Below are 41,999 nucleotides of genomic sequence, written 5' to 3'. Positions count from 1 at the left end.
CCACCCGACCGCCCATCGGCAGTATCCTGTGGGTGGTCGGGTGGGGGAGCGGGCCGGTGCCGCGAAATTCTCGTTCCGCGAATTTCCAAACTGTCTCTCAGCCCATCATCCCGGAACGGAACCAGCGGCGCATGGCCGGAAGCCGCCTGAGGTCGCAGCCGCAGACCTTGCAGCGGCAGTTCTGCACCCCCGAGGAATCGACCGTGAACTTGCGCGAGGCGACGTGACGCTCGGCATGGCAATCGCTCAAGGTCCCGCTCATGGCTGCAACCCCGCTTCGGGCGCGACTTCGTGCAGCGCGCGAAGAGTCGTGGCGATCAGGCGCGGCGCATCGTGGCCGAGATAATGGTCGCCGCTCAGGCCGATGACCCGCGCCCGGCCTGCGAGGGAGGGGCACAGGCTGCCCTTCTCTTCCAGCCCGTAGACGCAGACCACCGGCGCCCAGTCGACCCCGCGCATCGCCAGCAACGGGTGCGCGTCCGGCTTGCCGAGGTAGGCAAGGCCCACCGGATCGGCACGGAAGTAGACGTCGTGCGCAGGCACCGTGAGGTCGATGGCAAGGACCCGGGCACGCAGATCCGGCGGCAGGTCCGGCGCCGTGGTGGCAAGGATGTCGGCGCCGTAGGACTGGCCCATCAGCACGACCCGGCTCGCTCCCGTACGCGTCAGGGCGAGGCGCACCGCGCCGGCGACGACTGCGTCCGCCTCGGCCCGGGTGCGGTGCGTGGCGAAGACAACCGGGGACGCAACCCCGACCACCGGGACGCCCTTGGCGGCAACGGCGGCGGCGACTTTCTCGCCCATGCCGAAGTGGAAGCCCATGTCTCCGGACAGGAAGACCGCCGCCACGCGCGGATGGGGCTCAGCGGCCGGGAACATCACGATGGGCTCGGTGCCGAGCAGGCCAAGCACCGGCGCGGCCAGCGCAATGAGACCCAACGCAGCCAGTGCAAACAGCTCAATGGCAAGGCGAGTGCGAACGCGGCTCATGCGATCAGCATCCTTGCCTCGGAGGTGATGGCGGGCACTGGCGCGATCGGGCGGACAAGTTCCCCCCCTCCCCCGCCGCCGATCAGGCGCGATACGTCGTGCAGCCCCTGGATCAGCCCGATGCCGTGCGGCCCGGCGACGTAGCGCGGTTCCCAGCGGGGGGCGAACTTCTCCTTGTAGCCGCGCAGGCCGCGAAAGCCGTAGAAGCGCTCGCCATGGCGGAACACCAGCGCCGCCGCCTTGGCCCATGCGGGCGCGAGCGGGCCACCCTCGATCCCCGACAGCGGCACCATGCCCAGCGTGAAGCGCTTGTATCCGCGCGCCTTTGACCAGAGCAGCAGGTTGGTGAACAGGAAATCCATCGTCCCGCGCGGCGCGTCCTCGCGCTGGCGCATGAGGTCGACCGAGGCTTCGGTGTGGTCCTGCGTGCACCACAGGTTGGCGAAGGCGACGATGCGGTCCTCCACCATGACCAGCGCCATGTCGAAGTTGCTCAGGTATGCGCGGTCGAAGGCGCCGAGGCTGAAGCCTTTCTCGCGCTGGCCCTTGGCCGTCATCCACTCGTCGGAGATCGCCTCCAGTTCATCGAGGATCACCGGCACCGCCGCCGCCGGCACCACCCGCAGCCGGGCGCCGGCGCGAGCGGCGGTGCGCTCCGATTTGCGCACGGAGCGCAGCTGCGGGGTTTCCAGCTCGAACGTGGTGAGATCGACCACCGCCTCCTCCCCATACTTCACGATCTGCAGGCCCATGCCGATGGCAAGGTCGAGCGTGGCGGGCGAAATCTCGTAGAGCACCAGCCGTCCCTGCCTGCGGTGCGACATGTCGCGCAGGGTCCAGAGGAGTTCGCCCCACGATCCCTCGTTGCCGACCGGATCACCCATGACGACCCAGCTGGAACCCTTGATCTGGTACATGACGAAGGCGTCGCCCGCCTGCGAGACGAGGAACCGCTTGTCTCCGGTCAGCGCCAGCATCGCCTCGGTGCGCGGACTGGTGGCGAGGATCGCGCGGATCGCCGGGGCATCCTCCATCACCTGCGCGTCGCCGCGCGCGCTGCCGGGCGCGCAAAGCCTCCAGACCGCGAACCCCGCCAGCAACACCGACGAGGCCAGCGCCGCGCGCAAGTAACGCGGGGCATCGGCACGCAGGGCGAACTTCCACCACAGGTCGTCGTTGTAGGGTACATGGCGATAGGCGAAGAGGCCCGCCCAAAGCGCCAGTCCCGCCGCCATCACCACCGCCGCTATCCAGCCCGCGGTGAGCGGCGTCTCGGTCAGCGCGGTGCGGCGGTAGAAGGCCCGGCGCGTCATTTGCAGCAGCGCGGCCAGCGCAAGGCAGGCCAGCGCCTCCTCATAGTCGATGCCCTTGGCCAGCGAGAATACCGCACCCGCCACCAGCAGCAGCCGGGCCGCAAGGCAGGCGCCATCGAGCCGGCGATAAAGTCCCGGCGCGAGGAGCAGCAGCGCGGTGCCGACGAGGCTGGCGGCGATATGGCTCGCCTCGATGACGGGCAGCGGCATGACGTCAGCCAGCAGTCCCATGCGCGCGTGGACGGCAGGCAGCGAGCCCGACAGCAGCAGCATGCCGCCGCCAAGGAACGTCGCGCTTGCCAGCAGCAGCGGCGAAAGGCCGGTGGCGACGCTCTGCACCCCGCCGACAAGGCGCGCCACGCGGCGGCTGCGGGCACCCTCGCGCCAGGCCAGCAGCAACGCCGCCAGTGCCAGCGGGAGGAGATAATAGACGAGCCGATAGACGATCAGCCCCGCGAAAAGGTGCGCCCGGTCCCCCGGCGCCACGGCGAGGACCACCGCCTCGAACACGCCGAGGCCGCCCGGCACATGCGTCACCAGCGCCACGACGATGCCCAATGCATAGGCCAGGACGAAGATCGGCAGCTGCGCCGGGTCGGCGCCCGGCAGCAGTACGAAAAGCGCCGCGCCCGCGCAGGCGATGTCGGCGACACTGACGCCGACTTGCGCCGCGATCTCACGCGCGGAAGGCAGCGGCAGGCGGATTCCCGGCAGCCTCAACTGCTTCGCCCGCGCAGCCGCGAAGCCCAGCGCGCCCAGCAGAGCCAGCATCGCCGCGCCGAGCGCATGCGCCGCCTGCGGCGTCAGTATCACCGCTCCGAAGTCAAGGCCGCCTTCATGGACCAGCATCGCCGCGCCCGCGACGGCCAGCACGCCGGCCCAGAAGTTGCCTGCCGCCAGCATGACGACCTTGGCGACCTCCGGCCCGTCGAGCCCGGCACCAACGTAGATGCGATAGCGCGCCGACCCGCCCGTCAGCAGCGAAAGCCCGAGGTTGTGGCTGAGCGTATAGCTGGTGAACGACGCCAGCGCGGCAGTGCGCCACGGCAGCGGGTGCCCGATCGTCCTGAGCGCTAGGAAATCGTAGAACGTCAGCGCGAAATAGCTGGCGGCGGTCAGCATGAGACTCAGCGCGATCTGGCCGGCGTCAAGCGCATGGACGGCCGCGCGCACCTGCGAGTAGCGGATTTCGTGCGTCAGCGTATTGAGCGCGACGAAGCCGAGGGCGATCACCGCCAGCACCGCGCCCGCCTCTACCAGCTTTCGATAGCGCGAGAGGAAAGCAAGCAGCGCGGTCATGCCGGCACCTGCGCGATGCGGGTCCAAACCTGCGAGCGGCAGAAAAAGCCGCCAAGGATGCACCCGCTGATCTTCAGCCGGTCGGCCGAGAGAGGCTCGATCCGGGAATCGAAGCGGCGCCCCATGTCGGGAACGAAGACGGTGCCGCGCCATATGCGGCCCTCAGGGCGGTAGTCCTGCAGCAGTTCGGTGCCGATCAGCGACGCGATCCCGCTGTCCTGCGCGTCGGCCTTCGCCTGGCCGCTGGCCCAGACCACGCGTCCGCACAGGCCTGGCCCGCAGGAACCGGTACGCACGGCGACGCTACCGGACGGGTTGAGCCAGACGCCCTCGACGGGCGTAGCCGCGCGCGCACCGAGCGGCACGGCGAGGAGCGAGAGAAAAAGGGCGGTTCTCAGCAACATGGTGCCGTTTGTGCGCTCGGCCGGATTGCCGGAGGCTCGCCACAACATGAACAATCGGCAATCTGGCTGCCGCGTCACCCTCCCCATCCCGCTCAGCCTGAGCTTGTCGAAGGCCCCGAGACGTGGCGCTGCGCCTCCCATGCTTCGGCAAGCTCAGCATGAGCGAAGTGGGTGAAATCAGGAAAAGCCTAGCCCCCGAGCGAATACGTGATCACGAAGCACGCCACCGTCAGCAGCGACATCGCCAGGATGAACGCCGCATCCGCCACCCGCTCCAGTCCGTGCAGCCGCGTGGAGGACTGCACCCTTAGCGCGAAATAAGAGGCCAGCGTCGCCAGCAGGAACAGCAGCGCATCGACCGAGAGCAGATCGTCGGCGATCGTCTCATGTCCTCGCACCGACACCGCCACGCGCAGTAGCCCGATGCCGGTCATGCACACCCCGACCATGCCCGAGGCGATCGGGCAGATCAGGCGGCAGGTCCGCTCGTCGAGGATGGCAGTGTCGGTATCCATGTGGTCTCAACTCTTGTCGTGGCGCGCCCAAGGTGCATACGATGCGCGGAGCCTCCCCCGGCTGGAGGGAACATGAGCGAAAGTTAATCCGCTCCCCATCGCGCCGGAGGGCCACACGGCTCACAATGGAAGGACCGCAAGTGTGAGGAAGGCGCGTTGAGCCAGAAGATCCTGCTCGTCGAGGACGATGCCGACACCGCCGACTTCATCGCCAAGGGCCTCGACGAGGCGGGCTTCACGGTAGACCGCGCCGCCAACGGGCGCGACGGCCTGTTTCTGGGCACGGACGGCGGATATGCATGCATCGTGCTCGACCGGATGCTGCCGGGGCTGGACGGGATGGCGGTGCTGGCAGCCCTGCGCGGCGCCGGGCTGGAGACGCCGGTGATCATCCTCTCCGCGCTCGGATCGCCGGAAGACCGGATCAAGGGACTGACCAACGGCTGCGACGACTATCTGGTCAAGCCCTTCGCCTTCGCCGAACTGCTCGCCCGCATCCGGCTGCTGATCCGCCGCGGCGCACCTGCCGCCGTGGCGGAAACGGTGCTGCGCTGCGACGATCTGGAAATGGACCTCCTTGCCCGCCGCGTGCGCCGGGGCGAGCGAGTCATCGAACTGCAGCCGCGCGAATTCCGACTGCTCGAATTCCTGCTGCGCCATGCCGATCAGGTGGTGACCCGCACGATGCTGCTCGAAGGCGTGTGGGATTACCACTTCGACCCCGGCACCAATGTCGTCGACGTTCACCTCAGCCGCCTGCGCAAGAAGATCGACGAGGGCGAGGCGCGCCGCCTGCTCCATACCGTGCGCGGCGCGGGCTATCGCATCGGCGCCGAACCGTGAAAATCTGGCACTCGACCACGTTCCGCTTCGCCGCGCTCGTCTTCCTGTTCCAGATCGTCGCGGCTGCGGTACTGTTGCTCGGCCCGGCGCTGCTGCTGCGATCCCAGAGCCATGCGGACGCCGTGGCCGTCGCCGTGACCCTGCGCGACGACCTGCTCGACGCCTATAACGAGGGCGGCGAGCCGGCGATCTCCCGCGCCATCGACGCCAAGGTTTCGCGCCGGATCGAGCGGGCGAGTGTGCTCTTCCTCGCCAACCCGGACGGCACTCGCTTGACCGGCAATCTCGATAGCTTGCCGCCCGACCTCACACCCGGCGCGCCTTATGCGCTGGAGAAGCTGCCGCGCTCCGGCCATACCGCGCCGGAGGCGATGCTGATCCAGTCGGTCCGCCTGCGGGACGGTTCGATGCTAGTCACCGGAACGGTGGTGGAGACGGAACGGCAGGTGCTGGCCCTGCTCGAACGCACCTCGATGATCGCGTTGGCGCTCTCCGTGGTTTTCGCGGCCTTCGCCGCCTACGTCTCGACGCGGCTGATCCTCAACCGTCTGCGGGCAAGCGTCGCCACCTTGCGCGACGTGCGCGAAGGTCGCCTCTCCCGCCGTGTACCGGCAGACGACACCGGCGACGCCTTCGCACTGCTAGGCAGCGAGGTGAACCAGGCGCTCGACCGCATGGCCGCGCTCAATGACGAACTGAAGCTGGCCACCGACGCCCTCGCCCACGACCTGAAATCACCCCTGACGCGGATGCGCGCCGCGCTCGACCGGGCGGCGCAGCACGTCGAGGACCCCCTCGCCCAGCCCTTCGTCGATCAGGCCCTGACCGAAAGCGAACGCCTGATGGCGATCGTCGAGACCGCCCTGTCGATCACCCGCGCCGAAGCGGGCATGGGCCGCGAGAGCCTGGCCGACGCCGACTTGTCCGAACTGCTGGAGACGGTGGCGGAAATCTATGCGCCCATGGTCGAGGATCAGGGCCGCGCGATCGTGGTCGTCGCCCCGGCCGCGCTGCACATGCGGGTCCATCGCCAGTTGCTCGATCAGGCGCTGGGCAATCTCGTCGACAATACACTCAAGTACGGGGCTGGCACCATCACCCTGTCTCTGGTGCCAGAGGCGGACGGCGCGGCGGTCGTCGTGGCCGACGAAGGCCCCGGCATTGCGCCCGAGCGCCGCGAACAGGCGCTGCGCCGGTTCACCCGGCTGGACGAAGCGCGCGGCGGCTGGGGCGCGGGCCTCGGCCTCTCGCTGGTGCAGGCGGTGGCGCACCTCCACGGCGGCACGGTGGACTTGCGCGACGCCGCGCCGGGGCTGGCGGTGCGGATCAGGCTGGTAGAGCCGCCCCCGCGCGCCTGAAGCACCATTATCCGCCATTCCATCGCCGTCATCCCCGCAAAAGCGGGGACCCATCTCCCGACATCGCAGGGTGCACCGGCATCAGATGGGTTCCCGCCTTCGCGGGAATGACGGGATCGGGTGCGGAGCCGTAGCATTCCTATGCCCGGTTCCGGTTGCGGCACCGCGCCAAGGCTGCAATAGCTACCGGCGGGTGCTCGCCGATCCCGGCAAGCAGGTTTCGCAGTGCCGGTCGGGCCGCCGGTGCACTTGCCCCCAAGCCCGGAGCCCCGCATGGTCCTCTCCCGCCTCAAGACCCCCAGCGCCCTTCGCCAGTTTCTCGACGGCCAGTCATCCGCCGGCCTGTTCCTGATGGCGATGGCCGCGATCGCCCTGGTCCTCGCCAATTCGCCGCTGGCGCACGGGTACGAGCACGTGCTCCACCTTGGCCTCGGCCCGCTATCGCTGGCGCACTGGATCAATGACGGGCTGATGGCGATCTTCTTCCTGCTGGTCGGGCTGGAGATCAAGCGCGAGATGCTCGACGGCCAGCTCTCGTCGTGGTCGCGCCGGGTGCTGCCCGGCATCGCCGCGCTGGGCGGCATGGCGGCGCCCGCGCTGCTGTTCTACGCCTTCAACACCGGCGACACGGCGAAGGGCTGGGCCATTCCCGCCGCCACCGACATCGCCTTCGCGCTGGGCGTGATCTCGCTGCTGGGCAAGCGGGTGCCCGCCTCGCTGCGGGTGTTCCTGGCCGCGCTGGCGATCATCGACGACCTTGGCGCGGTGATCATCATCGCGCTGTTCTACACCGCATCGATCTCGCTGCCCGACCTTGCCGGGGCAGCGCTCGTGCTGGGCGTGCTGATCGCGATGAACCGGATGGGTGTGCGGAGCCTCTCGCTCTACATGGCGCTGGGCGCGGTGCTCTGGGTATTGACCTATCGCTCGGGCATCCATGCCACGCTGGCAGGCGTCGCGCTGGCCCTGACGATCCCGATGGACGTGACGCCGAGCCATCCGGACGGCGATGCGGCCAGCCCGCTGCACCGGCTCGAACATGCGCTGCATGTGCCGGTGGGCTTCCTGATCGTGCCGCTCTTCGCGCTCGCCAATGCGGGCGTGCCGGTGCTTAGCCTTCCGGCTGCGGCACTCACCGCACCGGTCACGCTGGGCGTCGCGGCAGGCCTGCTAATCGGCAAGCCGGTGGGCGTGTTCGGCTTCTCGATGATCGCCGTGCGCCTCGGTCTGGCCGACGCTCCGGCCCATGCGGGCCGCCTGCAGATGCTGGGCGTGGCCCTGCTGTGCGGCATCGGCTTCACCATGAGCCTGTTCATCGCCCTGCTCGCCTTTCCGGACGCAGCCGCGCTACAATCGGAGGCGAAGCTCGGCATACTCGCCGGATCGCTGTTTTCCGGCCTGCTGGGCTATGGTGTTTTGCGGATTGCACACCGGGAAGCGCCCGTCCCGCGCTGATCCTCAGGCTGCGGCCGACTGGTTGCGCCCGCTCCGCTTCGCCCGGTAGAGCGCCGCGTCGGCGGCCGCCACGATCCGCTCCGGGTCGCTGTCCACGGACAGCGGTGCGATGCCGACGCTAACGGTCGCGGCAATGACGCTTCCCGACGCCGTTTCCACGCCGACCGTGCCGAGGCGGGTGCGGATGCGCTCGCACACCAGTTGCGCGTGCTCCACCGACAGCCCCGCCAGCAGCACCGCGAACTCCTCGCCGCCGAGCCGCGCGACGAGATCCCCTTCGCGCACCGCCGCCCGGATGATGGCCACGAAGCGCACCAGCACCGCGTCACCGGCGGCATGGCCGTATTCGTCGTTGATCCGCTTGAAGTGGTCGAGGTCGAAAACCGCGAGACAACCCGGCTCGGCGCCGATCGGCGGCGACGAAACCAGTGCACCCAGCGCATCGTCGAACGCGCGGCGGTTGCAGGCGCCGGTCAGCGGATCGGTCATCGCCTTGTTCTTGAGATCCTCGACGATATGGCGGCGTTCGGTAACCTCGCGGATGATGCTGACGGTGCCTGATATGTTGCCGTCCGCATCGACCATCGCGCGCACGTGGCTCTCCACCCATATGATCGCGCCGCTCTTCTGGATGACGCGATATTCGATGATGGCGCTGTCCTCCGGCGCCGCCAGCACCACGCGCCGCGTGTCGAGGACCATCGGCAGGTCGTCCGGCACGATGAGGTTGAACAGCGGCCGCCCCCCGAGTTCGGCCGCCGGATAGCCGGTAACGCGCTCGACCGAGGGGGAGGCATAACGCACCGTGCCGTCGAGACCGGCGCGCAGCACCACGTCGCTCATGCGGTCGAGGACGAGCCGGTGCAGCGCTTCGGCCGCGTGAAGACGCTCGACGATGCGCCGCCGCGCGTAGAGTTCCGCCGCGAGCGGCAGCAGCAGCATCACGATCGAGGCGAAATAGATCTGCAGCACCTGCAGCTTGAGCGCCATTCCGCCGGTCAGCAGCGCCGTCGGCCCGATCCCCGCCAGCGAACAGCCGAGACCAACCGAAATCAGGATGACGATGGACGAAACCGCACCGAACCGGCCCAGCCTGAACGTCGCGGCGATCATCGGCAGGAACGGGACGACGACGAGCGGAATTTTGCTTTGGCCGAAGGTCGCCAGCGACGCGAGCAGCACGAGCCCCAGCAGCCCGAATGTCCGCTTGCGCACGCGCGTCCCGGCGGTGCGTGTCCAGTGTGCGACGTCGCCGCGCAGGAACAACAGCAGCGGCGGCGCGAACACGATGAAACCGAGCGCATGCCCGGCGTACCAGTCCCGCCAGGCCGACCAGAAGCCGATGTTACGCACCGCCGTGGTCATGACCGCAGCGAACAGCGCCGTCACCGCAGGCACCATGACGCCGCAGACGACCAGGAACGCCGTGACTTCCGCCACCGACTGGAAACGGCCGAACCGGGGGAACACCCTGCGCATCAACCATGCCGCACCGACCGCTTCGATAATGCAGAGCAGCGGCAGGCCAACCCCGGTCAGGCCCTTGAATCCGAACAGCTGCGAGGAGCAGATCGCCAGCGGAGTACAGGCCAGCATCACCGGTGCCCAGCGTCGGCGCGGCGTGACATGGAGCCGGGCGAACAGCACCGCCCCCGCCAGCCACACTACCGCGATGCCGCCGTCGAAACGGGTCAGCACGAGCGCCAGCGACGCACAGGCGAAATACGCGAGCGCGGTGCCGAGCACCTCCCCCGGATACCACCTGCTGCGACGATACGACTCGTGAATCATCATCCTCGCCTAGTGAAACATGGTTTACCTAGGGTAAATACATATGGACATCTCCCAATAATCGCCGCTTGCAGGTGCATCCCTGCCACTCATCCGTCGCCGAGGAGCGGTCAAACTCCGCATGACATGTGGGCTCCGGGCGCAGGAACTGCACTCTGCAGTGACCAGTACGGATTTATCGAAAGGGCTGCATGGACGAGTTTCTGGAACGTCGCCGGGCGATGCAGGTATTGGGGCAAGTATTGGGCGCAGGCGTGGTCGCCACCTCGCTGGCTACACGCCCGGCGGCAGCGGCGGACAAGGCGCCCGCGCCTCTCGCTCCCGCTACCGCTACCGGCGAGGTGAAGATGCGCCGCGCCTATGCCGATGGACCCTATGGCCAGATCCACTACCTCGACGCGGTAAAAGGACGGCCGCTGGTCCTGCTCCATCAGGCCGTAATGACCGCCAACCAGTTCGACCGTGTCTTCGCCCCGCTGGTGGCCCACGGCTTCCGTCCGATCGCCATCGACCTGCCCGGTTTCGGCCTGTCCGACAAACCGCCGTTCGAACCTGCTGTCAGCGACTATGCCGTGGTGGTGCCGGCCGTGCTCGACGCGCTCGGCATCCGGCGGGCGGCGGTCGTCGGCCATCATACCGGGGCGCTGGTGACCAACGAAGTCGCGGTCCGGTTCCCCGACCGTGTCATCGCCAACGTCATCTGCGGCCCCCTCTTCATTCCCGAGGAGCAGCGGGCCGCCCTGATCGCCGACATCGGCGGACGCGAGCGCGCGTTCCGGGCACTGCCGCATGCCGCCCACATGAACCAGTTGGCCGAGGCGCGCGAGCGCTATGCGATGGGCACGATCAGCCCCGAGCGCATCAGCGACTATGTCGTGCAGGCCATGCTCGCCTTCCAGCGCGGTGCCTACTGGTACGGCCACAATGCGGGCCTGACCTACCGACAGGAGGGACCGTTGATGAAGATCCGCCAGCCCACGCTGCTTCTGACCAACACCGGCGACATGCTCTACCAGTCGGCCCTGAAAGCCAAGGAAATGCGCCCGGATTTCAAGCTGGTGGAACTGCAGGGCGGCGGCATCGACATCGTCGATCAGCAGCCCGGGCAGTGGTCCGCCGCGATCGCCGATTTTCTCCGTCCGATCCTCTGACCCGGCAGGCTGATATCCCTGTTTCCATTTCCCTTTTCATCCCGACGAACTGCGGATACGCTGCGGGCATCTGGCGGAAGTGGGCGATCCAATGTTCGGTTTTCTGAAGAAGCAGTTCGTCGATGTCATCGACTGGCTGGAGCGTCCCGGCGACCTCGCCTGGCGCGTCCCGTTCGAGGATCGCGAAATCCAGAACGGCGCCCAGCTGACCGTGCGCGAAGGCCAGACGGCGCTGTTCATCAACGAAGGCAATCTGGCGGATACCTTCGAATCCGGCCTGCACCGGCTCGATACCGCGAACCTGCCGGTGCTCACCAGCCTGATGCACTGGGACAAGGGCTTTCGCTCGCCGTTCAAGTCGGACGTCGTGTTCCTGTCGTTCAAGGAGCAACAGGGCCTGAAGTGGGGCACCGGCCAGCCGGTGACGGTACGCGACGCCGAATTCGGCCCGCTGCGCCTGCGCGCCTTCGGCTCCTATTCGTTCCGCATCGCCGCGGTCGAGCCGTTCGTGGACCGGATCCTCGGCACGCTCGACGGCGTCAGCACTGCGTCTCTCGAGCCGCAACTGCGCGCCGCGATCCAGACTGCGATCGCCACCGCGCTCGGCGGCGGCGGGGTGCCGTTCCTCGATCTCGCGGCCAACCAGCAGGCGCTCTCCGAACGCATCCGCGTGGAAGTCGACAAGGCCTTCGCGCAGTGGGGCCTGACCTGCCTCTCCTTCTACGTCGAGAGCATCTCGCTTCCGGAGGAAGTGCAGGCCCATTTCGACAAGGGCTCCTCGATGCGCGTGCTGGGCGACCTCGGCAACTACACCCGCTTCCAGGCGGCGGAGGCCATCGAGGCCGCAGCCGGGCAGGAAGGCGGATCGGTGGCCGGGATCGGCGCGGGCGTGGCCGCAGCGACGGCGCTCGGCGGCGCCATGGCTCAGGGCCTCGGCACGCAGGCTACGGCCGCCGCTCCCGCCGAGGACCCCATCGCCACCATCGAAAAACTGCACAAGCTGGTGACCCTGGGCGCGCTCAGCCAGGAGGAGTTCGACGCCAAGAAGGCCGAGCTTCTCTCGCGCATCCGCTGACGCGTCTTCGGGGGGAGACGTGAGCAACTGTCCTTCATGCGGCGCGGCCCTGCCTGTGCGCAGCGCTGCCCTGCCCTATTCGACCTGCGCCTATTGCCAGTCGCTGCTCCTGCGCGACGGGCTGGAGGTGCAGGACGTCGGCAAGGTTGCGGTCCTGCCGCCCGATGTCTCGCCGATCCAGCTGGGCACGAGCCTGCGCGTCGAGGGGCTTGTGCTCACCGTCGTCGGCCGGGTCCGCTGGGGCTGGGCGGATGGTTCGTGGAACGAGTGGCTGCTCGATGGCGGCGACGGCACCGAGCGCTGGCTGGGCGAGGCGATGGGGGCGTTCATGCTGACCGCCGCGCGCGCCGACCTCCTCGAACAGCCGATGATCCAGGACTTCGCAGCAGGCGGGGAAATCGTGGTCGGTGCCCGTCTCATGGTGGAAGGCGTCACCCTCCTCGCGATCGACGGCAAGGAGGCCGAATGCCTCGGCAGCGAGGGGGACCTGCCGTTCCCGACGCTTCCGGGTCGCACGATGACCAGCATCGACTTTCGCGGCCCCAACCGTGAAGCGGTAAGCCTGCAGCGCGATGCGCGGGAGGCATCGGTCTGGCTGGGCTATTACAGCGACCTCGCCTCGCTCGCGCCCTCCAACTTGCGTGCGATCGACGGGTGGACCATCCCGCGCGAGCTGATGCGATGACCGCCGTGCGCACGGTCGCCTGTCCGAACTGCGGCGGCACGCTGGAAGTGCGCGCGGCGGGGCTCAGCGTCAACCTCGCCTGCAGCTATTGCGGCTCGCTGCTCGACATCGCCCGCCCCGAAGTCGCGCTCATCGAGGCGCATGACAAGGCCGCCCGAGGCTTCCGCCTGTCGCCCGGCAGGCGCGGCACCCTGTTCGACGTCGAATGGGAGGCCGTCGGCGCGCTGCGGCGGCGGGATTCGGGTTATACCTGGGAAGAGTACCTTCTTTTCAACCCTTACGCGGGCTATCGCTGGCTGGTCCTGAGCGATCGCGAATGGCAGTTCGGCACTATGCTGCTCGACCTGCCCGAAGGCGACGACGACACCGTGACCTGGCGCGGCGAACGCTACACGCGCGACGGCGAGGCATCGACCAGCGAAACCACTGCCGTGCTCGGCGAGTTCTACTGGCGCGTGCGTGCAGGCGACACTGTGGAAGCGGCCCTCTACGAACGCGGCGACACCGTGCTGTCGCGCGAAGGCGGTGGCGGGGAGGTCAACTGGACCCAGCTTGTCCCGCTGGAAGACGGCACCGTCGCCGAGGCATTCGGCCTCGTTCCCCTGAAAGCAAAGCGCGCCGTCCGTAGTCCCGTACCGTCGCCCGGCATCTTCGACGACCTGCCGACGATGTTTGGCCTCGCCTGCGCAGCTCTCGTCGCGCTGCTGCTGGCGATGGTGCTGATCTCCGGCCCGGTGGAGCGCGCCTCCGGCAGCATCGATGCCCCCTTCGCCGCCACGCGCGAGGGCGTGAAGATCGGCACCCTCACCGTCCGCCGCCCATGGCAGTTCGTCACCGTCACCGCGCGCGGCAGCGATTTCGATAACCGCTGGGTCGATCTCGACTACAGCCTCGTCGATCGTGCCACCGGCCAGTCGATCGACGGCTACGGCATCGTCGAGCATTATTCCGGCTACGACAGCGACGGGGCGTGGACCGAGGGCAGCCGCAAGGGCACCACCCTGCTCGGCAAGGTTCCGCGCGGCACGTACGACCTTTACGTCGATGCCGCCGCCCACGGCTGGCCCAGCGACCCGCCGCCGAATACCTCGGGATGGTCCTCGCTGCCCGAGACGGTCTCCGTCTCGATCGAGGCGGAGACCGGCGCCCTTCCCTGGGGCAACTGGTGGACGGCGGCGGTGCTGCTGTTCCTGTTCCCCTGCATCGCGGTGTGGCGCCGCTACCGCGCGGAGAACGGCGCATGACGCCGCGCCTGATCCTGTTCCTGCTGTGGATCGCGATGGTCATGGCCGGGTGCCTCAGCGCATCGTACTATGCCTGGTCGCCTTTCTCCGACGAGGAGCGGCCCATGCACGCGGGCGGCTCCTACGGCCCGACGCACAAGTAACCTTCAAGGAGACGGCCCATGCTGACACTCTCGGTCTTCCTCGCCACCCTGCTCTATGCCGCACTCGGCATCGTGATATTCGTGTTCAGCTTCGTGCTGGTCGACAAGCTGACCCCCGGCGAACTGTGGCGCGAGATCATCGAGCGCCGCAACATGGCCGTCGCCTTGCTGGCGGGCGCGGTGGCCCTGGGCATCTCCAACATCATCGCCGCCGCCATCCATGGCTGACCATCGTGGCTGAAGCCGACCCTCTCGTCCCGGCCGACGCCTCGGAGCGCGCGCCTGCCTCGCTGGCGGTGATCCTGCTCGTCTCGGTGCTGGTGGTCGCGACCTGCGGGCTGATCTACGAACTGCTCGCGGGCACCCTCGCCAGCTACCTGCTGGGCGACAGCGTCACCCAGTTCTCGACGGTGATCGGGACTTATCTGTTCGCCATGGGCGTCGGCAGCTGGCTGTCCCGCCACGTCAGGCGCGACGAGATGGGCGTGTTCGTGCGCGTGGAAATCCTGATCGCCGCTCTCGGCGGATGGTCGGCGGCCGGGCTGTTCCTGCTCTTCCCGCTGGTGGGGGATTTCCGCATCGCGCTCTACGCGCTGGTGCTGGCGATCGGCGTGCTGGTGGGGCTTGAGATCCCGCTCCTGATCCGCATCCTGCGCCACCGCTTCGCCTTTCGCGAACTGGTCTCCAACGTCCTGACCTATGACTACGTCGGCGCACTGATCGCCTCGCTGCTGTTCCCGCTGGTGCTGGTGCCCTGGCTGGGCATGATGCGCACGGGGTTCGTCTTCGGTCTCGCCAATGTCGCCGTGGCCCTCGCCCTGCTGGTCGCGCTGCGCGGGCAGCGCCGGATCGCGGTGGACGTCATCGCCGCGCTGGCCGTGGCCGCCAGCCTCGTTGCCGGACTTCTCGCCGCCGACCGGATGCAGCGCTGGTCCGAGGTCGCCTTCTACGGCGAGCCGGTGATCTATGCCCGCTCGACGCCTTACCAGCGCATGGTGCTGACCCGGCGGGGAGAGGACCTGCGGCTCTACCTCAACGGTAACCTGCAGTTCTCCACCCACGACGAGTACCGCTACCACGAGGCGCTGGTCTGGCCGGTGCTCGGCCGCGTCGCCCGCCCGAGCGCCGTTCTGATCCTCGGCGGCGGCGACGGTCTGGCCGCCCGCGAAGTGCTGCGCGACCCGCGCGTGCGGCATGTCACCCTCGTCGATCTCGACCCGGAGATGACGCGCCTGTTCCGCGACACGCCGCAACTGGCGGCGCTGAACGCCGGGTCGCTGTCCTCGCCCCGGATGCACGTCCACAATGCCGATGCGTTCCGCTGGGTTCGCGAGGCGCGCGGCACGTATGACGCGGTAATCGTGGACTTTCCCGATCCGACCGAATTCTCGCTGGGCAAGCTCTATACGGAGAGCTTCTACCGCGAAGTCGCCCGGCTGCTCGCGCCGGACGGCGTGATGACGGTACAGAGCACTTCGCCGCTGGTCGCGCCCGAATCCTACTGGACGGTCGCCACCACACTGGAAGCCGCAGGGCTGCGTGCGCGAGGCTACCACGCCTATGTTCCCAGCTTCGGCGAATGGGGCTTCACCCTTGCCGCGCATCGCCCCCTTGCCGAAGCCGTGCGCCTGCCGCCCCGCCTGCGCTTCCTGACCCCATCGAGCGAACGCGCGATGTTCGACTTTCCGCCCGACATGGCGCGCCGTCCGACCCCGGTGAACCGGCTCGACAACCAGGCGCTGGTGCGCAGCTTCGCGCGCGAATGGGGCCATTATGAAGGTTGATGCCAGTCGGCGCGCGGTTCTTGCAGGCGGCTCGGCAGCCGTTGGTGCCTCGCTGCTCGGCGGCTGCAGCCGACCCGCCATGGCCGGAACCCTGGGCGGCGCCGACTGGCAGCGCGGCCACCGCCTGCGCGACGGTGCCTTTCCCGCGCCGGAAGGCCCGGTCGAGCACATCGACGTCGTCATCGCAGGCGGCGGCGTCGCCGGGCTGGCGGCGGGCTGGCGGCTGGCGGAAGCGGGTTTCGGCGACTTCGCCGTTTTCGAACTGGAGGACCACACCGGCGGCAATGCCCGGTCGGGCCGCAATGCGGTCAGCGCCTATCCGCTTGGCGCCCATTACCTGCCGGTCCCGAATCGCGAGGCGAAGGCGCTGCGCCACATGCTGCGCGGCTTCGGCATGATCGTGGACGATACGGCCGACGGCCCGGTCTACGATCCCTACCAGCTTTGCGCCGATCTGGAAGAACGCCTGCTCTGGCGAGGCGAGTGGCAGGAGGGCCTCTTCCCGCAAACCGGCCTCCCTCCCGCGCAGCAGGCACAACGCCGCGCGTTCGAACGGCGCATGGCGGACTATCGCGGCGCTGTGGGCGCGGACGGACGGCCTGCCTTTGCCGTCCCCTCCCCCCTGTCGAGCACCGACCCGCGCTTCACCGCGCTCGATCGGCATAACTTCGCCGAATGGCTCGACGCCGAGGGTTTCACCGCCCCGGCCCTGCGCGCATACTTGCGCTATTGCTGCCGCGACGACTACGGAGCCGAGCCGGAGCATGTCTCGGCCTGGGCGGGCATCCACTACTTCGCTGCACGGCGCGGCTGGGCCGCGAACGGCGACGGCGACCGCGAACTCACATGGCCCGAAGGCAACGACCGGCTGGCGGGCCTGATGGCGGCGCGTATCCGGGGGAACCTGCGCCCGGCCCGCAGCGTGTTGCGCGTCGCCGCCACCACCGACGGTCTCGCCGAACTGGACGTTTTCGACCACGCCACAGGCCGCAGTCGGCACCTGCGCGCGAAAGTCGCGATCCTCGCCATGCCGCATTTCGTCGCCGCGCGCGTGGCACCGACACTGTGCGCGAGCGGAGGTTTCTCGTACGCGCCCTGGGTCGTCGCCAACGTCACCGTTTCGCGGCCACCGGCGGGCAAGGGCGTATCCCTCGCATGGGACAATGTCTCGTCCGCCAGCGACGCGCTCGGCTACGTGGTCGCCACGCATCAAACCGCCAGCGCCGCCTCGGGACCTACGGTGCTGACATGGTACATGCCCTTATCGCGCGAGACGCCCGAGGAGGCCCGCAAGATCATGATGACCCGCTCACTGGAACGCTGGCAGGACATCGTGCGCGACGACCTGCTGGCCATGAACCCCGACCTCGACGGCGCGATCGAGCGCATCGACCTGTGGCGCTGGGGCCATGCCATGATCCGGCCCACACCGGGCTTCCTGTCCGACCCGGCCCGCCTTGCCGCCCGCGCCGCGCGGCCGCCGGTGCTGTTCGCGCATTCCGACCTCAGCGGCCTGTCGCTGTTCGAGGAAGCCCATCACCACGGCGTGACCGCCGCCGAAACGGCGCTGGCCCACCTTGGCCATGCCTTCCAGAGCATCGCCTGACCATGACTCACCGCGCCGGAACGAGCGTCCATCTCATCGCCGACCTAGTCGCAGCCGACGGGCTGGACGACGTCGAGCGGGTGGAACATGCGCTACGCGAAGCCGCTGCGGCAGCGCGGCTGACCATCCTCGACGTGCGGCTGCATCACTTCGGCGCGGGCATGGGCGTCACCGGAGTGGCGCTGCTCGCGGAATCGCACATCTCGATCCACACCTGGCCCGAGGATGGCCTCGCCGCCGTCGACCTGTTCGTCTGCGGAGAGGAAGCCGATCCCGAGGCCGCCTTGCGTGTCATCTGCGCCCGTTTTCAGGCGAGCGTGCGCGAGCGGCGGCTCATTCCGCGCCTGCGCCCGGCCGTCGCCGTCAATGGAGTTTCAGGCGAGGTCTCACCACGCGATTGACGTGGCCTACCGCGATCAGCGCGGTGCCTTTCAGCCAGCCATGGATCGCGATCAGATGCATCCGGTACAGCGACAGGTAGATCATCCGCGCCAGTCGCCCCTCCACCGCCATGCGCCCGCCGACGAGGTTGCCCATCAGCGTACCCACCGTCGAGAACCGGCTGAGCGAAACCAGCGAGCCACGGTCCCGGTAGTCGAAATCCCTGAGCGGCTTGCCGTCCATCAGCCGCCTGAGGTTGTCGAACGCGGTCGCCGCCATCTGGTGCGCCGCCTGCGCGCGCGGCGGGATGGGACGATCGCGGCCGGGGAGCATGCAGAACGCGCAGTCCCCCAATGCGAAGATCTTGGGATCGGTCACGCTCTGCAGGGTGGGGGAGACCACCACCTGCCCGGAGCGTGACAGTTCGAGGCCGTCGAGCCCGCCCGCGATCGGCTTCGCCTTGACGCCTGCGGCCCATACCTGGAGGTCGGCCTCGATCAGTTCGCCCTCGCCGGTGATCATGCCTGCGCTGGTGCTTTCGACGATGGGCGTCGCCGTGCGGACGCGCACGCCCAGGTTCTGCAGCTCGTCCCGTGCCGACTCGGCGAGTCGTTCAGGCAGCGCGGGCAGGATTCGCGGCCCCGCCTCGACCAGCGTGACCTTGAGGCGGCCACGGTCGAACACCTCCAGCCCGTAGTAGCCCAGCGCGTCGGCGGCATTGAAAAGTTCGGCGGCGAGTTCGACACCGGTGGCGCCGCCGCCGACGATCGATACCCGCACCCGCGCGTCGCTCGCCTCGTCCGCCAGCATCGCCCGCGAGACGCGCAGGCACTGGTCCAGCAGCCGGTCGCGGAAGCGGTCGGCATCGGCGCGGCGGTCCAGGAACATGCAGTTCTCCCGAACCCCCGGCGTGCCGAAATCGTTCGTCACCGAACCATAGGCGAGCACCAGGTAATCGTAGCGAAGTTGCTGAGCGCCAACGACTTCGTTGCCGCGATCGTCGAGGATCGGGGCTAGGTCGATGCGCTGCGCGGCCCGGTCGATCCCCGCCAGCGTGCCCTTGAAATAGCGGTAGCCCCACTTGTGGCAGTGGCCGCGATAGCCGACCTCGTCGAGGTTCGCATCGAGCGACCCGGCCGCCACTTCATGCAGCAGCGGCTTCCAGATATGCGTCCGGTTCTCATCCACGAGAATGATGTCGTGGTGGGCGCGGCCATAGCGGGCACCCAGCCGGGTGGCGAGTTCGAGCCCGGCGGCGCCGCCGCCGACGATGACGATCTGGGTCTTCTGAGATTGCACGTGCAGTCCTTCATTCGGGGCATCTTGCCGCGCGAAATGTTATGTACTAACTGGTACACACGTTGAGCGGTTGTGTCACCGCCCGATTTTCCTGTCGCTCCAGGGTAACCTCAAGCCGATCGCGATTGCATTGGGCAAAGGGTCCCAGAGATGAAAAATTCGAGGAGAAGCCGCATGTCCGGCTCGATTGAAGGGGGCAACCTGCTCAGCCGCATATGGCTGGCGGTGCTCGGTATAGTGATTTTGGCTGCGGGCCTTTTCTTCGTCGTCGGCGGTGCGCGACTCGTGAGCCTGGGGGGTAGCTTCTACTTCCTGCTCGCAGGGCTGGCGCTGGTGGTGTCCGGCTTCCTCATCGCCCGCCGTCGCCCGACCGGCGCCGTGCTGTTCGGCGCGGTCTTCCTTGCCACGATTCTGTGGTCGCTGTGGGAAGTAGGCTTCGCGTTCTGGCCGCTCATCTCGCGCCTGCTGGCGCTCGGCGGCGGCATGACCGTGGTGGCACTTTCCCTGCCGCTGATGCGAAAAGCGCAAGGCATGGTCCCCGCATGGCGCGCGGCACTGGGTACCGCCCTCGTCGTCGGCATCGCCTCTGCGGCCGGTTTCGCCGCGATGTTCTCGCCGCACCCGACCGTGCCCTTCGCGGGCGTCGAAGCGGCGCTCACCCCGGTCGATGCCGCTAGCGAGCAGAAGAACTGGGCAGCTTACGGCAACACCGCCAGCGGCAGCCGCTTCGTCGCGCTGGACCAGATCACCCGCGACAACGTGAAGAACCTGCAGGTCGCCTGGACCTACCGTACCGGCGACGTCGCCGAGAGCGATGGCAATGGCGCCGAGGACCAGGACACCCCGCTGCAGGTGGGTGACACCGTCTACATCTGCACCCCCCACAACAACGTCATCGCGCTCGATGCCGACACCGGCAAGCAGAAGTGGAAGGCCGAAGTCAACGCCCATGCCTCCGTCTGGATGCGCTGCCGCGGCCTCGCCTACTTCGATGCGAAGGCCCCGCTGCAACAGCCGAGCCTGCCCGGCTCCACCCCGGTGACGGCGGCGACGCTGCCCGCAGGCGCGCCGTGCGAACGCCGCATCCTGATGAACACCATCGACGGCAAGCTGATGGCCTTCGACGCCGATACCGGCAAGGTCTGCACCGGCTTCGGCACCAATGGCCGCGTCGATCTGCTCGCGGGCCTCGGCAATGCGCCCGATCCGCAGTACCAGCTGACCGCCGCGCCGACGCTGGCGGGCACCACCATCGTCATCGGCGGCCGCGTGGCCGACAACGTCCAGATCGACATGCCCGGCGGGGTGATCCGCGGCTTCGACGTCATCACCGGCAAGCTGCGCTGGGCCTTCGACCCGGGCAACCCCGCCATCACCGGCATGCCCGCCAAGGGCCAGACCTACACGCGCTCGACCCCGAACGTGTGGTCGGCGATGTCGTATGATGCGGCGTCCAACACCGTGTTCATGCCGGTAGGCAGCTCGTCGGTCGACCTGTTCGGCGTGCCGCGCACCCCGCTCGACCACAAGTACGGCGCCTCGGTGCTCGCCCTCGACGCGACCACCGGCAAGGAGAAGTGGCACTACCAGACGGTCCACAACGACTTGTGGGACTTCGACCTGCCGATGCAGCCCAGCCTGATCGACTTCCCGGTCAAGGGTCGCGGCAAGGTTCCCGCCGTCGTCATCGGCACCAAGGCGGGCCAGCTCTACGTGCTCGACCGGCAGACCGGCAAGCCGCTCACCAAGGTCGTCGAGACCCCGGTGAAGGCCGCCAACATTCCCGGCGAGCCCTATTCGCCGACCCAGCCCAGGTCGGTCGGGATGCCGCAGATCGGCGCGCAGACGCTGACCGAGGCGGACATGTGGGGCGCCACCCCGTTCGACCAGCTGATGTGCCGCATCGCCTTCAAGGGCATGCGCTACGAAGGCCTCTACACCGCGCCGGGCACGGACAAGTCGCTGGCCTTCCCCGGCTCGCTGGGCGGCATGAACTGGGGCAGCCTGTCGATCGACCCCACCACCAATACCGTCTTCGCCAACGACATGCGCCTCGGCCTGTGGGTGCAGATGTTCCCGCAGACCAAGGCCCAGCAGGGCAAGGCCGGCGCCGCGGGCGAGGCCGTCAACACCGGCATGGGCTCGGTTCCGCTCAAGGGCACGCCCTACTCGGTGACCAAGGACCGCTTCCTCTCGGCACTGGGCATTCCGTGCCAGGCTCCGCCGTTCGGCACCCTGACCGCCATCGACATGAACACCCGCAAGGTGAAGTGGCAGGTCCCGGTCGGCACCGTGGAAGACACCGGCCCGATGGGCATCCGCATGGGCCTGCCGATCCCGATCGGCATGCCGACGCTGGGCGGCACGCTCGCCACGCAGGGCGGCCTCGTCTTCATCGCCGGCACCCAGGACTTCTACCTGCGCGCCTTCGATTCGGGCAGCGGCAAGGAGCTGTGGAAGGGGCGCCTGCCCGTCGGCAGCCAGGGCGGACCGATGAGCTACAAGTCGCCGAAGACCGGCAAGCAGTACATCGTCATCACCGCCGGTGGTGCCCGACAGTCCAAGCAGCGCGGCGACTACGTGGTCGCTTACAAGCTGCCCTGACCCTGATGGGGGGCGGGCCGGAGGCCTGCCCCCCATTTCCAACGACCAGACAGAGCTGCCCCGCCGCCGGAACTCGCCGCGCGCGGGAGCAGCAGCAGGAGGGGGCCATGGGCCGTCGCATCCATTCTCTCGCAGCGCTCGCCGCAGGCTGCGCCTTCACTTTCCCGATGACCGCACTGGCAGAAGACGCCGAGGCGGAGGCCGCAACCAATGTCGTCGTGACCGGCGCCGCCGCGACTGCGGGCTCCGCGCAGGACCATCGGCCGACTTCCACGCAGGCCGCCTCCACCGCCAGACCTCTGCACGCGCCGCATCCGCGTGAAACGCTGACCGGCGACTGGGGCGGTGTGCGCACCGACCTGAAGGACGCAGGGATCACCGTGCGCGCCGACTACGTCTCGGAAACCTTCTCCAACGTCGATGGCGGCCAGCGCCGGGGCACCGCCTATGTCCAGCAGATCCGCGCGGGCGTGGATCTCGACATGGACAAGATCGCCGGGATCGACGGCGGCGCCATTCACGTGACCATCAACGACCGGCGGGGCATCGGCATCTCGTCCGACTTCGTGGGCAACCGCCTGCCGATACAGGAAGCGGCGGGCGGCTACTATGCGCGCCTGAGCGAACTGACATGGGAACAGAATTTCGATGGCGGCCGCCTGAACCTGCGCGCGGGCTTCTTTGCGATGGGCAACGACCTCGGCGGCCTGTCGATCGGCTGCAACCTCGTCAACGCGGCATTCTGCGCGCACCCGCTGTCCGAAAGCGGCAGCACCGGCTGGTATAACTATCCCAACGCCCGCTGGGGGCTGGCGGTGCGCTACAAGGTGCGCCCCGACCTGATCGTGCGCACCGGCGTCTACCAGACCAACCCCGACCTCGGGCTGGAGAAGAACGCCTTCAAACCGTTCGCGGGCAAGACTACCGGCGTCGTCCTGCCGCTGGAACTGGAATACGATCCCGGCGCCGCGCCGGGCAGTCACGTGATGCCCGGCCACTACAAGGTGGGCTTCTACTACGACACCGCCAATGCCGACCGGCAGGGCACCCCGGGCCGCGTGACCGGTCGCTTCGGCGGCTATGTGCTGGGCGACCAGATGATCCTGCGCGACAAGGGCGGCAACGGCAAGCGCGGCCTCTCGATCTTCGGCCACTTCACCGCCAACCCGGAGCAGTCGGCGCAGATCACCCGCTGGTACGCGGCCGGTTTCCTCAAGCTGGGCACCTTCAAGGGCCGCGACGCCGACACCCTCGCGCTGGGCGTGATCCACGCGCAGGTCAACGAGCGCCTGCGCGCGCTTCACGCCGAATTCCTCGGCCTCGCGGACGGCTACACCGCCCTGCCCGAAGGCGAGACGGCGATCGAGATGAGCTACGGCCTGCAGATGACGCCTTGGCTCAATATCCGTCCCGACGTGCAGTACATCGTCGATCCGGGCGCCTTCTCCTACCGAACCACGCACGATGCGCTGGCACTCGGCGTGCAGGTCAAGATGCAGATCTGATTGTTAAAAAGGGGCTGAGGGCATTGCGCCCCCGGCCCTCGAAAGGCCATAGGGCGCGCCATGCAGGATGACGGCTTCACCGAACGCAACCGGCGAGAGATCATCGCGATCGCCACAGCCCATTTCGCGGACAAGGGCTTCGCAGGCGCCCGCGTGGACGAGATCGCCGCCGCGACCGCCACGTCGAAGCGGATGATCTACTATCACTTCGGCAGCAAGGAAGCGCTCTATCGCGCGGTCCTCACTGAAGCCTATCGCGGCATACGCTCGGCCGAACTCGCCGCCGGGCTGGACGACATGCCCGCGATCGATGCCCTGGCGCGGCTGACGGAACTGACGTTCGACTACCACTACGAGCACCCGGAACTCGTGCGACTGGTGATGGACGAGAACATGCGACACGCCCCGCATGTCGGCGAAGTGGTCGAGACGTACAACGAAACGGTACTGCCCGGCACCCGCGCCCTTATCGAACGCGGCGTCGCCGAGGGCACGTTCCGCCCGGGGCTGGACCCGGTCGACCTGCATATGACGATCAGCGCGCTGTCGTTCTACTTCGTGTCCAACCGCTATACGTTTGCGACCATCTTCAAGGTCGATACCACCAGCCCGGCGGCTGCGGCGAAGCGTCGCGAGCAGGTGGTCGCCAACGTCATCGCCTACTGCCGGGCCAGCTAACGCCTGCCTCGCCGGAAGAACGGGCGGAAGACAAAGCCTCCGCCCGTCGATCATACCGCGATCACGCGCTCGCCATCTGCCCGGCTTCCTCGAGCAGGGCAGCGACTTCCTCCGGGTCGCCGAGGACGACGCCGATGCGCTGGTGGAGGCCGGTCGGCTTGGCATCCATGATGCGCGCCTCGCCGTCGATGGCGGTGCCGCCGGCCTGCTCGATGAGGAAGCTCATCGGATTGGCTTCGTAAAGCAGGCGCAGGCGCGCCTTGCCGGGCTTGCGGTGGTCGGAAGGGTAGAGGAACACGCCGCCGCGCTTGAGAATGCGGTGGATGTCCGCCACCATCGAGCCCGTCCAGCGCATGTTGTACTCACCCGCCAGCGGGCCTTCCTCGCAGCCGACGCGGGCATCGACGTAGCGCCGGATGGCCGGTGACCACTGCGCGCGGCGGGCCATGTTGATGGCGACTTCCTTGTTGCCGGATGCGATCTTCAGCGGGCCGTCGGTCATGCGCCAGGCGCCCATTTCACGGTCGAGCGTGAATTCGTAGACACCCGCCCCCAGCGTCAGCACCAACAGCGTCTGCGGGCCGTAGATCGCGTAGCCCGAGGCCACCTGCTCGCTGCCCGGCTGGAGGAAGTCCTCCTCCGTCACCTCGCGCCCGGCCGAATTCTCCGGCGCGCGCAGGACCGAGAAGATGGTGCCGACCGACAGATCGACATCGACGTTGCTCGACCCATCGATCGGATCGAACAGCAGCAGGTATTCGCCCTTGGGATAGCGGTTCGGGATGCGGTGGATGGTCTCCATCTCCTCCGACGCCATGGCCGCGAGGTGGCCGCCCCATTCGTTCGCGTCGAGCAGTATCTCGTTGGCGATGACGTCGAGCTTCTTCTGCACTTCGCCCTGCACGTTCTCCGAGCCGAGCGTGCCCAGCACGTCGCCGAGGGCGCCCTTGGAGATCGCGAAAGTCACCGACTTGCAGGCCCGGGCGACCGTCTCGATGAGGAGGCGCAGTTCGGAAGGGCAGGCGCTGTCCTCGCGCCGCTGCTGTTCGATGAGGAAGCGGGTCAGTGTGATCGGTTGCATCTTGGCCTTTCGCATGGCGCTGCGCCGGGACGGCGTATCTGAAGGTGCATGAAGAGCGGCAGGGATGCGCCGTCACGCCTCCCCCGTTTCTCCGCGACGCGGCGACCATGCGCGAAACTTGCGCAAAACGCTACTTCAACCGCACCGGGTCACGATCCGACGGAGGCAATTCGCCGCAGCGACAACTTGTCCTGTCCGGTTTTCCGGTGTTCGCGGATGCGCAAAAGAAAAGCGCGGCGGATCACCGCCGCGCGAAGATGTCTTCATCGCAGGCCCGTTCCGGCGCGCCCCCGCGAATCGGAGCGCATCACCGGCCGGGCAACTTCGCTCAGCGGGCGCTGGCGAGTTGCACGCGCGAGGGGGTGGAGGCCGTTGCCATGCGCGCTTCGATGCGGGTGCGGATGTCCGCCTTCACCGCCGCGCGGCAGTCCTGAGCCTTGCGCTCGGCCATGAGATGGACGCGGGCCATACCCTCGCCGCAGACCGAGCGGGCAGCCTGGTCCATGCGGATCGCGAGGCGCTGCTGGCCATCGGTGGTGGCAAGGTCGAGACCCTTGAGGTCAAGCATGACCTGATCGCGGGCAAAGGGGTTTTCGTCGGTCGCTGCCGAAGCCGAACCGGCAACGGTAAGGGCACAGGCGGCGAGCGCCATCAGGCCAATCTTCATCATCATCTCCTGCACACATGTCGAGGACCACTCGGACGGCGGCCGCATACGTCATAGCGCTCTGCAGGGGAACTGACAATCTACCGATATCGGCCGGATTCAGCGGCCGCGTACCACCAGTGCGAGTTCGGTGACGTGGCCGAGCAGACCGATCGGCAACTCGGCCTGCTGCGTGCCGGGCGCGTCGGCATCGCTCACGCTGACGGCGATGGTCCGCGCGATAGGGGCGGACCAGACTCGCACCGTCTGCAAGGGCAACACTACCTTCCACGCCTTGCCACCCTCGACAGTCACAGGACGGCCGTTGATGTGCACCGGGGAAGAAGGATCGGAGCGGTGGCCGGAAACTTGCAGGCAGCTACTTTCACCGCACGGCACCAGCTTCGTGGCCGGGCCGGAGGCTGCCATGGCGTTGGAGGTGCCGATCGTAAAAGACGCCGCTGCCGCCATCATGATGGCCATGCGGCGACGGTTTTCTGCGGAGAACACCTCCCGCCGCATCACGAATGCCCCTTGGGACGCGATGCGGGGACGGAGCCTACTGCCTGCGCGCGTGCCGCGATGCCGTCCCGCAGCAACCTGAGAACCGCCGCGCCCATACTGGAAGGGCGGATTTCCTTGGCTCGGAACTGGAACTTCGTGGCTTTACGCATGCTCGGCAGTCACCTTTTCCCCAGGGAAACAAAGGTGACGCGCCGCCGATCGTCACGGCAGACACAAATTTGCAATGAAGGGCATAGATTTCATCTATGCGCGAGGAATCGCCCGAATGCGGCGGAAAACCTCGTCGATGAACAGTTGCGTGGCGGTATCCCGCTCCGGCTCCGCGCGGGCGAGGAGGAAGATTTCGTACGACGGCTCGAAGTCCGCGTGCAGCAGAGGCCAGAGCAGCCCCCGCTCGATCTCCGCGCGCACCGCCGGGACAGGCAGGAAGCCGATGCCCACGCCGCAGACGATCAGCCGCCGGGCCTCGTTGATGTCCTGCGCCAGGCCCGTCACGCGCGCACCCAGCCCGTAGCGGCGGCGCAAGTGGGTGACGATCTCGATCTCGTCCTCGCCGCCGAGGACGAACGCCTCGTCCTTCAACTCGCGCGGCTGGCTGATGCGATAGCCGAACATCGGGTGGCTGCGGCCGCAGTAAAGCTGCTGGCGCTCGACGAACAGAGGTTCGTAGACCAGCCCGCCGCGCACGCTGTTATCATAGCCGATGCCGACCTCCACCTCGCCGCGTTCCAGCGCATCGAGCACCTGCCGCCAGGAGGAAACGCGGATTTCGATGCGAATGCCGGGATGGCGGCGGTGGAAGCTGGCGATGGCCTCGTCGAACTCGGCCGAGACGATGGCCGAAACGATCTGGATGCGCACGATCCCCTCGACCCGGCGGATGGCCTGCGCGATCTGGTGCGGCACGAGGCGGGCGGATTCCAGCATGTCCTCGCACAGCGCCATCATCGCCTTGCCCGCCGCCGTCATCTCGACGCCGTTCGCCGAGCGGACCAGCAAGGTGGTGCCGACGTGGTCCTCGAGCCGCTTGAGCGCAGCCGATATGCTCGGCTGCTGCTTGTTGAGTTCCCTTGCCGCCGCGCCGATCCCCCCGGCGCGCACGATGTCGACGAATGTGCGCATGAGGTTCCAGTCCACCCGGCTGGCGAATTTACGGTCGGTCAGCGGGGTGTCGTCGCTCATGGCAACAGGGGTAGCCGGTCCGAAAGCCGGGTCATAGATGCAATTTATGAAGCGCCCCTGATTGGATGGCACCCAGACGGTACTTAACGGCACCTAAGGGCCCTCTACGCCTGATCACTCTCAATTGTATCGCTGTCATCGACCCATCTTATGACCGTCCAACAGGCGAGGTCTGGAGATGGATTCCCGCCTTCGCGGAAATGACGGCGAGTGTTCAGATCAAGCAAGATCACGGGCTACCTGGCCCCCTTGCACTACTTCGCGCGCAGTACCGCGTTCGACCACCATGTCAGCGTGTGCTCGTCATGCGCCGAAGTCCAGACGCCCTTGGGGGTCCAGCGCAGCGCCCCGCTGCCCGCCGCCTTGCCCTTGCGCGCGGCGACCGTCATCGCCTTCGGGTCGATCACCGCGAAGACCTGGTCGTCGGTGGTGCGCAGCCAGACTTTGCCCGCGCCGGTATCGACGTCACCCCACTTGAGATTGTCACCGACCTTGATTCGGCCGGCCAGCGTGTTGGTCGCGGGGTCGATCCGCGCGAGGGTGCCGTCGCCCTGCTCCTGCACCCAGACGCCGCCCTCGCCCGCCGCGAGGAAGCCGGGCTCCTTGCCGAGCGGGATCTTCGCGGTGACGGTGTTGGTGGCGGTGTCGATGCGCTGGAGCGACTGTTTGGTGGCGCTCACCGCCCAGACCGCGCCGAAGCCGTAAGTCAGATACCACGTGCCCGGATCGACCGGGACCGAGGCGATCACCGCGTTGGTCGCCGGATCGATGCGGGCGACGAGGCCCTTTTCATTGTCGCTGGCGACCCAGACCGAGCCGTCGCCCGCGACCACGTTGAGTTCGCCGCTCGAGGCAATGCCGGTGGGGATGGTGGCGACGATCTTCGCGGTCTTCACGTCGATGCGCTTGACCGCCTTTTCTTCGCAGTCCGCCACCCACAGCGAGCCCGCCGTGATCGCCATCGCGCCGCAAGGGTGCGCCATCGCGACTTCGGCGAGCTTGCCTTTTCGCGACCACTGCTCGACGCGGCCCTTGTTGGTCGCCCAGACGGTCTTGCCGTCCACCGCGAGGAAATCCGCGAAGCCCGGGACCTGAATGACCTCGGGTTCTTTTGCGTGCGCAAAGGCGGGAAATGCCGCCGTGGCAGCCAGAAGCATCAGACCGAACTTGCGCATGGATTTTGCCCCTTTGGTTGCTTGGAGCCCTCTCCCCTTCAGGGGAGAGGGTTGGGAGAGGGGAATGCTCCCGCGCTGGCCCCTCTCAACTGCGGCTAGCGGGACAAGCCCGCAAGCCTTCGTATCTCTCCCCGCAAGCGGGGAGAGAGGCTTATACCTTGCTCGCGATGAAGGCGCGCCAGCCGCCCAGATGCGTAATGTCCTCCGCCCCTGTCAGCGCGCGCGGTTCGGAGACGAAGCCCTTGACGGTGGTGCCGTCCGCCAGCGTCACGTTGCCGATGGCGAGCGGCGCGGGCACGTCGACGGTGAAGCTGCCGAACTCGGCGACACCCAGTTCATAGACCTCGACCTTGATCGCGGCGCCCGCTTCGTCATGGACGAGCGCAGGCTTGGGCGGCACGCTGTCGGCGATGGCATAGAGCTTGTAGGTGGGCGCGGTCTCGAAGGCGCCGACGAATTCGGCGTCGCGGCTGGTCAGCTGCCAGTGCAGCGGCATGTCCTTCAGATGGGCGCCGACGACGGCGAGCTTCACGGTCTGCATCTTTCCCTCCAGATCAAGTGGCGGCGGCGCGGGCAAGTCCGCGACCGCGAGGTAGGCGTCGGCCGCGTCCAGCAGGGCGCGGTCGGTGTCGGCCGGGCCGATCAGGGTGATCCCGAAGCCGGTGCCATTGGCGCGGATACCGGCGGGAACGGCCAGCGCGGCCATGTCCAGCAGGTTCACGAAATTGGTGTAGAGCCCCAGGTTGCTGTTGAGCGCGATGGGCGCGGCCAGCATCTCGGAGACGCGGTAGGTGGTGCCGGTGGTGGGGAAGGCCATCATGTCGATGTCGGCCCACAGGAGGTCGGCGTGGCGCTTGAGGTCGGCCATGCGGTAGATGCCGTTGAACAGCTCGACCGCGCTCATGGCCTTGCCGGGCTCGACCACCGCACGCACGGTGGGATCGACCGCGAGCGGGTTGGCGGCGAGGATACCCTCCATCGCGGCGGTCCGCTCGGCCACCCAAGGGCCGCCGTAGAGCAGCTGCGCGGCCTCCAGCAGCGGGGCGAGGTCGATCTCGACGAGTTCGCCCAAGGTCGCCAGCTTGGCGAGCGCCTTGTCGTAAAGGTATTCGGACTCGCCATCGCCGAAGAACACCCGCTGTTCGCGGCGCGGCACACCGATGCGCCTCACGGCGAGAGGCTGGTCCGCGAGCGGCTTGGAGTAGGGATCGGCCACATCGAAGGCCGCGACCACGCCGTCCACCAGCCGGGCATCGGCGGTGTCGTCGGTAAATACCGTGATGCAGTCGATCGTGCGGCAGGCCGGGACGAGGCCGCGCGTGGACCAGCGGCCCTTGGTGGGCTTCATGCCGATCAGGTGGTTGAACGCGGCAGGCACGCGGCCCGATCCGGCGGTGTCGGTGCCGAGCGAAAAGGCCACCAGCCCCGCCGCCACCGCGACCGAGGAGCCGGAGCTGGACCCGCCGCTGACGTAGTTCAGGTTGGAGGCATTGCGCGGTATCCCGTAAGGGCTGCGCGATCCGTTGAGGCCGGTGGCGAACTGGTCGAGGTTGGTCTTGCCCACGCAGACCGCGCCCGCCGCCAGCAGCCGCTCGATCACGCCGGCATCGTCCTCGGGCTCGTAAGCGAAGGCGGGACAGGCCGCCGTCGTCTCGAACCCGGCGACGTCGATATTGTCCTTTACCGCGAAGGGCACGCCCGCCAGCGGCAGGTCCTCGCCCGCCGTGACGCGGGCGTCCACGGCAGCGGCTGCGTCGAGCAGTTCACTGCGGGTAGCGCGACTGATCCAGATCTGCGGCTGGACGGCATTGTAGGCTTCGACGCGGGCGAAGGTGTCCTCGGCCACGGCGACGGCGGTGGTCTCACCGGACTTGACGGCGGCGGCGATCCGGGTGGCGCTCAAACGGGTCATGCGTGTTTCCTAAGGGCGAGCATCGGGGCGCCGGGCTGCAGCGACTGGCCTTCGCGCATGTAGAGCGCCGAAACCGTGCCGCTGCCCGGGCTTTCCACCGCGCATTCCATCTTCATCGCTTCGAGCACCGCGATCTTGTCTCCCGCCGCGACGGTGTCGCCCGGCTGCACCAGCAGGCGGGTGACGCTGCCGCCGTAAGGCGCCTCGACTAGGTCGGAGCCCTCGGGCAGTTCGATCGCCTCTTCGGCGGGCAGGTCCGCATCGGCGAGATCGGCGGCGTGGTCGAATTCGCCGAGGCGCTCCCACTCGGCGCGTTCCTCGTCGAAGGCGGCCTTGCGGCGCTGTTCGAACTCGGCGATCCCGGCGGCGTTCTCGGCCAGGTAAGCGCGGTAGTCGGCGAGGCGGAATTCGCTCGGCTCGATCCTGAGCGCGCGGCGACCGGCGGGGAATTCGCGGCGCCAGTCGGCCAGTTCCTCCGCGCTGACTGGGTAGAAGCGGATCTGGTCGAAGAAGCGCAGCAACCAGGGCTTGCCTTCGGTGAAGGCTTCGGTCTGGCGGTAGGTGTTCCAGACCTGCACGGTGCGCCCGAACAGCTGGTAGCCGCCCGGCCCCTCCATGCCGTAGATGCACATGTAGGCGCCGCCGATGCCCACGACGTTGGGCGGCGTCCAGGTGCGCGCGGGGTTGTACTTGGTGGTGACGAGGCGGTGGCGCGGGTCCACCGGCGTCGCGACCGGCGCGCCGAGATAGACGTCGCCAAGCCCCATGACGAGGTAGTTCGCCTCGAAGATCAGGTTCTCGACCGCGGCCTGATCGGGCAGACCGTTGATGCGGCGGATGAACTCGATATTGTCCGGGCACCACGGCGCATCATCGCGCACGGTCGCCATGTACTTCTCGATCGTCTCGACGATCGCCGGATCGCGCCAGCTGAGCGGCAGGTGGACCACGCGCGAGGGGATCGTGAAGTCCTCGAGGTCGCCAAGCCGCTCCTCGGCGGCGATCAGCATGGCGAGCGCCGCCTTCTGATCCATCGCCACACCGTCGAAATGCAGCTGGAGCGAGCGGATGCCGGGCACGATGTCGATGATGCCGGGCGCGGCGAGGCGTTCCAGCTCGGTCATCAGCGCATGGACGCGGATGCGCAGTTCGATGTCGAGCACGATCGGGCCGTATTCGACGAGGATGTTGCGGTCGCCCTGCTGGCGGTAGACCGTGCGGGGACGGCCGGGGCCCCCAGAATTCTCGGCCGGAATTTCCGCGAGGATCGGCGTGAGCGTCTCCACGTCGCGCGCCGGGCTTGCTTCGGGCACCGCGCCGGTCGCCACGAAATTGCGCTGGGCAGCGTCGGCGGCTGCGGCGTCCTCGATGGTGACAGGGGCGAAGCGCAGCTTGTCGCCGGGAGCGAGCTGGCCGATCTTCCAGCGGTCCGCCGCGATCACCACGAAGGGGCACACGAACCCGCCGAGCGACGGGCCGTCGAGTCCGAGGATGATCGGCATGTCGCCGGTGAAGTCCACCGCGCCGATGGCGTAGGGGTTGTCGTGGATGTTGGAGGGGTGCAGGCCCGCCTCGCCGCCGTCAGTGCGCGCCCAGCGCGGCTTGGGGCCGATCAGGCGCACGCCGGTGCGGTTGGAGTTGTAGTGGATCTTCCACTCGGCATTGATGACCATTTCCACGTCCTCGGGCGTGAAGAAGTCCGGCGCGCCGTGCGGGCCGTAGAGGACGCGCAGGGTCCATTCGTTGCCGATCGCGGGCAGCGTGACGGCGGGCAAGGCCGCCTCGGCCGGGTCGGAGCCAAGGTGGATCGTGTCGCCCGCGAGCAGACGGCGCGCGGCGTGGCCGCCGAACTGGCCGAGTTCGAAAGTGGCGCGGCTGTCGAGGTAGGGCGCGATGTCGAGCCCGCCCGCGAACAGGATATAGCCCCGGAAACCGCCCGAGGACGCGCGGCCCATCGCCAGCGTCTGGCCTGCGGCAATGTCGATGGGAACGCCGCGTTCCACCGCCACACCGTCCAGCGTGGCGCCGAAGTCCGCACCCATCAGGCACACGCGGGCATCGGAAACGAAGGCCAGCGTCGGGCCGGTGACGGTGGCCTCAAGCCCCGCCGTGCCCTCGGGATTGCCGAGCAGGCGGTTGCCGAGGCGGAACGACTGATCGTCCATCGGACCCGAAGGCGGCACGCCCACCGCCCACAAGTGCTGGCGGCCGGGCCAGTCCTGCACCGTGGTCGCGGTGCCGCCGCTGACGACGCGGAAGGCGCGCGGGGTGAACACCACGCCGTCGAGCACCTTGGTCGAGACCTCGCCGCTGGTGAAAGCCGGGGTGCGCACCACGTCGCGCAGCCAGCGCACGTTCGTCTCGATGCCGTCCACGCGGGTGGCGTCGATCGCGCGCCGGGCGGCTTCCACCGCTTCCTCGCGGGTGGGCGCGTGGACGATGAGCTTGGCCAGCATCGGGTCGTACCACGCGCTGACGGTGCTGCCCGCCGAGCACCAGGTTTCGACGCGGATGTCGTCAGGGAATTCCAGCGCGGTCAGCGTGCCCGAAGTCGGGCGATAATCGAGCGACGGGTCCTCGGCGTAGAGACGCATCTGCACCGAATGGCCCGTCATCGTCGGCGCGGGCGCATCGAGGAAGGCGAAATCGCCCGCCGCGCCGCGTACCATCCATTCGACGAGGTCGATGCCCATCACCATCTCGGTGACGCCGTGCTCGACCTGCAGGCGGGTGTTCATCTCGAGAAAGAAGAACTCGGCGCGGTCGGCGTCGTAGAGGAACTCCACGGTGCCTGCCGACCGATACTTCGCGGCCTCGCCCAGACGCACGGCGGCGGCGTAGAGCGCGGTGCGCACGCTCTCGGGCAGCAGCGGCGCGGGCGCTTCCTCGACGACCTTCTGGTTGCGGCGCTGGAGCGAGCAGTCGCGCTCTCCCAGAGCCATGACGCGGCCCTCGCCGTCGCCGAACAGCTGCACCTCGATGTGGCGCGCGCGGCCGATGTAGCGTTCGAGGAAGACCCCGGCGTCGCCGAAGTTGCTCTGCCCCTGCCGCTTCACGGTGGCGAAACCGTCGCGCAGCTGCGCCTCGTCGGTGCAGACGCGCATGCCGATGCCGCCGCCGCCTGCGGTGGCCTTGAGCATGACCGGGTAGCCGATCGACGCGGCGGCGCTGACCGCCGCTTCCTCGTCGGTGAGCAGGTCGGTGCCCGGCGCCAGCGGCACGTCGTGCGCGGCGGCCAGCGCGCGGGCGCTGTGCTTGAGGCCGAAGGTGCGGATGTTGTCGGTGGTCGGGCCGACGAAGACGATGCCCTCCGCCGCGCAGGCCTCGGCGAACTCGACGTTTTCGGCCAGGAAGCCGTAGCCGGGGTGGATTGCCCCTGCCCCGGTCTTCTTCGCCGCGGCGATGATGGCGGGAATGTTGAGGTAGCTTTCCGAAGCCTTCGCCCCGCCGATGAACACGGCCTCGTCGGCTTCGGATACGTGGTTGGAGTTCTCGTCCGCCTCGGAATAGACCGCGACGGACTTCAGGCCCATGCCGCGCAGCGTGCGGATGATGCGGGTGGCGATCGCGCCCCGGTTCGCGATCAGGACGGTGTCGAAGCTCATGCGGTGACGATCATCCGGACTGGAGTGGGGTTGAAGCCGTTGCAGGGGTTGTTGACCTGCGGGCAGTTGGAGACGACGACGATCACGTCCATCTCCGCCCGCAGGTCCACGGTCAGGCCCGGCGCGGATATTCCGTCGACGATGCCCAGCGACCCGTCGGGTTCGACAGGAACGTTCATGAAGAAGTTGATGTTGGAGACGATGTCCCGCTTGCCGCGCCCTTCGAGGAGGTTGGCCTCCAGGAAGTTCTCGACGCAGGCGTGTTCAGACTTTGTGTGATGACCGTAGCGCAAGGTATTGGATTCGCACGAGCACGCGCCGCCGATGGTGTCGTGGTAGTCGACCGAGGTGGCGGCGATGGTCATCAGCGCATTGCCCTCATTCGAAAGCAGCTTCGTGCCTTCGCGCAGGAACAGGTTGCCCTGCGCCGCGACGGTGTCCTGCGCGGAGTAGCGCTCGGCATCATCGGCGGCGGAATAGAGCAGGAAGTCGACGGCCTGATTGCCTTCAAGATCGACGATACGCAGTGTCTGCCCGGCCTTGACGTGATGCAGCCAGGGCGCTCGGGCGGGGACGACGACGTCGTGGAGAACGGTGCCGGTGAGGCCGGACATGTGAGGATCGGTGCTCATGATCGCGTGTCCCTTGTTCAGCGGCGGAAGTAGTCTTCGACGTTCTCGAAGGCGCGCAGGCCCTCGGGCGTTGCGAGGCGGATGGGGTCGTCCTCGCCCGTCACCGGGCCGCGCCATGCCGAGGCGCGCAGCGACGTCACGGTGTATTCGGGGCGCGGATCCAAAACGTGGGGGACGTTTGCGATCACCACGATCACGTCCATCTCGGCGCGCAGGATCACGGTGCGGCCGGGCGCGAAGGGGCCGACCTCGGGCGTGATCGCGCCGTCCGCCTCGATCCGCGCGCCCTTGAACAGCGTCACGCAAGGATGCACGTCGCGGCGGCCGAGGCCGTGCTTGGCCGCGCCGAGCAGGAAGCGGTCGCGGCCGCTCGGGAAGGCGCCGGAGTTGCGACCCTCGCCGTACTTCGCGAGGTTCGTCGCGGGGTTGGAGGTGCCGCAGAAGGTATCGTGCGTGCCCGCATCGTCGGCGACGATGCTCATCATCACGCGGCCCATGTCGGAGAGCAGCAGCTTGCCTTCGCCGAGATAGGCGTTCCACTGGACCTTAACCGTGTCCGCCACGTTGAGCCGTTCGGTCGGCATCTCGGCGTTGAACAGCAGGATCGAGGCGCAGGCGTCGCCCTTCCCGTCGATCAACCGCAACCGGGAGCCGCGCGTCAGCCGCCGCGTGGCGTAGCCGCCCGCCGCGATCGTTTCCTCCCACACGAGGTCGGCGGCATCGACGCCCTCGGGCAGATCGCCCGCCACGGGAGGCAGCACCGGCATGCTCTCGACCACGGTGCCGCCCTGGGCACGCGCATGGTCTCGGGCTGCGAGCGGATCGGCCAATGTTTCGGTCATGAATGCGCTCCGATATTCTTGAAGTCGTCTCCGCTCTGGTCGTAGAGCGGCGGCAGGAGGGCGGTGGTGGTGACCAGCTCAAGCTGCTGCACCCCGCGCACCCGGCGGATGGCGTCGCACAGTTCCTTCAGCCGCACGGCCGGACCCTGCACGAGAAGAACTTCGAGGGACTGGTCGTCCTCCAGCACGACATGCTGCGAGGAGATCACTTCCTTCAGGTAACTGGCTTGCGTCTGGGAGAGCTGGTGCCGCACGCGGCCCCGCTCGCTGCGGTAGACGAGGGTGATGGTGCCCGCGAGCATCTCCTCGGGCCGCATCAGCGAACCGTGCTCGGCCAGAGCATGGCGGATCAGTTCGGCGATGAGCTGGGAGCGGGAAGGCAGGCCGCGTTCCGCCACCATCATGTCGAGCTGTCTGAAGAGGTCTGCCGGAAGGCTCATGCTGAGCCGAGCCAGGCTTGCGGAGTCTGTGCCCATGCCCATTCTCTTTTCAGGTATTACGATTTACGTCAATCGTAATATTTAAACTAATTACATTCTTTCTTTTCCGTCATCCCCGCGAAGGCGGGGACCCATCTGATGACTGTGCAACAGGCACCTTCAGGAGATGGATTCCCGCCTTCGCGGGAATGACGGAAAAAGGGTAGACGCGATCACCCGGCAGTCTCCTCTTCCGTCTCTTCCGCCCGCTCGCGCATCGGCAGGTCGTAGACGACCGTGGCTCCAAATCGGTGCGGCGCGTGCGGATCGTGGCGGCGCTTGTCGAGCGCAAGGACGCGCGTGCCCAGCGAGAATGCCTCGCGAATGTCGTGCGTCACCATCACGATCGTCAGCGAATACTTGCGCCACAGATTGCGGATGAGCGCGTGCATGTCGGCACGAATACCGGGGTCGAGCGCGCCGAACGGCTCATCGAGCAGCAGGATGCGCGGCCGCTTGACCAGCGCCTGCGCGATGGCAAGGCGCTGCTGCATGCCGCCCGACATCTGCGCGGGGTAGAGGTCGAGGCTATGGCCGAGGCCCACCGCCGTCAGCATCTCGGTCGCCTCCTCGACGGCGGCGCGGCGGGCGCTGCCGAACAGGCGGCCGAGCACCGGGGCCTTCTCGCATTCCAGCCCGAGGATCGTGTTGCGCAGCGCGGAGAGGTGCGGGAACACCGAATAGCGCTGAAACACGACGCCGCGATCCGGTCCGCATTCGGGTTTGAGCGGCGTGTCGTCGAGGGTGATGACGCCTCGGCTCGGCCCCTCCTGTCCCAGTATCAGGCGCAGGAAACTGCTTTTGCCCGCGCCCGAAGGGCCGACGATGGAGACGAAGGCGCCTTCCTCGATGTCGAGGTTCAGCTTTTCGATGATGATCCGGTCGCCGTATTCGACCCAGACGTCGCGGAAGCTCAGGAGCGTGCTCAATGGCTTTCTCCATGTGCCCAGGGAAACAGCCGGTGGCTGAGGAAAGTCAGCGCCATATCCATCGCGATGGCCAGCAGCGCGATCCACGCGACGTAAGGCAGGATCACGTCCATCGAGAGGTAGCGGCGCACGAGGAAGATGCGGTAGCCGAGCCCGACGTCGGACGCGATCGCCTCGGCCGAGATCAGGAACACCCAGGCCGGGCCGAGTGCGAGGCGGATGGCGTGAAGCAGGCGCGGCATGGCTTGCGGCAGGGCGACGCGGATCATCACCTGCCAACTGTTGGCGCCCAGCGTCAGCGCCTTGATCACCTGCTCCCGAGGAAGCGCGGAGACGTGGGCGGCGATGTCGCGGATCATGACCGGCGCGATGCCGATGACGATCAGCGCGACCTTGGAGGTTTCGCCGAGGCCCAGCGCGATGAACAGGATCGGCAGGAGCGCAATCGGCGGGATGACCGCGATGCCGGTGACCAGCGGGCCGAACGTCGCGCGCACCGGCGGCAAGACGCCGAGCGCAAGGCCCACCACCAGCGCCATCAGCGTCGAGATACCAAGGCCGATGCCAAGGCGCTGCAGGCTCGCCATGGTATCCGCCCAGAACACCAGCTGGCCGGTGAGCTGGTCGGGCACGAAAAGCAGCGCCGACATGCTCTCGGCCATGGAGCCTGGCAGCGGCAGGATCTTGTCGGCCGGGTTCACCGCATGGCGGCTCGCGGCCATGACGATGTAGACCAGCAGGAGCAGCAGGATCGGAACTGCGCCGAGAAGCACCCGCCCCCCTCGCCCGACCTGACGATTCACCCAGCGCATTGTCGTGATCCCACCTGTGGAGTGTTGTTTTTATCCCGACCCGTCATCGCGACCCTCGCGCAATGATGGACGGTTCTAGAGCTTGCCGTCGGCGGCCATCTTCATGAAGCTGTCGTCGAAGCGCAAGGTAACGTGCTGCGCATCACCCAGCGTCTTGCCGCCGGGGAACGACATGCCCACCGCGTCGGCCGAACTGGCGCCCTTGAACAGCCCCTTGGAGAAGCTGAAGTCCCGCACGCGGGTCATCGTGGTGACGAGCGCCGGCGCGTCGGTCGCGGCGACGGCTGCCTTGGCGTCGGAGTAGAGGAAGGTCGTGCTGAGCTGGCTGTCGAACGCTTCCGGCGTCGCACCCGCGAGCTTGGCCATCGCCGCGCGGGCGGCCTTGCCCTCGGCGTCCTGGCGCGTCATCAGCGCGGTCGTCTCGTACCAGATGCCCGCCAGCGCCTTGCCGAGATTGGGGTTGGCCTTGAGCGTGGCGGTATCGACGCAGAGCAGGTCGAGGATCTCGCCCGGAATATCGGCCGAGCTGAACACCAGCTTCGCGCCCGGCTGCGCCTTCATCGCATTGAGCTGCGGGTTCCACGCCACCGCGACCTTGACGTCGGGGCTGGCGAAGGCGCCGACGATGTCGGCATCGCCGGTGTTGACCGTTTTCACGTCCCGCAGCTGCATGCCGACCGAGTTCAGCCCGCGCGCCAACAGGTAGTGCGACACCGAAAGCTCGACGAGATTGACCGACTGGCCCTTGATCGTCTTGAGGTCGCCGCCCTTCATCAGGATGCCGTCGTTGCCGTTGGAATAGTCACCGACGATGATCGCGCTGGTGTCCTTGCCACCCGCCGCCGGGATCGTCAGCGCATCCATGTTGGCGACGGTGACGCCGTCCAGCTTGCCCGCAGTGTACTGGTTCACCGACTCGACGTAGTCGTTGACCTGGACGATGTTGATCTTGAGCCCGTACTTGTCGGCCCACTTCTTCACGATGCCGGCCTGCTGGGCATAGGGCCAGGGCATCCAGCCCGCGTAGATCGACCATCCGATGTTGAATTCGGTACGCTTGGGCGCTTCGCTCGGCGCCTGCGAGCAGGCGGCGGTGAGAAGTACTGCCGGCATCGCGGTGGCCATCAACGCGGCCTTGGCAATGCTGCGGATCGATACGATCATGACTCGGTCCCCTTTCGCAGTGCAACATTGCTGCGATTCGGGTCCTTGTCCATCGAAAATTATTACGGTGCGCGATTTTTGTAATACTTGCGCACACCATTGCCCTTGTGCATCATACGCGAGTCTTCAAGCCGCCACTTCGTCCTTCGGCTGCGGCTTGCGCGGGGTTTCGGCAACCTTTGCGGCGACTTCGTCCTGCTCGTGAAGCGGCGGCAGAAGCGCGGTGGTCGTAACCAACTGCAGCTGGTGAACGCCGCGAATGGCGCGCAGGGCGTCGCACAGTTCCTTCAGCCGCTCGGCCGGGCCCTGCACCAGCAGGACTTCCATCGACTGGTCGTCCTCGAGGAAGACGTGCTGCGAGGAGATCACTTCCTTCAGGTACTCCGCCTGGCTCTGTGCCAGCTGGTGGCGCACCCTCCCCTTGTCGCCCCGGTAGACCAGCGTGATCGTGCCCGCGAGCATCTCTTCCGGCCGGGTCAGAGCCTCATGCTCGGCAAGGGCGTGGCGGATCAGTTCGGCGATCAGCTGCGAGCGCGAGGGCAGCCCGCGCTCCTCCACCATGGCATCCAGCTGGCGGAACAGGTCTGCGGGAAGGCTCATGGAGAGCCGGGCAAGACTGGCGGGATCGGTGCTCAAGCGGCGCCCTTTCTGGAACAACAACAGCCCTCCCCTATACCAACCTTGCCGCCGATGACAGCAGCAGTTGGAGGCGCAGTCGGCGGTGGAGTGATACTCTCATCGCACAAAAATAATACCGTTGTCACGTTTCGTAATATCGATAAGCTGACCCGAGATCGAGCCGGTGTTCACCCGCTCGCAGCCAGTGTGGGGGCATTTCTTGGCACAGAGTCCTACCCGTAGCACGGGGTTTTCCGGCAGTTCGCAGGCCGCCACCGGGCGCGCCTATCCCAACGGTAACCCGGCGCTGGGGTACAATCCACCCGGCGTGCGTAATACCGACAGCGCCGTGCCGCTCCACCGCAGCAAGCCGGTCACGCACGACTATGCCTGCGATGGCCCCGCGGCGGGCAGCCTGTCGTTCCGCTGGACTTACGGCTCCAACGTCGCGGCGAAGAACCGCGATCCGCGCGTGCAGGTGGTGCAGTACAACGAGGATACCTTCGTGCTGCGCCAGAACGTGTGCGTCCACTGGGAGGCGCCTTTCACATACCTGCTGTTCGGCAACAAGGGCGCGCTGCTGATCGACACCGGCGCCACCGCCAATGCCGCGCATTACCCTCTGCGCGAGACTGTTGACGCGATCATCGCGCGCTGGGCAAAGGCGCGCGGGCGCACGAAAGTGCCGCTGACCGTCGCGCTCACCTCGGCCGAGGACATCGCGCAGAACCAGGGCCTCGTGCAGTTCGCCGACCGGCCGGACACCACGATCGTCCCCAAGCCGCTGGCGCTGATGCAGAAGACCTACGGCATCGCGAACTGGCCTTCGGGCACCGGCAGGATCGACCTCGGCGACCGCGTGATCACGGTCGTCCCGACCCCCGGCACGCATAAGGACGGGGTCAGCTTCTACGACCCCTACTGCGACCTGCTGTTCACCGGCGACCTGCTGTTCCCCGGCAAGATCAACATCGGCAACGACACCGATTTCGTCGCCTCGCTGGAAAGGCTCAAGGCTTTCGCCGCCGCCAATTCGGTGAAGTGGCTGCTGGGTGGACACATCGAGATGATGTTCGTGCCGGGCAAGTATTATGCCCGCTTCACCACCTACAAGCCTTACGAGCGGGTGCTGGAAATGACGCCCGACCTGATCGACGACGCGCTGCAGCACGCGCGCGAGATCAAGGGCAAGGACATGATGCTGATCCGCCCGGACTTCGCGCTGTTCAACGGCGTCAGTCCCGACCAGCGTACTTCGGTCTGGCCGGAAGGCGTGCCGAACATCAACCCGCCCCGCCCGTTCTGAGTTAAGGAAACCGCACCGTGGATCGCCGCTCTTTCCTGACCTACAACGCCGCCATCGCCGCCGTGCCGCTGACCGGCGCCGCGCTGACCGGGCTGTCCGACGCCGCCTCTGCCGCGACACGCCCGCCGCCGATCGACTTCAAGGCCAACCTGCCCGCGACCGGCACTTTCCCGGACAAGTGGATCTGCGGCTCGTCGTCCTGCATGGACAACACCGATCCGCCGGTGCAGGTCCACTGGTACAACCCGCACACCGCGATCCTGCGGCAGAACAAGGCCTATAGCTACGAGGCACCCTTCGCGCCGCTCTACTTCGGCAACGACCGGGTGCTGTTGCTCGACGAGGGCTTCGTGCAGCTGCGCAACGACTGGGACCTGCGCGGCGTCGTAGACCAGTGCATCGACGAGTGGTGCGCCCGCAACGGCCGCGATCCGGCCAGCCTCGAACTGCTGGTGGCGTTCAGCCATCTTCACGCCGACCACTACGCCGCGACCAACCAGTTCGCCGACCGCCCCAATACCCGCTACATGGGCCTCACGCACGAGGAGATGGTCGGCTTCTGGGGCATGACCAATTTCCCCGAGGAGCGCGTGACCCTCGACCTCGGCGGGCGCGAGATACTGATCTGGGGCTCGCCGGGGCACGTCGTTTCCGAGTTCGCGTACTACGACAGCTACACGCAGATCCTCTATACCGGGGACATGTTCTATCGCGGCCGCTGCTACATCAGCTTCTGGGAGCCGTGGTACGACAGCATGAAGCGCCTCATCGAGTTCTGCGACACGCATCCCGTCACGCACGTCATGGGCTGCCACGTCGAGATCAGCAAGGATGGCGAGGACTACGCCTACGGCATGACGTACCAGCCCGACGAGGCCCCCGTGCAAATGACCGTGCAGCAACTGCGCGAGGCCTGGGCCTACGCGCAGAAGATCACCGAGCCCGGCATCTACTTCACCGGCACCGTC

General features: G+C 67.6%; 39 protein-coding genes. 17 read left to right on the top strand and 22 right to left on the bottom strand.

Translation table 11 applies throughout. The features are described 5' to 3' along the window. Positions 1 to 97: 97 nt before the first annotated feature. The 5 genes from ACYPYD_RS10140 to ACYPYD_RS10120 form a co-directional block, all read right to left on the bottom strand. Positions 98 to 262, bottom strand: a complete 165-nt coding sequence (locus ACYPYD_RS10140) for a hypothetical protein (protein ID WP_155986210.1) — start codon at positions 260 to 262, stop codon at positions 98 to 100. Continuing rightward, positions 259 to 990 carry an AcvB/VirJ family lysyl-phosphatidylglycerol hydrolase gene (locus ACYPYD_RS10135; RefSeq protein WP_459662992.1) on the bottom strand — a complete coding sequence of 244 codons (732 nt, stop codon included), beginning with the start codon at positions 988 to 990 and terminating at the stop codon, positions 259 to 261. The genes ACYPYD_RS10140 and ACYPYD_RS10135 overlap by 4 nt, the downstream gene beginning before the upstream one ends. Continuing rightward, on the bottom strand, positions 987 to 3,602 hold the full coding sequence (mprF, locus tag ACYPYD_RS10130) for a bifunctional lysylphosphatidylglycerol flippase/synthetase MprF (RefSeq protein WP_459662990.1): 2,616 nt from the start codon (positions 3,600 to 3,602) through the stop codon (positions 987 to 989). The genes ACYPYD_RS10135 and mprF overlap by 4 nt, the downstream gene beginning before the upstream one ends. Continuing rightward, positions 3,599 to 4,006, bottom strand: a complete 408-nt coding sequence (locus ACYPYD_RS10125) for a DUF2147 domain-containing protein (RefSeq protein WP_036525312.1) — start codon at positions 4,004 to 4,006, stop codon at positions 3,599 to 3,601. The genes mprF and ACYPYD_RS10125 overlap by 4 nt, the downstream gene beginning before the upstream one ends. 188 nt (positions 4,007 to 4,194) lie before the next feature. Next, positions 4,195 to 4,521, bottom strand: coding sequence for a hypothetical protein (locus ACYPYD_RS10120; protein WP_008833323.1), 327 nt, complete (start codon positions 4,519 to 4,521; stop codon positions 4,195 to 4,197). Between the two features lie 156 nt (positions 4,522 to 4,677). Between ACYPYD_RS10120 and ACYPYD_RS10115 the strand changes: the two genes are divergently transcribed. The 3 genes from ACYPYD_RS10115 to nhaA all read left to right on the top strand — a co-directional run bounded on the left by ACYPYD_RS10115 (position 4,678) and on the right by nhaA (position 8,177). Continuing rightward, positions 4,678 to 5,364 carry a winged helix-turn-helix domain-containing protein gene (locus tag ACYPYD_RS10115; protein ID WP_008833324.1) on the top strand — a complete coding sequence of 229 codons (687 nt, stop codon included), beginning with the start codon at positions 4,678 to 4,680 and terminating at the stop codon, positions 5,362 to 5,364. Continuing rightward, positions 5,361 to 6,722, top strand: a complete 1,362-nt coding sequence (locus ACYPYD_RS10110) for a sensor histidine kinase (RefSeq protein WP_008833325.1) — start codon at positions 5,361 to 5,363, stop codon at positions 6,720 to 6,722. Before ACYPYD_RS10115 ends, ACYPYD_RS10110 begins: the two co-directional genes overlap by 4 nt. 273 nt (positions 6,723 to 6,995) lie before the next feature. Continuing rightward, complete coding sequence (gene nhaA, locus ACYPYD_RS10105; protein WP_459662988.1) at positions 6,996 to 8,177, top strand: Na+/H+ antiporter NhaA; 1,182 nt, start codon at positions 6,996 to 6,998, stop codon at positions 8,175 to 8,177. 3 nt (positions 8,178 to 8,180) lie between these two features. On the opposite strand, the gene ACYPYD_RS10100 is transcribed toward nhaA, so the two are convergent. Then, positions 8,181 to 9,968 (bottom strand): sensor domain-containing diguanylate cyclase, encoded by a 1,788-nt coding sequence (locus ACYPYD_RS10100; RefSeq protein WP_459662987.1) that lies wholly within the window; start codon positions 9,966 to 9,968, stop codon positions 8,181 to 8,183. 191 nt (positions 9,969 to 10,159) lie between these two features. On the opposite strand from ACYPYD_RS10100, the gene ACYPYD_RS10095 reads away from it, so the two are divergent. From ACYPYD_RS10095 to speD, 9 genes are all read left to right on the top strand, one after another. Continuing rightward, complete coding sequence (locus ACYPYD_RS10095) at positions 10,160 to 11,119, top strand: alpha/beta fold hydrolase (protein WP_459662985.1); 960 nt, start codon at positions 10,160 to 10,162, stop codon at positions 11,117 to 11,119. A gap of 91 nt (positions 11,120 to 11,210) precedes the next feature. Then, positions 11,211 to 12,194, top strand: a complete 984-nt coding sequence (locus ACYPYD_RS10090) for an SPFH domain-containing protein (protein WP_459662983.1) — start codon at positions 11,211 to 11,213, stop codon at positions 12,192 to 12,194. Positions 12,195 to 12,213: 19 nt separating this feature from the next. After that, entirely contained in the window at positions 12,214 to 12,879 is a 666-nt protein-coding gene (locus tag ACYPYD_RS10085) for a DUF4178 domain-containing protein (protein WP_459662981.1), read from the top strand. Further along, on the top strand, positions 12,876 to 14,123 hold the full coding sequence (locus ACYPYD_RS10080) for a DUF4178 domain-containing protein (protein ID WP_459662980.1): 1,248 nt from the start codon (positions 12,876 to 12,878) through the stop codon (positions 14,121 to 14,123). Before ACYPYD_RS10085 ends, ACYPYD_RS10080 begins: the two co-directional genes overlap by 4 nt. Continuing rightward, complete coding sequence (locus ACYPYD_RS10075; RefSeq protein ID WP_197524483.1) at positions 14,120 to 14,266, top strand: hypothetical protein; 147 nt, start codon at positions 14,120 to 14,122, stop codon at positions 14,264 to 14,266. Before ACYPYD_RS10080 ends, ACYPYD_RS10075 begins: the two co-directional genes overlap by 4 nt. An 18-nt stretch (positions 14,267 to 14,284) precedes the next feature. Beyond that, a complete protein-coding gene (locus tag ACYPYD_RS10070) occupies positions 14,285 to 14,494 on the top strand; it encodes a DUF350 domain-containing protein (protein WP_036525045.1) in 210 nt (69 codons plus the stop codon). 5 nt (positions 14,495 to 14,499) lie between these two features. Beyond that, complete coding sequence (locus tag ACYPYD_RS10065; RefSeq protein WP_459662978.1) at positions 14,500 to 16,050, top strand: polyamine aminopropyltransferase; 1,551 nt, start codon at positions 14,500 to 14,502, stop codon at positions 16,048 to 16,050. Beyond that, positions 16,040 to 17,656 carry an FAD-dependent oxidoreductase gene (locus tag ACYPYD_RS10060; protein WP_459662976.1) on the top strand — a complete coding sequence of 539 codons (1,617 nt, stop codon included), beginning with the start codon at positions 16,040 to 16,042 and terminating at the stop codon, positions 17,654 to 17,656. Before ACYPYD_RS10065 ends, ACYPYD_RS10060 begins: the two co-directional genes overlap by 11 nt. A gap of 2 nt (positions 17,657 to 17,658) precedes the next feature. Further along, the gene (speD, locus tag ACYPYD_RS10055) at positions 17,659 to 18,057 is read left to right on the top strand and encodes an adenosylmethionine decarboxylase (protein ID WP_008833335.1); all 399 of its coding nucleotides are present in this window, start codon (positions 17,659 to 17,661) and stop codon (positions 18,055 to 18,057) included. Here the strand turns inward: speD and ACYPYD_RS10050 are convergent. Then, entirely contained in the window at positions 18,020 to 19,336 is a 1,317-nt protein-coding gene (locus tag ACYPYD_RS10050; RefSeq protein ID WP_459662975.1) for an NAD(P)/FAD-dependent oxidoreductase, read from the bottom strand. The genes speD and ACYPYD_RS10050 overlap by 38 nt on opposite strands. Positions 19,337 to 19,510: 174 nt before the next feature. Between ACYPYD_RS10050 and ACYPYD_RS10045 the strand changes: the two genes are divergently transcribed. The 3 genes from ACYPYD_RS10045 (at position 19,511) to ACYPYD_RS10035 (ending at position 24,123) form a co-directional block, all read left to right on the top strand. Next, the gene (locus tag ACYPYD_RS10045; RefSeq protein WP_459662973.1) at positions 19,511 to 21,940 is read left to right on the top strand and encodes a glucose/quinate/shikimate family membrane-bound PQQ-dependent dehydrogenase; all 2,430 of its coding nucleotides are present in this window, start codon (positions 19,511 to 19,513) and stop codon (positions 21,938 to 21,940) included. A gap of 107 nt (positions 21,941 to 22,047) precedes the next feature. Further along, complete coding sequence (locus tag ACYPYD_RS10040) at positions 22,048 to 23,445, top strand: carbohydrate porin (protein ID WP_459662971.1); 1,398 nt, start codon at positions 22,048 to 22,050, stop codon at positions 23,443 to 23,445. A 60-nt stretch (positions 23,446 to 23,505) separates the two neighbouring features. Further along, positions 23,506 to 24,123 (top strand): TetR/AcrR family transcriptional regulator, encoded by a 618-nt coding sequence (locus ACYPYD_RS10035; RefSeq protein WP_036525054.1) that lies wholly within the window; start codon positions 23,506 to 23,508, stop codon positions 24,121 to 24,123. 61 nt (positions 24,124 to 24,184) lie between these two features. On the opposite strand, the gene ACYPYD_RS10030 is transcribed toward ACYPYD_RS10035, so the two are convergent. The 15 genes from ACYPYD_RS10030 to ACYPYD_RS09960 all read right to left on the bottom strand — a co-directional run bounded on the left by ACYPYD_RS10030 (position 24,185) and on the right by ACYPYD_RS09960 (position 39,707). Beyond that, complete coding sequence (locus tag ACYPYD_RS10030; RefSeq protein WP_036525317.1) at positions 24,185 to 25,204, bottom strand: class 1 fructose-bisphosphatase; 1,020 nt, start codon at positions 25,202 to 25,204, stop codon at positions 24,185 to 24,187. Positions 25,205 to 25,532: 328 nt separating this feature from the next. Next, positions 25,533 to 25,871, bottom strand: a complete 339-nt coding sequence (locus ACYPYD_RS10025) for a UrcA family protein (protein ID WP_008831935.1) — start codon at positions 25,869 to 25,871, stop codon at positions 25,533 to 25,535. 99 nt (positions 25,872 to 25,970) lie between these two features. Further along, complete coding sequence (locus ACYPYD_RS10020; protein WP_008831936.1) at positions 25,971 to 26,372, bottom strand: hypothetical protein; 402 nt, start codon at positions 26,370 to 26,372, stop codon at positions 25,971 to 25,973. Further along, a complete protein-coding gene (locus tag ACYPYD_RS10015; protein ID WP_172705143.1) occupies positions 26,372 to 26,524 on the bottom strand; it encodes a hypothetical protein in 153 nt (50 codons plus the stop codon). Before ACYPYD_RS10015 ends, ACYPYD_RS10020 begins: the two co-directional genes overlap by 1 nt. 94 nt (positions 26,525 to 26,618) lie before the next feature. Next, positions 26,619 to 27,557 carry a LysR family transcriptional regulator gene (locus tag ACYPYD_RS10010; RefSeq protein ID WP_008831937.1) on the bottom strand — a complete coding sequence of 313 codons (939 nt, stop codon included), beginning with the start codon at positions 27,555 to 27,557 and terminating at the stop codon, positions 26,619 to 26,621. Between the two features lie 254 nt (positions 27,558 to 27,811). Further along, complete coding sequence (locus tag ACYPYD_RS10005; RefSeq protein ID WP_459662969.1) at positions 27,812 to 28,732, bottom strand: Vgb family protein; 921 nt, start codon at positions 28,730 to 28,732, stop codon at positions 27,812 to 27,814. 151 nt (positions 28,733 to 28,883) lie between these two features. Further along, the gene (atzF, locus tag ACYPYD_RS10000) at positions 28,884 to 30,644 is read right to left on the bottom strand and encodes an allophanate hydrolase (RefSeq protein WP_459662968.1); all 1,761 of its coding nucleotides are present in this window, start codon (positions 30,642 to 30,644) and stop codon (positions 28,884 to 28,886) included. Next, complete coding sequence (gene uca, locus ACYPYD_RS09995) at positions 30,641 to 34,249, bottom strand: urea carboxylase (protein ID WP_459662967.1); 3,609 nt, start codon at positions 34,247 to 34,249, stop codon at positions 30,641 to 30,643. Before uca ends, atzF begins: the two co-directional genes overlap by 4 nt. Beyond that, positions 34,246 to 34,881, bottom strand: coding sequence for an urea amidolyase associated protein UAAP2 (locus ACYPYD_RS09990; RefSeq protein WP_211151585.1), 636 nt, complete (start codon positions 34,879 to 34,881; stop codon positions 34,246 to 34,248). The genes uca and ACYPYD_RS09990 overlap by 4 nt, the downstream gene beginning before the upstream one ends. 17 nt (positions 34,882 to 34,898) lie before the next feature. After that, the gene (locus tag ACYPYD_RS09985) at positions 34,899 to 35,723 is read right to left on the bottom strand and encodes an urea amidolyase associated protein UAAP1 (RefSeq protein ID WP_289357113.1); all 825 of its coding nucleotides are present in this window, start codon (positions 35,721 to 35,723) and stop codon (positions 34,899 to 34,901) included. Next, positions 35,720 to 36,199, bottom strand: coding sequence for a CopG family ribbon-helix-helix protein (locus tag ACYPYD_RS09980; RefSeq protein WP_197524482.1), 480 nt, complete (start codon positions 36,197 to 36,199; stop codon positions 35,720 to 35,722). The genes ACYPYD_RS09985 and ACYPYD_RS09980 overlap by 4 nt, the downstream gene beginning before the upstream one ends. Before the next feature lie 176 nt (positions 36,200 to 36,375). Continuing rightward, positions 36,376 to 37,131: an ATP-binding cassette domain-containing protein gene (locus tag ACYPYD_RS09975; protein ID WP_211151582.1), complete on the bottom strand. Its 756-nt coding sequence runs from the start codon at positions 37,129 to 37,131 to the stop codon at positions 36,376 to 36,378. Beyond that, entirely contained in the window at positions 37,128 to 37,943 is an 816-nt protein-coding gene (locus ACYPYD_RS09970; protein WP_211151581.1) for an ABC transporter permease, read from the bottom strand. The genes ACYPYD_RS09975 and ACYPYD_RS09970 overlap by 4 nt, the downstream gene beginning before the upstream one ends. A 75-nt stretch (positions 37,944 to 38,018) precedes the next feature. Beyond that, positions 38,019 to 39,107: a putative urea ABC transporter substrate-binding protein gene (locus tag ACYPYD_RS09965; protein WP_459662965.1), complete on the bottom strand. Its 1,089-nt coding sequence runs from the start codon at positions 39,105 to 39,107 to the stop codon at positions 38,019 to 38,021. Between the two features lie 126 nt (positions 39,108 to 39,233). Next, positions 39,234 to 39,707 (bottom strand): CopG family ribbon-helix-helix protein, encoded by a 474-nt coding sequence (locus tag ACYPYD_RS09960; RefSeq protein WP_459663005.1) that lies wholly within the window; start codon positions 39,705 to 39,707, stop codon positions 39,234 to 39,236. 238 nt (positions 39,708 to 39,945) lie between these two features. Here ACYPYD_RS09960 and ACYPYD_RS09955 point away from each other — a divergent pair, with 238 nt between their 5' ends. Beyond that, the gene (locus ACYPYD_RS09955) at positions 39,946 to 41,031 is read left to right on the top strand and encodes an MBL fold metallo-hydrolase (RefSeq protein ID WP_459662963.1); all 1,086 of its coding nucleotides are present in this window, start codon (positions 39,946 to 39,948) and stop codon (positions 41,029 to 41,031) included. 17 nt (positions 41,032 to 41,048) lie between these two features. Next, positions 41,049 to 41,999: MBL fold metallo-hydrolase (locus ACYPYD_RS09950; protein WP_459662961.1), on the top strand; the 951-nt coding region annotated here is incomplete at its 3' end.

Source organism: Novosphingobium sp. 11B (genome assembly GCF_054589055.1).
Note: the sequence above shows the minus strand (reverse complement) of the source record. Positions and strands in the feature narration are given on the sequence as shown.

Coding starts and splice junctions, on each gene's coding strand:
- ACYPYD_RS10035 (WP_036525054.1), top strand. CDS start 23,506: ATGCAGGATGACGGCTTCACCGAACGCAACCGGCGAGAGATCATCGCG.
- ACYPYD_RS10030 (WP_036525317.1), bottom strand. CDS start 25,204: ATGCAACCGATCACACTGACCCGCTTCCTCATCGAACAGCAGCGGCGC.
- ACYPYD_RS10010 (WP_008831937.1), bottom strand. CDS start 27,557: ATGAGCGACGACACCCCGCTGACCGACCGTAAATTCGCCAGCCGGGTG.
- ACYPYD_RS09970 (WP_211151581.1), bottom strand. CDS start 37,943: ATGCGCTGGGTGAATCGTCAGGTCGGGCGAGGGGGGCGGGTGCTTCTC.
- ACYPYD_RS09960 (WP_459663005.1), bottom strand. CDS start 39,707: ATGAGCCTTCCCGCAGACCTGTTCCGCCAGCTGGATGCCATGGTGGAG.
- ACYPYD_RS10005 (WP_459662969.1), bottom strand. CDS start 28,732: ATGCGCAAGTTCGGTCTGATGCTTCTGGCTGCCACGGCGGCATTTCCC.
- ACYPYD_RS09990 (WP_211151585.1), bottom strand. CDS start 34,881: ATGAGCACCGATCCTCACATGTCCGGCCTCACCGGCACCGTTCTCCAC.
- atzF (WP_459662968.1), bottom strand. CDS start 30,644: ATGACCCGTTTGAGCGCCACCCGGATCGCCGCCGCCGTCAAGTCCGGT.
- ACYPYD_RS10120 (WP_008833323.1), bottom strand. CDS start 4,521: ATGGATACCGACACTGCCATCCTCGACGAGCGGACCTGCCGCCTGATC.
- uca (WP_459662967.1), bottom strand. CDS start 34,249: ATGAGCTTCGACACCGTCCTGATCGCGAACCGGGGCGCGATCGCCACC.
- ACYPYD_RS10075 (WP_197524483.1), top strand. CDS start 14,120: ATGACGCCGCGCCTGATCCTGTTCCTGCTGTGGATCGCGATGGTCATG.
- ACYPYD_RS10090 (WP_459662983.1), top strand. CDS start 11,211: ATGTTCGGTTTTCTGAAGAAGCAGTTCGTCGATGTCATCGACTGGCTG.
- nhaA (WP_459662988.1), top strand. CDS start 6,996: ATGGTCCTCTCCCGCCTCAAGACCCCCAGCGCCCTTCGCCAGTTTCTC.
- ACYPYD_RS10070 (WP_036525045.1), top strand. CDS start 14,285: ATGCTGACACTCTCGGTCTTCCTCGCCACCCTGCTCTATGCCGCACTC.
- ACYPYD_RS10095 (WP_459662985.1), top strand. CDS start 10,160: ATGGACGAGTTTCTGGAACGTCGCCGGGCGATGCAGGTATTGGGGCAA.
- ACYPYD_RS10015 (WP_172705143.1), bottom strand. CDS start 26,524: ATGCGTAAAGCCACGAAGTTCCAGTTCCGAGCCAAGGAAATCCGCCCT.
- speD (WP_008833335.1), top strand. CDS start 17,659: ATGACTCACCGCGCCGGAACGAGCGTCCATCTCATCGCCGACCTAGTC.
- ACYPYD_RS10045 (WP_459662973.1), top strand. CDS start 19,511: ATGTCCGGCTCGATTGAAGGGGGCAACCTGCTCAGCCGCATATGGCTG.
- ACYPYD_RS10125 (WP_036525312.1), bottom strand. CDS start 4,006: ATGTTGCTGAGAACCGCCCTTTTTCTCTCGCTCCTCGCCGTGCCGCTC.
- ACYPYD_RS09965 (WP_459662965.1), bottom strand. CDS start 39,107: ATGATCGTATCGATCCGCAGCATTGCCAAGGCCGCGTTGATGGCCACC.
- ACYPYD_RS10020 (WP_008831936.1), bottom strand. CDS start 26,372: ATGCGGCGGGAGGTGTTCTCCGCAGAAAACCGTCGCCGCATGGCCATC.
- ACYPYD_RS10100 (WP_459662987.1), bottom strand. CDS start 9,968: ATGATTCACGAGTCGTATCGTCGCAGCAGGTGGTATCCGGGGGAGGTG.
- ACYPYD_RS09985 (WP_289357113.1), bottom strand. CDS start 35,723: ATGACCGAAACATTGGCCGATCCGCTCGCAGCCCGAGACCATGCGCGT.
- ACYPYD_RS10040 (WP_459662971.1), top strand. CDS start 22,048: ATGGGCCGTCGCATCCATTCTCTCGCAGCGCTCGCCGCAGGCTGCGCC.
- ACYPYD_RS10135 (WP_459662992.1), bottom strand. CDS start 990: ATGAGCCGCGTTCGCACTCGCCTTGCCATTGAGCTGTTTGCACTGGCT.
- mprF (WP_459662990.1), bottom strand. CDS start 3,602: ATGACCGCGCTGCTTGCTTTCCTCTCGCGCTATCGAAAGCTGGTAGAG.
- ACYPYD_RS09980 (WP_197524482.1), bottom strand. CDS start 36,199: ATGGGCACAGACTCCGCAAGCCTGGCTCGGCTCAGCATGAGCCTTCCG.
- ACYPYD_RS10080 (WP_459662980.1), top strand. CDS start 12,876: ATGACCGCCGTGCGCACGGTCGCCTGTCCGAACTGCGGCGGCACGCTG.
- ACYPYD_RS10025 (WP_008831935.1), bottom strand. CDS start 25,871: ATGAAGATTGGCCTGATGGCGCTCGCCGCCTGTGCCCTTACCGTTGCC.
- ACYPYD_RS10060 (WP_459662976.1), top strand. CDS start 16,040: ATGAAGGTTGATGCCAGTCGGCGCGCGGTTCTTGCAGGCGGCTCGGCA.
- ACYPYD_RS10140 (WP_155986210.1), bottom strand. CDS start 262: ATGAGCGGGACCTTGAGCGATTGCCATGCCGAGCGTCACGTCGCCTCG.